The sequence below is a fragment of the Paenibacillus sp. MAH-35 genome, from assembly GCF_058135425.1.
Window position 1 is genome coordinate 172,787 of the sequence record NZ_JBYUPU010000010.1, and the last position, 57,671, is coordinate 230,457.

Consider the following 57,671-nt stretch of genomic DNA (forward strand, 5'->3'; position numbering starts at 1 on the left):
GCGGACGAACCGTAATACTGCGGATTCAGATACACGTCCCAGCCTTCCGCCTCGATGACGCCGGATTGTGCCAGCGACTGCATATATTGCTTGGCGGCGCCGATCAGGGCAAGCCGGCCTTCGGCGGTGTTGTTCACTTTGCCGATATAGCTGCCTTCCGCAGAGGCGGTCAGGTCGGTTTGGATCGCGTCCATAACGCGGACGGTGCGGATTTTTTTCCACGCGTTGTTCTGGCCTTGCAGCAGGCTCGACAGCGAGTTGACGCCGCGAAGCGCCTTGACCCGTTTGCCGTCGTGGACGAAGAGGAAGACGCCGGCCGTTACCGCCTGCTCCTGTTCGCCGCGCGTCCAGCGGCGGGTAACGTCCTGGAACGGGGATACCGCATAAGTGGACGATTCGCTCAGCTTCTGCCCGGCGATCAGCCCCGCCACATAAGCGGACAGCTGGGCCGAGCTGTAGCTGGCGCCGTTCAGGATGGCGCCTGTGCCTACGTTTACTACGGCCTCGTGGTTAAAGGCGCTGCTGCGCGCCACTGCCGCGCTGACCGCCGAAGGCGAGGTGTCGTCTGCGGACGAGCCGCCAAGGACGGCCATAACGGTTTTGCCTTCGGAGCGGATCCGGTTCACCCACGCGACGACGCTCGTCTGAATCGCGGAATCGGCAATGCCGTCGAGCGCGAGCAGGTTAAATTCCTGCGTCTCGCAAGCGGAGAGCGCATCCGTGTAATCGCCGGCGGCGATGCCGTCGATCCCGGAGTCGCCGCCCGCAAACGGGAAGCTGCTGCCATCCTTGAGCTGCCCGCTGCCTTCGGCAAGCTTCGATGCGACGACCCACTTGTTGGCCGGGTCGGCATTGATCGCGTCCACCGCCGCTTGTGCGGTGCCTGACGGGAACGTGAATGTTTTCAGAAGCGTCGTCCCTTCAAGCAGGCGGATGTCTTTCTTCGCCGAATCGACCGGATTCGTCTGCACGGTGACTTGAAAGCCGTTGCCGCGCGCCCCCGGATATTTCGCTTCCAGCTTCACGATCGCAGCCGGTGTAGCCGCGTTGTCCTGAAGCGTACAGGACGCCTTCGCCGCGTCTGCGTCGGCAAGCCGGTACGCGAGCACGGTTTTGGCGCCGCCGAACAAGGCGAGCTTCAAAGCGGAATAAGCGGTCGCCCCGCCCGATTCGTCGCTCGTATACGTTTCGTCTGCAGCGGACAAGCCGGTAATCTCCACAAACTGCTTGACCGGGCCCCAATGGGCTTTCAGCGGAATCGCCACGACGCCGCGCGCGCCCGGCTGGACAGCGGACAGCGCCGCCGCTTGAAAATTCATGTACATGCCCGGCAAAACGGGCGTATCGGTCGTGCTCCAAGTTCCTCCAGCCATTAGCGCTGCACCTTCCTTTGTTGGAATTGGCGGATCAACCGCCCGGTTTCTTCAATCGTTAAAGCCGACTTCGTATTGCCGTGCAGAGCGCCGGTCAACACTTCGGGTTTCACTGCAAACAGCGCCTCCGCGCCTGCCAGCAGCTCCTCCCGGGTATATGCCGGCCGTTCGCTTTGCTCCGCCTGATCCGCAGCTTGCTGCTGCGCGGATTTTTTAAATGCCATGCGAGTCGTCTCCTCCTTCGTATATTGCCTGCCGGATGCCGGATGCCGACGTAGCGGCCTTCGATCCGGACCCTCCGTGCCTGTTACTTAACGAAAGCCGCCGTCATAATGGACCTCCCGGATAAGCGGTCCGATCGGAGCCGCCTTCCGCACCTTCTGGCGCAGCGCAACGGTCAGTTGGCCGGTCGTCAGGCCATCTGCACGGTAATCCCCGATGACCGTACCCGGTACGACATACTCCTGCGTTGCGGGGTTGGCCTCCAGCTTGGTAACGCCTCCGAGCCCGGATGCCAGCGCGCCGACCATAGCCGCCTGCTCCGCTTCATCTTGGCTGACCACATGGCCGATCACCGTGCGGTGAAGCTCGATCATCGACGCGCTGCGGTTCTGCGCCTCCACCTGCTCCAACCTCCATAGAATCGCGGGAGCCGTATAGGCCTGCGGCCACTGCTGCCGGTAGACTTGCCAACCTCCTCCGGCCTTCTCCTCAGTCCAGACGCACAAAGCTTCCAGCGCCTCATCTGCCGACGCTGAGGAAGCGGCTTCTCCGGTTCCAACAGCGGCCACGGCCAACCGGAGCGTCCGGATCGAAGCCGGAGCACCGCCGCCGTCCGTTATTTCGGGCTCGGCAACCCCCTCCAGCCGGCATGTAAACGCCGGTCCGGACGGTCCGCCGGGCAACTGTACGCCATGCAGCGCAAGCACCGCTTGATCGGCGAGCGCATCCATAACGCTGCCATCGCCGGGTTCGCCGTACAGCGCTACCTCGTACACACGTTTAACCCCGGTCCATACGTTTTCTGGTGCCTGACCATTCAGTTTCACGGTCGCATACGGCTTCACAGTCGTACCCGACGGCTCCTGAATGTCGTAACAACGCCCGCTCAGGGCGGTCAATTCGGCGGCAAGCCTTGCTTTAATCGCTGCGCGCATGTTGGTTCCACCCCAGTCGTTCCTTCATCTGACGCAATAATCCTCCGCGGCCGGCATTCCTCGGAGCCGGTCCGTCACGCGGCCGTATGCTGTTCCCTCGTGCCCGCAATTTTGGCGCTCACCCCCTTTCACAGCCGTCGGTCTCTTCGACGGTTTCTTTGACGCACACCGGCAGCATGCAAAACTGCCGGCTCGCCTCCCACCTTCCCCACACGCAAGCCATACACTTGTCCGGCTGCTTGAAGGCGCACCCATCCTTGGGCTCAGGAGCTTGGATCATCGCGATTCCCCCTTTCCGGTTGGCTCCGGGTATTTTCCGCCGCCGTTGCCGGATCCGACTCGCCGCACGTTCTGCGGGCAACAAAAAGACCGCCTTATGTAGGGCGGCCTGTTCGGATCTATTCGGATCTGTATGCACTAAAGACTCCTATTTCCCTGCTCCAGCCTGTCACGCTTTGCCTCTTTGTTTCGTTTCGGCTTATCTTGCTGACTCCAGTATATAACGGGAACATGCGTTCGCACAAATTTTGTCGCGCTTGTCCTTTTTGTCCGAATCGTAAACCTGTCATTCGTCCCCTCGATTCCCACCAACCCATCCTTCTTTCCAGCTTCCCTCCTTGCCGCTCCCCTCACGATCTTCTCCTGCTTTACCCGGTACGATAGATCCGCGTATAGAGCCGTCCTCTCCTTCGCCCCCGGCGTCCGCCAGGTTTGCAACGTTCAACGCCTTCCACTGCCGGGATTACGAAATATCCTCCCGCTTCTCCCCGAAGATTTCCTCCGCAAGCGTACGGACCAGCTCCCGCTTCATCTCGTGCAGACGCTGCCGCGATACCCCGATATGCCGGGCAATCTGATTCATCCGTTGTCCTTCCATCAGACAGGCGAGCACGGTTCGTTTGCGATTGTCCTGGACCCGCTCCGCCGCAGCGTCCAGCCGCGTCACTTTTGCTTCCAGCTGCTTCAGGCGGCTCCAATGCTTCTCGCGCTTGTTCGCTTCGCGGTGGACCGTGTCCGCATGCCCTCCCTTTCCTTTCGGCATCGCCGCGTCCAAACCATACACGCCGGTCATCCCCGCACCGACCTGTTCGAGCAGCCCGCGCAGCCGCTCGATTTCGCGAAGCATCCACGGGTAATCCTTCAGCTCTTCTTCCACCTGCTCCATCTCTTCCGTCTTCGCCGCCGTCCGGTCCAGGTCGGTCTCGTACGCTCCGCTTACGATCCTTCCGGTCTCCCACTGCGGACATGCCTCGATCTGGCCGATGGAACATTGATGCACGCGGCATATGCTCTTCGATCCCCACAAGCTGCCCGGACAACGCCCGCATACCTCTTCCCTGTAAACGTCAAGCTGCTCGACAGTCGGTTTTTTCATCGTATAAATCCCCTTTCCCGTTGTATTCATACGCTTTACGCGTCCTTTATTCCAACCCCGAAACCCAAACATCTGTTCGCATGTCTATATTATGTACGCGTATCGCGTACTTTTCAACCGTTTTTCTCAAATTTTCCCTAATATATTGAAAAAATGTGCGCGGTATGCGAATATAGAAGTGGGTTTGCAGATGGAAAATGAGAGAAGAGAACGGAGCGTGCCCCGATGATCGGTGAGACGATCGCGCAACTGCGTAAACAAAAGCGCTGGTCCCAGCAAGCGGTGGCGACCCGGCTGCAAATTGCCAAAAGCACATACGCCGGTTACGAATCGGGATACCGCACCCCTTCTCTGGACACGCTGAAGCAATTGGCGGAGCTGTTCCACGTCAGCTTGGACAGGCTGGTCGGTACGCAGGAAGAGACGATCGCAGCCGAAACCGCGGCAGAACGAACCGAAGCAGCGCCCCCGCACCCTGCAGAGACTGGCGATCCCGGGCTGGGCATATGGTTCAAGGAGCTTCTGGAAGCCCCGGAGGAGAGACGCGACGAGCTTCGCAAAATATGGGAGATTATCAAGACGAGGGAAGCGGACCGGAAACCGGGCGACAAGCAAGGAGAATGATCCGTGATCCGGGCCGCGGGGCTCACCAACGAGCCTGGAACGGAGCAGGCAGGAGGCTTGGATGCAAGCTCAACGATGACATGCCCTGGCAGGGCTTTTATTTTCCACTAAAATACGAACATACATTCCCTAATATGAAAGGAGATTCCGTTATGTACCCTTACACGCCCACGCCCTTGGAGCAGTCAATCGAGCGGTTATTTCAGGCGATGGAGATCGCCGAGCCGCACCAGCTCGACCCGGAGGCGATCGCGCATCGGCTGAGCATCTGGGTTCATTATGCGCCGTTCTCGAGCCAGGCGATCGATCGCAGCGGCCTGCAGTCGATCGTGCTCGATAACCGCTTGTCGAAGCAGGAGCAATGGCAGGATTTCGGCCACGAGCTGTGCCATCTGCTGCATCATGCGGGCAACCAGCTCGCGATGGGCGAGTCGTTTATCCGGTTTCAGGAGACGAAGGCGATGAATTTCGCTTATCAGTTCTGCATCCCGACATTCATGCTGCTCAAGACCGAGCTGCCGAGGCTCGAAGCCGAGGCCGTGACGACCATTAGCGGCACCTTCGGGGTAACGCCGGAGTTTGCCAGGGAGCGTCTGAAGCGTCATCACCGTCAAGTGACGTCCAATCGTCTCGCGGAGAAGCTGACCGCCTTTTTTCATGCAGAGGAAATTGTCAAGCGGACCGAGGGAATCGACTATATCGTGCCGACCGGACGCTCGAAAATGCTGTTCTGCCGCGAACGCGGCGTGATCGGCTACATGAGGGACCGCGATGAAGCCGAGTAAAGTGATTCCGGTCGTCACGACCGGGTATACGAGCAAGTTTTTCACGCTGGATCTCGACAGCACCGACTTGTCCGGCAGCGCGCACCTCCAGCTTTGCGGTTATTCGGAAGCTTTGTTCGCCCTCCGAATGGGCGATAGCGGGCTGGATTCGCTTGGCGTAGCGCCCAGCGATTATGTGCTGTTCAGTACGACGTCCGCGCTCCGATCGTCCGGGCAGCTGTCCCTGGTCCGCCAGGAGGGCGAATATATTCTTCGCGAGACATACTGGTCTGGTGACACGACATGGCTGCGCGTCCCCGGGGACGTCTTCCCTCCCCTGTGCCTGCCGACCGAGAATATCCGCATCTCCGCCGTCCTGTGCGATGTAATCAAGGACAATGAGTTGGCTCCCGTCGTTCATTTTGGATAAAGCGCCTCTTGCAGTCCGCCCTGACCGGACCTTCGCCGTAGAAGCAAACTTCCGGCGAAGGTTCCCTGACCGAGCCCTCCGCATCACGCGGAATCGATATCTGACAAGGCTCCGGCTGGCATTCGTCCGCGGCTGCTTCGGTCAGAGCAGTCGTCAGACGCTGTGCGTCTCGAGGGGCGCACCCGCTTTCTTCCGCATCGCCTGGAACTTCCACGCCATAGCCAGACGCCACGGCACCAGCATCCCGAAAGCAAGCAGGAAAAAGATCGCCCCCGTCTGCGGAATGCTGACCATCCGCTCCACCCAGTTATGCAGCAGCAGGCGGACGGCGAGCAGCCCGACCAGGATAAAGATGAACGCTTTGGAGCGGACCAGATAAATATCATCCCCGCGCCGCTCGAACTTGGATGTGGCGATGAGCGGGTAGGCGAACAACAACGCTCCGGCGGCAAGGGCCGCAGCCGCCCATAACCACGGAATGTGCGTAAACGGAAACAAAAACATCGCAAACCCGGTAGACATCCCGAGTGGAGGAATTAATAGTTTGGGGAGCGAGGCCGGTTTCGCCGATGCCTTCATCCGCAGCGCGATGACCACAGCCCCGCCGATCAGCGCCAGGAGCGCGGATGCGATCTGAGGGAAATACGACGCACTCATGTTCGACACCTCTGTCAGCTCGATTTGTCCATCCTCATACGTAATCTTCTGCTACTATTGTACTCCTCCGCACCGTCCCACTACAAACCCATTCCTTCCCTCCCACAAGCAGTAGAGAATTCCGGCAAACGGCAAAACGCCCTTGACACCATCCGCCTATCCGGCCTACTCTTATAATTAGCCGACTAATGAACGGAAGGGGCGAAAATATCTCGTTGAACCCGAATATTCCGAATAATCCTGATGAAACCACAACTTCCCAGGAGCCGCGGGACCCGGGCCCGCCTGAGTCACTCACCCGAATGATGGCCAAACTGACACGCCAGCACCAATACAACTCCCATCTGCTGCTCAAAGACCATGAGGTGCATCCCGGACAGCCGCCGCTGCTGTTCCTGCTGTCCCGGCACGAGGGACTGCGGCAGAGCGAGCTGGCCGAGAGGCTTCGCATCAAGCCGGCCACCGTCACCGTCATGCTCAACCGGATGGTGAAGAACGGCCTCGTCGAGCGGCGGACCGATCCGAAGGACCAGCGCGTCTCGCGCGTTTATTTGACAGACCGGGGATGGTCTGCCGTGGACGAGGTAAGAATCGCGCTGCAGACGAGCGAAGCGCACGTGTTCGAGGGGGTCACGCCCGAGGAGAAAATGCTGCTGCGAAGGCTGCTGCTCCATATGATCGACAACGTGACGAAGTACGAGCAATTGCTTAGCCGTCAAACTAAGGAGGAATAACCCGGCGATGCAGAAAGTCAAATGGACCCGCTACTTAAAGCCATACTGGCTCCCTGTGCTTCTGGCCCCTCTGCTTATGCTGGTCGAGGTGTACATGGACCTGTTGCAGCCGAAGCTGATGGCCGATATCGTCAATAACGGCGTGATGCAAGGCGACATCTCCTACATCCGCCAGACGGGGCTGCTCATGCTGGGCATCGCCCTGATCGGACTGGTCGGCGGGATCGGCTGCTCGATCTACTCCAGCATCGCTTCCCAGCATTTTGGAGCCGATCTGCGGAAGGACGTATTTACCAAGGTGCAGTCGTTTTCCTTTCAGAATCTGGACCGGTTCCAGGCCGGATCGCTCGTAACCCGGTTGACCAACGACATCGTGCAGATGCAAACGCTCGTGCAGATGACGCTGCGTATCCTGGTGCGCGCGCCGTTCCTCGCGATCGGGAGCTGCGTGATGGCTTATATGATCAGCCCGCGTCTCGCGCTTATTCTGGCCGTAGCCGTGCCGGTTCTGTTCGTCACCCAGTACGTGCTGATCCGCTCCTCCTTCCCACTGTTCGCCAAAGTGCAGGCCAGGCTGGACGGCGTGAACACCGTGCTGCAGGAAAATTTGTCGGGTATCCGCGTGGTGAAGGCGTTTGTCCGCTCCGTCTATGAGAACAGCCGCTTCGGCAAGGCGAACGCCGATTTCACCGACATCGCCATCAAAGCTTCGAGAATCGTCGCGATCAACATGCCGATCATGATGTTCATCATGAATGCGAGCATCGTCGCCGTTCTCTGGTACGGCGGGGGGCTGAACTGGGAAGGCTCGCTGCAGATCGGCGATCTGATCGCGTTTATTAACTACGTGACCCAACTGCTCTCCTCGCTGCTGATGGTCGGCATGATGATGGTGGCCGTCTCGCGCGCGAAGGCGTCCGCCGACCGGGTACGCGAAGTGCTCGAGACCGAGCCGGACATTCAGGATGCTCCGCATGCGAAGGACGGCGTCATCCGGGCCGGACGGGTCGAATTCGACCGCGTCTCCTTCGGATACGACCCGAAGCGAGGGTACGAGCTGACGGAGATCAGTTTCAACGCCGAACCGGGGCAAACGGTCGCCATTCTCGGCGCCACCGGGTCCGGCAAATCGTCGCTCGTCAGTCTGATCTCCCGGTTGTACGACGCTTCCGGGGGCAGCATCCGGATCGACGGCGCCGATATCCGCAACATCCGGCTCGGGCATCTGCGCACCAAAGTCGCAACCGTGCTGCAGCAGTCCATCCTGTTCAGCGGGACGGTGAGGGACAATATCCGCTACGGCAAGCCGGACGCTTCCCAGGAAGAAGTCGAGGAAGCGGCGCGGGCGGCGCAGGCCCACGACTTCATCTCGCAGATGCCGGACGGGTACGATTCGATCATCGGGCAGCGCGGGGTCAATTTATCCGGCGGGCAGAAGCAGCGGATATCGATCGCCAGAGCTCTGCTGACCCGCCCTTCCGTACTCATCCTAGACGACAGCACGAGCGCTGTCGATCTGGGAACCGAATCCCGCATCCAGCGCGCTTTGAAGGAGCTGATGAGCTCCAGCACGACGATCGTGATTGCCCAGCGGATCTCTTCGGTTATGGACGCGGACCGCATCCTTGTCATGGAAGACGGGCGGATCGTCGCCCAAGGGACGCATGCCGAATTGATACGCACAAGCGCCGTTTATCAGGATATATACCAGTCCCAGCTCGGAAAGGAGGAGATGAGCCATGGCGGAATCGCCTAACCGGAATTCAGGCGCCATGGGCGCTCCGGCTTCGCCGCCGATGGGCGGACCCGGTCCGATGGGCATGGGCGGCGGCGGTCACGGAAGGGGCATGATGCCGAAAGCAAAGCCAAAAAAGCTCGGGCCGACGCTGAAGCGTCTATGGAACTACCTCGGGCGGCAGCGGGCCGGACTTGTCGCGGTTTTCATTCTAACCGCCCTCAGCTCCGGCATCGCCTTGATCGGTCCCTACCTGATCGGCCGCGCCATCGACCTGTACATCATTCCGAGAGACTACGACGGACTATTATGGCTGTGCTGCTTCCTGCTCGGCGTATACGCGTTCAGCGCGGCGATGGGCTGGGTTCAGGGCTTCGTCATGGCCGGCGTCTCGCAGCGTACGGTACGAGAGCTGCGCCGGGATCTGTTTGCGAGGATGCAGAAGCTGCCGCTCCGCTTCTTCGACAGCCGGACGCACGGCGAGCTGATGAGCCGGACGACGAACGATATCGAGAACGTATCCAACTCGCTGAACCAGAGCGTCTCCCAATTAATCAACAGCCTGCTCACGGTCGTCGGCTCGCTCGCTCTGATGATCGGCCTGAACGTCTGGCTCACCCTGGTTAGCCTGGTGACGATCCCGGTCATTATGTTGGTGACGGGCCAGATCGCGAAGCGGACGCGCAAACATTTTACCGCCCAGCAGCAGCACCTCGGCGAACTGAACGGATATATCGAAGAGACGGTAACCGGTCAAAAAGTCGTCAAGTCGTTCCATCGCGAGGAGCAGGCGATCCGCCAATTCCAGTCTCACAACGAACAGCTGAGGAACGTCAGTATCCGCGCGCAGATCACGTCCGGCCTGATGGGCCCGGTCAACAACGTCGTCAACAACTTCAGCTTCGCGCTGATCGCGGCGATCGGCGGCTGGATGGCTTTGCGCGATCTGACGACGATCGGGATCGTCGTCAGCTTCCTGAACTACTCGCGCCAATTCACGCGGCCGATCAACGAGCTGGCCAACCAGTTCAATATGATCCAATCCGCCATCGCCGGCGCGGAGCGCGTATTCGAGATTATGGATGCGCCGTCCGAATACGAGGAGGAGGAACGCGGCGGAACGAAGCGGGATTGGATACGACGCGACATCCGCGGCGAGGTCCGGTTCGATAACGTCACGTTCGGCTACAGGGAGGACGTCCCCGTGCTGAAAAACGTGACGCTGATCGCGAAACCAGGCGATACGATCGCTCTCGTAGGTCCGACAGGCGCGGGGAAAACGACGATCGTCAACCTGCTCACCCGGTTTTACGATATCGATCAAGGCTCCATCACGGTTGACGGCGACCCTGTACGGCACTGGGACAAAAACCGGCTGCGTGAGCAGCTCGGCATCGTGCTCCAGGACGCCTACCTGTTCTCCGAGACAGTGCGCGAGAATATCCGGTACGGCAGGCTGGACGCCACCGACGAGCAGATCGAAGCGGCGGCCAAGCTGGCCAATGCCGACGGATTTATCCGTAAGCTGCCGAACGGCTACGACACGGTGCTGTCTGCGGAAGGCGGCAACCTGAGCCAAGGGCAGCGCCAGCTGATCACGATCGCCAGAGCGATTCTGGCCGATCCGGCGATCCTGATCCTCGACGAAGCGACGAGCAGCGTCGACACGCGCACGGAGATGCACATCCAGGAAGCGATGAAGAAGCTTATGAAGGACCGCACCAGCTTCGTCATCGCCCACCGGCTGAGCACGATCCGCGAAGCGGACCAGATCCTCGTCATTCAGGGCGGGGAGATTATCGAGCGGGGCAATCATCAGGAGCTGCTCGATCAGCAAGGCTTCTATAACGAGCTGTACACCAGCCAGTTCAAGCGCGTCGTGTGATTGACCAAGAGAAAGAGCTTCGGCAGCAATCGCCGAAGCTCTTTAGTATCATTCCCCGCAATCAACCTATAGCCTGCATCCGGCTTAAGGACCTGAAACTTATTCCGCGCTTCCAGCCGCAGTCACGACCCGCTTCACACGGCCGACCTGCCCGTCCTGCAGCCGTACTTTGATGCCGTGAGGATGATCCGGCGATTTCGTCAAAATATCTTTGACGATTCCCCGGGTCGTCTGACCTGTCCGCTGATCCTGCTTCAGCACAATATCGACTTCCAGTCCGGGCCTGATCCCGGACCGTTTTGTTCCGTCTGTTGTCATCGCACTCGCACCGCATCCGACACTCCGATCGGGTCCTTTCTCTCGCTTCCTGGCGTTAGCTGTCGTTCCGACTCCCTTTACTATAACGATATGGGACTGGGAAAGCAAAACGCCCGGCCCGCTCAAGACGCGGCCATCACCTTGGAGACGGCCTCCAGCACGCGCGGTCCCTGAAACGGTTTCACGATAAAATCCCGGGCCCCAGACTGAATCGCTTCGACGATCTGCCTCTGCTGGCCCATGGCGGAGCACATGATGATCTTCGCCCTCGGGTCGGCCTCGCGGATCAGCCGGAGAGCCTCAATGCCTTCCATCTCCGGCATGGTAATGTCCATCGTTACCACTTCGGGCCGGAACGCTTTATATTTCTCCACCGCCTCCGCTCCGGTCGCCGCTTCCCACAGCACCTCGTGGCCGCCCGATTCCAAAATATGCTTCAACATCATCCGCATAAATGCCGCATCGTCGACTACCATAATTTTTGCCACTTTGCCTGCCTCCGTTCGCGTTGCAATCCTATCCTGCATTATATCGTCCGGTTCTGAACAGAATCTGAGCAAGGCCATCATCCGGACCATCCGAAACCCATCCGGCCAAAAAAAGGAACCCCTTCCTCCGCTCTATTCAGCAGAAGTGGGATTCCTTTGACTTTGACCCTTGACCTTTGACCGCAACGGCGGTTTATTTGAAATATTTCGATTCGATTTTGCGTCCGGTGTAGGCCATTAGAATAAACATCGCTACGATCAGCACCAGCTTCCAGGGCTGCTTGAACAGATCGAAGAGGTCGTAGCCGACGACCGAGACCATCAGAATCATGACCCCTTTGCCGAGGGCAGTTGCCGTGATGAACGTATGGAACGGCACCTTCGAGAGGCCCGATACGAGATTGACTAGAAACGACGGCGTAAACGGGAAACATGCCAATAAAAAAATAGGCATAAACCCGTGCCGCTCCAGCCAGTGAATCAGCCTCGTCGACCTCGGGCTCTTCCGCTCGATGAAGTGACGCAGCCGGCCGCCGAAGCGGCGCACGATCCAGAACACGGTGACCGCTCCGCTGAACACTCCGATCCACGATAACAAAAAACCCTCGCCCAGCCCGTATATATTCACATTGGCGATCAGAATCGCCACCAAAGGCAAAAATGGAAGGAGCGATTCAAGCCATGCCGCCAGTATGCCGGGAAACGGACCCAGCGCCTCGAACTGGTTCAGCATTCGCTGTACGTCTTCCAAAGTCACTCCAAACAGATCTAAACTTCCGCTCATCCGATTTGTTCCACCCCTGTACAATTACTACAACTATACTATCCGATAACGGGGAAATGCAAATCAGACGTCGGTCGCGTTCGAACCTGTCCCTGAGTCGGGGCAGCCGCCGGCCGCAAAGGATGCGGCGGGCACGAAAAAGCCCTGCCCGGTATAGGCGCAGGGCAAGGCCATACGCTTACTGCGGACAGGGCTTAAACTGGAGAGACTAGCATGCACTTACAACGCCAGTTTTCCTTTTCTTCCGGCCACTTTTGCAGAGCCCGCGTATCTCCGGCCCGCCGGCCGTAAACGGGGTGACTAACCGGGCCGACAAACCGGATCGGTTTTATTTTTTCTTCTCTGCGATCAACTTGTTGGCGGCTTCCTCGGCTTCACGCAGCGCGCTGTTCATATCGCTTTTTCCCGCGATTACATTCGTCCCGGCCGTGTTCAGCTGAGGGCTCGCGAGCTTGTCAAATTCGTTCGAGTACGCAAGATCCGCAGCTTTGTGCTTGAATACGGCTTCCAGACGTTTCCCCTTCAGCTCCTCAACCGCGGTTCCGAACGATTTCACGAGGTCCGGATCGGTCAAGATCGGCATTTTCCCGGTTTTGGACAGCTCCAGCTGCCCCTCTTTCGATGTCATGAGGTGAGCGACGGCGTCCATGGCGGCTTCTTTATGCTTGCTCGATTTGGATACGACAAAATAGTACGGTTTGTAAAAGCCGGACACCCCCGGCTCTTCCTTCGATTGCGGCATCGCGGCGATATCCCAGTTCAGCGGGCTTCCGCCCTTGCGCGCGCCTTCGAGCAAACCGACCATAATGCTGAAGCTTTGCTGGAGCATGGCGAGCCTCTGCTCTTTGTAAAACGTTTCGTTCGTCAGCTTCTCGTTCCCCGGAATGCTGTTGATGTCGTTCAACAAAGTGAGTGCTTTTTTCCACGAGTCGGTCTGGAACGAGGCGAGCCCGGTTTTCGAATCAATGACGGGGTACCCCCACTGCATGCCAGTCGTATGCAGGTTGATCGTGCGCATGCCTGCGTATTGGACACCGCCGTCCAGCCGCGTCATTCGCTTCACAAGCCCGACGAATTCGTCCACCTTCATGTCGTCCGTCGGATACGGGACGCCGAACTTCTCAAACAAATCTTTATTATAAAACAGCATCATCCGGTCCATATAAAACGGCAGAGCGTACAGCTCCCCTTTGGCGCCGATCCTTTTGCCGCCTTCTATCATCTGCGGGTTGACGTTATCCAGCCCGATCCGCTTCGCCTTCACGAATTCGTTCAAATCCTGGGGGTAGTCGAACTCCAGCAGACCGGACAAGTTCGGGTAATCGGTAAAGACGATATCGGGGACATTTCCCGACGTGATCAGGTTTTGCAGCGTGCTCCCTTTCAACTGATCCAGAAATTCGAACGAAATGTGCGGATACTTCTTTTGTATAGGCGCTACGATATGGTTATCGATGACTTCCTGCGAAATGACCGTGTTGAAGTTGTTGATCTTTAGGGTTACCGGTTCGGGTGGAAGCTCGGCTTTCGTTGCGGCATGATCCGCCGTTTCTTGGCCAGCGCACCCGGACAAGATTACGGCCAAGCAAACGACCGCGGCCGATCCCGCTCGGATTCCTTTGGGAGTTGCCATGCAGACCCTTCTCTCTATGTTATTTTTGCGCAGCGTACCAAGCGTTCACTTCCTGTGTAATCGCATCGCCGCCAAGCCTTTTCCAGTCGTACACATAATTGTCGAACTCCTCGATCGGAGCGGTTCCCGCAATGATGCGCAGAAACGTCTCGTCCCGGAGCTTGTTCAGCGCCTCGCCCCGCTCGGTCATAGTCGGAGTCGGTGTGGACGTATAGCGGTTCGGCTGGAACCGGTCGTTCCGGATGATGTCGTCGATGATCGCCCCCGACCCGCCGGGACCGTTCTGGGCGTATTCGCCCCACAGCTTTTGGTCCCCGTTCAAATACCGGATGGTCCGCTCGTATACGTTGCGTCGTTCGGGGGCGAGCTGTCCGGCCTGCAAAGTGCCGTTTAGTACGGCCGCTACCTGCCTGTAATTTTCGATATTGTTGTCCGGCAAATAGATCCGGATCGGCGCCATCGACCAGGTCGCCGACTTGTCCTCCCGGCTCGGGTTGATAAGCGTATAGAACAGTTCCTCCGACGTATTGAAATAATAAGCGTTCAGCCACAACTCCAGCATGTGAAGCAGCGCTTCGGGGTGCTTCGTCCCTTTTTTCACAACCCAATAATATTTGTATATATTCAGCTGCAACGGATACAGCACCGGGTCGCCGTCCGCGGATGGAATCGCATACGCCTGCCATTCCCGGTCCGGAGTCAAGCTGGCAAGCGGATAGTTCGCAGAGCCCCGGGCCCCCGCCATCATGCCGATTTTACCGGAGCCGATGCCCTCGAATACTTTGAATGCAGGCTTGACCGTAAACTCCGGATCGATCTGCCCGGCTTGGAACAGCTCCTTCAATTGGAGCAGTCCCCGCTTCATCTCCGGCTGAATCGTACTGTAGGCGAGCTTGCCGTCCTTACCCTCGAACCAAATGTCCCAGTAGGCATGGTAGCCGGTCAGCAGGCCGATCGCCAGTCCCAAATCGCGGTCGAGCGCGAGGCCGAACGTGTCGTGCTTGCCGTTCCCGTCCGGGTCTTTGAATGTAAACGCTTCAGATATGGCCCATACGTCATCCATCGTTTTCGGTGCAGACAGCTCCAGCTTCTCCATCCAGTCCTTGCGAATCCATAGAATAGGAGGGCTTTCCTTGGCCGTCCCGGTAAAAGGAATCGCCATCAGCCTGTCACCAATCTCAGCCGACCGGATCACCTCCGGACCGGCATCCCGAATGACCTTTTTTACAATTTCGGGAGCGTGGTTGTCGTAAACGGGCGTCAGATCCTCGAGCAAACCGGCCTGGGCGAGCTGTTTGAACTGCGCCGGAGTAGCCGCAAAAAAATCGGGCAGCTCGCCGGACGAGATCATCAGATTGCTTTTCTTCACATACTCCGACTCGGGAACCGTCCAAATGGTATGGATCTTGATGCCGAGATGACGCTCGATATAACGGGTCCAGGGGTTGTTTCTAAAATCGTCGCCGCGGGCATATTGAACCGACGGAATGCTGAAGGCGACCGTAGTGAATTCAATAGGCGGATCGTACTTGGCCGGCGTCCCTGCCTCCAAATGGATCGGGATCGGACCGGGTTCAGGCGCCTTCGGCTTCTCGGCAGCATTGTCGCTATTGTCGCAGCCCGCCAAAAGCAGCATGACAGTCAATCCAATCCCTGTAACCCAAGACGACCGGACCTTTCTCATCGCTATCCCCCCGTTAATCGGCAGACCAGGCTCCGGCTACAGCAGAGACACCTGCTTCCAGCCCGTAGGACCCGTACCCGATTGCTTGACATACTTGATTCCTGTGGCTGTGTCCGTATACTCGGAGCCCGGCGGCGCGGACAGTACGCTTTCCGGCGTGCCGTTGTCCTGAATCCGGTAATAGCCGCTTGTCGCTTCCACGTTGGCGCCCTCTACGACGCCGAGTGCATAATCGCTCAGCTTGTTGCCGAACGACGATACATCGATGATCCGAATATCGGAAGGCTTCACCCCGCCCGCATGCGGGAAAAATTCGATGCCGTAATCTTGCGTTTTCGTCTCCTGACTGTCGAATACGCGCCCGCCCTGTACCGTCACCCGGCTCGCGCCGCGTATGACGATGCCGCCGATGGTGAGCAGCTGCGCGTTATTGTATACGTTCGGGTTAATCACGTCGACGTTGGTTACCAAGCCGGCTCCGTTGTCGATAAGGATGCCGCCGCTGCCGTTTTCCTTAGAGGTATGATTCGTGACGGTTACGTGATGTCCTCCCGTAATATTGACGCCGTGCAGCTTATTGTTGCTCGTGTCCGCCCCGATGATCTGAAAATGACGGGGATACTGTCCGGGAACGTTCGTCCCTGTCAGAATGCCGTGCCCCTGGTTGTTGTGGAACTGTCCGCCGATCACCTGAACGTTCGTGGCAGGCGTACCTGCGGGAGCCGGATAACCGTCCGTCGAAATTTGCAGTCCCGCCCCCTGGTTATGGTGCGAATTGCAGTGTACGAACTGAATCCGGTCGGCCCCCGACACCCCCATGCCGGGCTGAGCTCCGAGATGTCCGGAGACGTTGCGCGCCTCGCAGCCCTCCACTCGCAGATCGCGTGTGCCGTTGGCCACATAATAGCCGGGTTTGCTGACGCCGTCCACGACACAGTTGCGGAGGACGCCGTTCGTCCCTTGCGACGTGGCGATGCCATTCGTCATCCGCTGTCTTGCCGTCAGTTGGGCCGAATCGCCGATGACCCGCACGTTGTCGACCAGTACGTCGATGCAATGGTTCAGGGCGACGATGCCCGCATTGCTCGGTCCGAATCCTTTGACAGCCTGAAACGTCAAGTCCCGCACAACTACATTGCGCACCGGTTCCACTATCGTCGAAGGCGGAGTCGTTTTGTTTACTAGCAGTGCGATATAGTCTGTCTCCAGCGAGATAACGGACGCTCCGGTCCCTTGCAGCACGATATTGTCCACTTCCGCCCGAATCGCCTGGTTAACGATGTAGGTTCCGCTCGGAATCCAGACAACGGTCGTTCCGGTCGTTCCGGACTTGACCGCTTCGATCGCCGCCTGGATGGCGCACCAATCCGTCTCGTCCGACAGCGCCTTGGCGTGAGGATACCATACTCTGGCGGCCGCCAAGGTTGCGAACGTATCGGATAACGGATGATTGTAGCCGTCTCCGAACGCCCCGAACCATTTGACATCGACCGATTCCCCGACGATCCGTTTGAATCTCGCCCCGGAAGAAGAAACGAATACCGTGCCGTTATTGTCGGCGGTTGTCGCGTCAGCCGGATCATAGGCAAACATCCCTTCCCGTCCCCGGTCCGTTACGTAATAAAGACAGCTTTCGTCCGCCGAAGCGATCGTCCGAAGTTCGGCGATCGTGACCGGGACGACGCAATCTCCGGCCCAGGCCGGTCCCGGACCGTAAACGGCGGCCCTCACGCTCCCGGCTCCTGCCGCTGTCGATGTCCGATTCAGCAAGCTTGCCGATAATAACCCGACGCCGGTCATGCCCATCACCGCGAGCATGCCTCTGCGATTTAACGGCTTGCTATCCGCGCTATCCGCCATACGCTGCCGCTGTCCCTTTCCATGACCGGATTGCTCGCCCGCTCCCGGCCGTTCCGTCTCCGTAACTGTGGCGCCCTCCTGCCGGCCTCCGGTTCTTCCCGATTCCGATTCCGCCGCCCCGCTCCATTCCTCCGCTTCGCCCATGTAGTCCGCCTCCTCTGCATTGGGCCGTTCTCATGCATGCTGCCTCGATGCCGAACGCCTCACGGCCTTGCACCCTATCGTAGCGAACCGGCTGGCAGACCGAAATCACCATCTGAGCATTTTATATACTTTCCTGCATACTTGTTGTGAAATAAAGCGTTTTCAATGCATAATGGAATAAGGTATGCGAAATTGCATATAGGGTTAGCCCTCACGATTTGCCATAATAGATGCGTTACCTAACGACAAGCACGGTGTCAGCAGCAGATAGCGGGATCGCAGAACGTTCAGGCTCCGGTCAGCCAACCGGCCCGTCCGAGGAGACCTGTATCCGCTCTGACCTTATTCCCGATCAAGGAGAGGCTTCCGCATGACGTTCCGTTTGCGATGGTTCCGAAATACGTTGTTCGTCAGGCTGATGATCGGCTTTTCGACCGTGATCGCGATTTCGTTCGCTTTTAACGCCTTATCGTTTCACGTATTTTCGGGAAGTATCCGTGACGAATTAATCCGCTACAACACGCTCAACCTGTCGAATACGGCGAACGGGTATGAGAAGCAGCTCGGCTTGTTAAACGATCTGCTGGACAGCTTCTACTTCAACGGAACACTGGACGGTCTGGACAACCGGAGAAGCGACGGCGGCGTCGGCTTCGAGTCGATCAACCGCGTAATCGGGCAATTCAAGGCGATTGCCGACGATTATAATCTGTATGTGAACGATGCCTTCGTCTACTACCGGGATAGCGACAGCCTCATGAACAAAACAAGCCTGCACACGTCGCAGGATATGTTTGAAAATTATTATAAATCCGAGGCTTATCCCCGCGAATTTTGGACCAGACAGTTCGAACTCGATTATTCGATGAAATTATATCCTGCGGCGACGTTCCAGACGCCGCGTCTGGATACTTCGCTGTCCGGGTCCGGGGTTTATTTCCCGCTGATCGTCAAAAGCAAGCTGTACAGCCATGCCTACATGGGCGCGATGCTGGACGCAGCCGCCATGTTCGAGCATCTGCACTTGTCGGTTAACGATAATTTCTATATCGTCGACGACGCGGGTAGTCTGTATTACCGTTCGGCCGGACTTGACCCAGACGAGCTTCCGCTGCGCTTCGGAGAAGGCGGAACGCATCCGATTCACGGCAAATACTATTTCACGCACCGCAGCGCGGCTACCGGGCTCACGTATGTCAACGTGATCCCCTTCGAGCACATATCCCGGCAAATGAACGGTTTAAGGCTTATCCTCATCGGATTCATAACGCTGTCCGTTATGATCAGCCTCGTCTTGTCCGTACCGCTCAGCAGCAAAATCCGCCGTCCGATCCAGACGATTCTGGAATCGTTGAAGCATGGGCGCGGGATGACGGCTGCAGCCGGACGAAGTAATATTCACGAGTTCATGCAGATCCGCGACGGCATCGACCGGATGTTCGATTCGATGCACCGGAAAGACTCGTTACTGCGTAAATACGGTTATCTCGACAAACTGAAGGATACGAACCTGAATCACGAAGACGTCCAGCAGTTGATCGACGGGGAACGTGCCCATTTCTTCGTAATGTTCCATATTCATTACATAAACCGGGTGCAGCCGTCGGCCGAATGGCAGCAGAAATCGACTTATGTCCTGGAGTTTGTTCATTTGACTTTTAATGAGGCTTTTCCCGATTCCGTAACCCTGCAAATCGAGAAGGATGTGATCGTCTCTATCGTGTTTCCCGAAGACGAGGGCGCCGAAACCGTCCTGTTCGAGAAGCTTCATTACTTGAAGCAAGTGTTCGATCATGACAAGCGGTACTATCATCTGACGATCGCCTTCCATCCGCAGCTGCGTCTTCCGTCGGAATTTGCCCCGGCTTGCCGGGAAGCCGGCGCCATGATCCGCAAGCGCAAGCTGAACGACGAAACGCAGATCATTACAGACCCGAGCCCGCCGGATGAGCCTCCTCCGTTCACGCCGGACGAAGAGCGCCAATTCATAGATAGCCTGTCGGCAGGCAATGCGCGCAATATGGGAAGCCTGGTTGGCCGTTCGCTCGAAAGACTGCGGAAGCTCGATGCCGGGGAGTCGGTGTACAAGCAGTTCGCCCATACAATCGTCTCCAAGGTGCTTTTGACGCTTATGGCCAACAACATCGATACCCGGGAGCTGCATCCGGAACAATCGCCGTTCGATGAAATCGATACGTTCGTTTCCTCGGAGCAATTCGAGTCGTTCCTCGAAAGCCTGCTGCGCCAAACGGCTGCCTTCCTGGAGGAGAAACGGGCGCAAAAAGACCCGATCGTCGATTTTGTGCGCAATTTTATCGAACAACGGTATGGAGACGATCTGTACTTGGACCTGATCGCAGACAAGCTGAACATATCGCCCGGCTATTTGCGGCAATATTATAAAGAGAAAACCGGTCAAAGCGTCAGCGATAGCGTCGATGGCGTCCGCATTCGCCAGGCGAAGCGTTTTCTGGCCGAGACGGACTGGAAAGTCCACGAGATCGCCGCGAAAGTCGGCTACCGCAACGCCAACTCGTTTATTCGCATGTTCCGCCGCTTGACGAATGTGACACCGGGCGAGTACCGCCGGGGGATCGCCACCGGTGACATCCCGGGCGAGCTTGCAGACGCAGACGGGCAGACTTAAGGGAGCAGACGTTTCCCCGATTAAGCTGGCCGGGTTTTAGGCAAACGAAAAAGCTGCCGGGTTACAGTCCCGGCAGCCAACTTGCATGTACATATTCGAGCAAGCATCAGCGGCATTACGCCACACTGACATCAAGCGGATCTTCTTCGTCCCGGTCGAACGCTTCGCGGTCGAATTCGCCTTCGGCATTCGCCACGAGCAGCGAGGTGACCGTCGTACCGGTCGCATTAACAGCCGTACGGCCCATATCGATGACCGATTCGACAGCGATGACAAGCCCCATACCTTCAATCGGCAAGCCAAGCGCAGTCAGCACGACCGTAGTCGAGATCGTAGCAGGCCCCGGTACACCGGCAACGCCGATGGAGGAAATAACGGCCACGAGAATAAGCACAATATATTCGGACAAGCCCAGTTGAATGTTGTATACTTTCGCTACGAAAATCGCCACGATCGCCGGCCAGATCCCGCCGCAACCGTTAAAATTCATCGTAGCTCCGAGCGGGGCCACGAAGCTCGCGATTCTAGGCGATACGCGCAGCCGCTTCGTTATCACTTCCAGGTTCACCGGCAGCGTCGCATAGCTGCTCCGCGTCGTAAACGCAACGGCAACCGTCGGATACGCTTTGCGGAAAAACTTGATCGGATTCACTTTGGCGACCAGCCAGACCAGTCCGCCGAAGACAACAACGAAATGAATGATAAGAGCAACATAAGAAGCTGTAATGATTTTAGCCAGCGGAGCCAGCGTTTCGAGACCGTAACGGGCGGCCATGGAGCCGACGAGAGCGTACACCCCGTACGGAGTAAGACGGATGACGTACTTCACGACTTGGTGCAAAATTTGCGTCAACGATTGAATCAGCGTTTTGACAGGTTCGACGACGTCCGGCTTCTTGGAGCCTACGTGAATGATCGCTACCGCTACGAATATAGCGAAGATCAGTACCGGTACCACTTTGCCGGCTGCCGCGTCGCTGATCGGATTGGACGGAACCAGTTCGAGAATGACCTGCGAGAACGTCGGAATGTCGCGAGGTTTGTAGTCCTTCGGAACGGCAGCTTCGATCCCCGCTCCCGGATCGATGATCAGAGCGACGATCAACCCGATGATGGCGGCAATTCCGGTCGTGAGCAGAAACCACGATATCGTCTTAATACCAATTTTGCGAAGCTGCCCGATACTCGACAACTGGGCGATACTGTTGATGACCAGTACGAATACGAGCGGCATGACGAGCATCTTGATCAGGTTGACGTAGATCGTCCCGATCGTGCTGACGCTTTTGTAATCGAATTTGAAACTGTTGAAAATGATGCCGGCAACGAGACCGAGTCCGAGCGCCAGCATGACTCGCGTGCCGAAGCCCACCCGTTTCCTGGCCAGCACGAACAGCACGCCGATTATAATAATCGAGACCACGAGGCTGACCCAGTTCGTCTGAAGCGCTGTCCACAAGTTGTTTTTCATAGCCTTCCATCTCCTTTAACCTATTCCGATATTTCCAATGGGAATTATGATGATAAGAATACTCCCGACTTCACATTGTTGTCAATCTTTTTTTTCGAATAGCCGAACCTCCCTCCCCCATCACGCACTTTTCCCGGAGTAATGCGGCATTTGGGTTATTTTTCATCTACCTTATGGCTTGCTGTCCGCTTATCTTTCCGCCCTTTTCTTCTATTTGGTATCAATGTATTTTGACGAGGGGCCAAACATTCCTGAGCGGGTGAAGACGATTACAAGCTAAACCGGAAGAAGCCCATCTACTCCATATTTCTCTAGTTCGCGATTTTTATGAAGCCGCACCAACTAAACCGGTCCCTCCAGTCGTTATATAAAAGAAGGGAGGAGGGGCGATGGAAGAAACATGGCTGGAAGCTATCGCCGGGGGCCGTATCGAGGCGCTGGAGCTGCTTTACTCCGAATGGCGGGTGCCTGTCTACGGGTTCATTTTGTCTATTGTGAATAACAAAGCGCTCGCGGAAGATTTGACACAAGATACATTCGTTCAAGTGTATACCAAAGCCGGACTCTATCAAAAAGGGACGAAGCCGCGCAGCTGGGTGCTTACGATCGCCCGTAACTTGGCCTACGACGCGCTTCGGCGAACGTCCCGGATGACTCCCGTCCCGAGCGAGCAGCTCGACACCCGCCCAGGTTCCGGCGATCCGGCAAGCGTTATCGTAGACACCCTCTATGTCACAAAAATGCTAAATAGTTTAGCCGATTCAGAGCGCCAAATCGTTATCTTGAAGCTCCTTAACGGTTGTACCCATTCCGAAATAGCGGATATTCTGCAGCTTCCGGAAGGTACGGTTAAATGGAAATACCGCAAAGCGCTTCACCGGCTTGAGAATCTGCTAGGAGGGGATCGCCGAGATGACGTTTCACGATGAGCTGCTGACCGCATTACGAAATCAGCTTATGGAAGAAGCTCCGGACCGTTTCGCCGATGTCAGACGCAAAATCGCCCGGGCCTTAGCCGACCAGTTGCTGAATGAACTTAGCGGGCCTCCGTCTTCGCAAGGATTGCTGCTTCAACTCGTCTGCGAGGAGATGGCCGAACCGGTCATTTCCAATTACAAGAAAGGAGCGTAAATTCATGCCCCATGAACATGACCAGGATCGGCTTCAGGAATTAATCCGCTTGTATGAAGCTAAGGGAGAGCCGCATATTTTTGATGAAGCTCATGAACGGTTATCTCAAAGCATTGCCGCAAACCCGGATAAAGCTGAACGTCTTGGACAACTGAGCTATCTGCTGGAATGCAAAGCAAGTCATGAGATTCGAAAAGCAGCCGGCTTATTGGAGAAAGCCATTGAGTTAAGCCCGAGGGAGCTGACCTTTCACCGGAAATTGATACGTTTGCGTTCGCGGGGATTGGAAGATAACCGCTCTGTCCAGTATTACAAAAAGTGGATTCATGCCCGGCCGGATGATGCTGTAGGCTACACGATGCTGGCTGAAGTGTATTTGAAAATGTTTCAGCTCGAGGAGGCAAGAAAAGTGATCGAGACCGGTCTGAAAATCCATCCGGCACAACTGGATTTGATCTTGCTGGAAGGGGAGCTTTTCGCCAAACAAGGTATGATCGACAGCGCTCTTGCATCGTGGAAACGCGCCTGCGAGCTGGACCCGGCCAATGCCGAACTGCATGAGAAAATCGGCGAGCAGCACGCCAAATTAGGCCGGCTGGGCCCTGCTTTGGGATATTGGGAAAAAGCCCGCGAGCTCGACCCAAAGCTGATTCGTACCCGGTTCTCGGCGGTGTTCCTGCTGGAGCATGCGGGCAGGTTGGAGGAAGCGATTCACGAATGGAAGGAAATCGTAACGTTTCTTCATGCAAACGGGCTCCACCACGAAGCGGAATGGCCGCAGCGGGAGCTTCAAAGGGTTGAGAATAAAAAGAAGGGGATGGATACTCCTTATTGACAATATGGACAGCAGATCAGAAAAGGCAGCTTTCATTCGAAAGATCCCTATAGATATTTACAGGCAAGAATTAATTAAATCAAACTTTCCCGCCCCATCGGCACTATCCCCCGTTGACAACAATACGATATATCGTTTATTTTTAAATCGATATATCGTTAATTCGAATACATGGAGATGATCCGATATGAGAAAACGACCGGACTGGGGATGCCGGGGAGAAGGACGCGGCGGCGGACCCGGGAGACGTTATTTTGGCCGGGGAAATGTGAAATTCGCCCTGCTGGAGCTGTTGGCCCAAGAACCGATGCACGGTTATCAGATGATGAAAGCGCTTGAGGAGCGGTCGGACGGCAGATATACGCCAAGCGCCGGCTCGATTTACCCGACGCTGCAAATGATGGAGGACCGGGGCTGGATCGATCCCGAGGAGGAAGGCGGGAAGAAGGTGTACCGGGCTACGGCCGCCGGCCTTGCTGCTTTGGAGGAGTGGAATGAACAGAGCCGCAGCGAGCGCGAGCGGTCGGATGGGGAACCGCTCTCCTCCCGGGAGCGCCGGTTGGGGGACACGTTCGAGCTGATCCGGCTGCTGACGAAGGCGGAGAAGAAAGCATCCTTCTCGGCCGGTTACGCCGCCAAATACGAATCGTTTCTGAACGCCTCGCTGCAGGAGCTTCGGACGCTTCTTACCGACGCCCGGGCTGAGGAACCGCGCAACCGGAATCAGCCTGCTCTTAACGAAACCGATATATCGGAGCCGATAGATACCGATAGAGACGATACGTCCAACAGCCAATCGAAGCCTCGACGGGGAGAGTGATCGCGATGGAGAACCGATGGGGAAGAACGCGGCTGCACGATGACAGACCGCCGACGAAGATCAAAGACAAGACGATCCGGAATATGTACAAACGGATGTTTTTTCACGTTAAAGGGCATTGGTCTCTTCTGCTGCTTGCACTCGTCTGCCTGATCGCCAACTCGCTGCTTGAATTCGTCATCCCGCAACTCACCCGCTACACGATCGACGTCGCGATTCCGGCGAAAGACTACCAGGTACTGCCCTGGATTGCCGGAGGCGTGCTTGGGACAGCGGTATTGCTCGGACTGTTCGGCTATTGGAGCAGCACTACGCTGGCTGCCGTGGGGCAACGTGCGATCTTCGATTTGCGCAATGAGCTGTACCGCCATCTGCAAAACCTCGACATGGCTTACTATGACCGCAACCGGACTGGCGACCTGATGTCCAGAGTGACGAGCGATGTGGGCATGCTGCAGCAGCTCGTCTCCAACGGCATGATGCAGATTGCGACCGACCTGTTCACCTTTACCGCTATCGCCCTATATATGTTTTACGTGGATTGGCAGTTAACGCTGCTGATGCTCGCGACCTTCCCGCTCATGCTGTTCACCACGAGAATGTTCAGCAAGCGGATCCGTTCCTCGTTCAAAACCGTCCAGCAATCCGTGGCCGAAGTAAGCAATCATCTGCAGGATACGTTAAGCGGCATCCGGGTGATCAAATCGTTTGCGAATGAAGATTACGAGTCCGAGCGGTTCGCGGTCCGAAGCGAAACGAATATGAAAGCAAACCTCCGCACCGTCCGGCTGCGGGCTGTCTACGAGCCGATCATCGATCTGCTGAACTACCTCGGGATGGTCGCCGTTCTCGTATTCGGCGCTTGGCAGGTAATCCGCGGCAACCTGACCGTCGGTACGATCGTCGCCTTTCTCGCCTATCTCCGGCTGCTGCAAAATCCGATCCGCCACTTCAGCCGCATCCTGAATACGATCCAGCAGTCTGCCGCCGCCTACGAGCGTATTACCGAGGTGCTGGAGACGAAACCGCAGGTGACGGAAAAACCGGACGCGATCCCGCTCCCGCCCGTCTGCGGCCATATCCGGTTTCGCGGCGTCGGGTTTTCCTACTCGAGTGACGTGCAGGTTTTGAAAGATTTCAATCTGGAGATCGATCCGGGCAAAGTGACTGCTCTGGTCGGACCGTCCGGCGCGGGTAAATCGACCGTCGCCCATCTGATCGCCCGTTTCTATGACCCGCAGCAAGGATTCATTACGGTGGACGGATACGAGCTGAAGGACATTACGCTAAAGTCGCTGCGCGAGCAGATGGGCGTCGTGTCGCAGGATATCGTACTTTTCAACGGTACGGTACGCGACAATATCCGTTACGGCAAGCCCGATGCGACCGAAGAGGAGATTACGGCGGCAGCCAAAGCGGCGAACGCCCACGACTTTATCGCATCGTTTCCCAGAGGCTACGACTCGGAGATTGGGGAACGCGGCGTGAAGCTGTCGGGCGGCCAGAAACAGCGCCTGTCGATCGCCCGTGCGATCTTGAAAAATCCGCGGCTGATCGTGCTCGACGAAGCGACCGCCTCGCTCGATACGGAGTCCGAGCACCTGATCCAGGACGCATTATCCCGCCTGCTGGCCGGACGTACGTGTCTCGTCATCGCCCACCGGCTCTCCACCATCCAGTCGGCCAACCGGATCGTCGTCTTGGACGGAGGCACCATCGCCGAGTCCGGCACGCACGACCAACTGCTCGCCCTAAACGGCAAATACCGCAGATTGTACGATTTGCAGTTTCCGCAGGATCAGGGCGAACCGAATCCGGCCTAGCTTTATAGAGAGCGCAACCTTCCGCATGCACGGTTACCGGGATGCCGAGACGTTCGTCGCGCAATTCACTTTATCTGTGCTATAATTCCCTTCAAACGGACATACGGCCGTTCTTTCCGGCGTCCTTTACGGAGGTGCTCGCATGTTATTTTTCAGCAAACTATTTCTACGCATGATTCATATGAGCAACCGGGTCGTTTTCGGAACAGCCGGTCTTCTCCTGCTGCTCAGCTCGTTTTTGATCTACTGGCTGGAGCCGGAAACCTACGAGAATCCGTTTAACGGCTTCTGGTGGGTGATGACAACGGTCACTACGGTCGGATATGGGGATTTTTATCCGCACACCGTGCCCGGAAAGCTGCTTGGCATATTTCTGTACTTGTTCGGGATCAGCCTTATATCCGTTGTTATCAGCAAGATGATCGACTTCATCTTCGCATATCACCGCAAAAAGGAGGAGGGCAAATTGCGTTACACGGGCGAAAGTCACTTTGTGCTGATCGATTGGAGCAAACACGCCGAACTCGCCATACAGGAAATTCGGCGAAGCGACCCCGAAGCGGAGATCGTCCTGATTGCCCAGCTCCCGAAAACTCCTGTCTCCGATGAACGAGTCCACTATATTCAGGGCAATCCCGTGCTGCGGGAGACGCTGGACAGCGCCAATCTATCCAAAGCGAGATCCGTATTTTTATTCGCCGACGATATGACGGAAAACCAGCTATTCATCCGGGACAGCTCGTTTATTGACGGCAAAACGCTGCTGATCGCCACAACGATCGAGCGATACTTTCAACACGTCCATACCGTTGTGGAAGTAAGGGACCGGAACAATATACCGAACTTTACACATGTGAAAGTAGATGAATTTATCGTCGGCTCGGAGACGGTGTCCCGGCTTGCGGTGCGCTCCGCCTTCAACCACGGAGCGTCACGGCTTGTCTCGCAGTTGCTGACAAGCCACGATGGCGGCGATTTGTACGAGATCCGCAAACGTCCTCAATGGAAAACGTTCCGCGACGCCTTCGAGGAACTGCTGCAGGAAGGCGCAACCTTGCTTTCTGATGGCGACAACCTTAACGTCAGCCGACGACTGGATGAGCCGATTCCCGAAGACGCCAAGCTGTTTGTTATCTGCGACAGCGAGACGTATACACGCTTGATCGGTGGAACCCCCAGCGGCGCAAGTTTAAAATAAAAGCAGGAGGGCTTTTATCCGCTCTCCTGCTCCCATTATATCGGATTCGATCTGATTTCAGTTCTCACTCTCAGTTCCTTCATCCGATCGTTTCTACCCGTATTACTCTTTGTTCGTATAGGATCCCTTCACGTCGCTGACCTCTACGCCGCCCGATCCGTCGCTGCGTATCGTAACGTCCTTCTCCACGCCCCGGATGATGATGTCGCCGCTCTCGTCATCGATGACGACGCTGCCGTTGATATCGCGAAGCTCGATCTCTCCGCTCTCGTCGTTGATCGTTACATCGCCGGTATGATTGCGGATCTTCATATCACCCGATTGGTCGTCGATCTTCACGTCGCCGGAAGAGCCGGTCAATTCGATATCCCCGGACTGGTCCTTGATCTCGATCTTGCCTTGGACGCCTTTAACCACCATATCTCCGGATTGATCGATGATGCTGACGTCTCCTTGTATATCCGAAATGTGCAAGTCACCCGATTCGTCGTCTACCGTCACGTTCAGCTTGGACGGCACCGTCACCGTAATATCCATCGACCGGTTGTTGAAGCCGAACTCCGACTTGAATCGGGAGGCGAGCTTGGCCGTCTTGCCGTCCTTCTCGAGCGTAAACACCACCGCTTTATCCTCCGCCCCCTGGGCGCTGCGAATCGTAGCGACTGCCCGGATCGAATCCGCCTGATCGTCGCCTTTTATCGTAAAGTCGCCGGACGCGGTATCCACTTGAAGCGTTTCTATCGATTGTGCGGGAAGTTCCAGCTCCCTCTTCCCTTCTTTCATAGCGAAGCCGCAGCCCGTTATCCCGATCATTCCCGCCAGCAATACCGGCAGCCCCCAACGTTTCCACATATCCGTCACTCCTAATGTTCTTGATTCTCTCCCTGTTGTTCACTGTTACCATCATACCATTGCCCCCTCCCCCGCTCTACGGACTTCGGAATGTATTGGAACCCGGTCTGAGGTCGAGTGGCCGTACGGCTGCGGACCGAACCGCCGGGGCGTGAGGTGAGCATAATGTTACGTTGCGCTTGGTGGCATACTAGGAATGGACAGGAGGGATTCGCAGGTGATTACCAAAATTGCAACGGCGGCCATATACGTAGAAGACCAGCAGCGCGCCAAAGCATTCTGGTCGGAGAAAGCCGGATTCCATATTGTGAGGGAAACGCCGATGGGCGCTTCCGGAAGCTGGATCGAGGTCGCTCCGTTTGGCGCGGAAACGGCGCTCATTATCTATCCGCGAAGTATGATGGACAACTGGAGCGAGCTGAAGCCGTCCCTCGTATTTGACTGCGAGGACATTGGCGCAACTTACGAGACGATGAAGCGCAACGGGGTTTTATTCCAAGGGGAGCCGAAAACGATGCAGTGGGGCACCTACGTTGCATTTGTGGATGAGGAAGGGAATTCGTTTTTGTTGAAAGGCTGAACGGTTCGGCAAGCAGCCGCTTCCGGATGGAGGGACGGCATGAATCGGTGTAAAGATGAAAAGGTGACCTGAACGCTTCGCGGTGATCTCCCGGGCTGCGGGCAGTTCCGCACATACGTATGCTCCGGCATGTCATCAGAGCGGAATCGAAGCCCGGTCCTGCAGCAGCAGCTCCCGGAACACATCCGCGGCCCGGGTGTGGAACTTCGTTGCGGGAGTGATCAAATAAAACCGGCGCGCAACGGGGGTTCCCTGTACGTGCAATCGCTTCAAAGTGCCAAGGGCGATTTCTTTGCGGACGGCCCATCTCGATAGCAGCGTAATGCCGAGCCCCGCCTCTACCGACTCTTTGATCAGCTGGTTGCTGCCGAATTCCATAAACGACCTCGGTCTGAATCCAAGCCTGGCGAACATCGATTCCACCGCATCTCTAGTCCCCGAGCCGGACTCCCGTACGATCCAGGTCTCCTCCGCCAAGTCCGTGATTGCCACCGGCTCCTGCCCGGCCAGTCGATGGGCGGACGACACCATGACATCCATCAGATCCTCCGCAAAAGGCTCGATTTGCAGCTTCTCATGACGAAATTCGCCTTCGACGATACCGATCTCAAGCTCATTTCCGGCTACCCCCTCCGAGATATCCTTCGTATTGCCGATCGTGATCGCCGGTTGGATCAAAGGATACTGCTCCTGCAGTCTGGCGATAATACGCGGAAGCACATACTCCCCGAACGTATAGCTCGCCCCGATCGCCAATGGCCCGGTAGCCTTGTGCAGCAGATCGTCGACCAGGTACTGCATGCGCGAATATAATCCGACGATTTCTTTGGCGTGGTGGTAGACGATCTCGCCGGCTTTGTTCAGCTGAACGTGCTTGCTGCTGCGGTCAAGCAGCTTCGTTCCGGCGTTTCGCTCGAGCATCTGGATATATTGGCTGACCGCCGGCTGCGTCATATGCAGCTCTTCCGCCGCCCGGGTGAAGTTCTTTTTCTCCGCGACCGTAATAAAGACAAGCAGTGCCTGATCCATCCGAACTCCCCCCCGCAATGTCATGTCATCGTCAACTGATTATCGCAACCGCATCGCCCGGTGAAGAGGATCGAGAATCCGATAATCTGACCATCCATCTCAAAACCCCATCCAACCATAAGTTAAAACTTATCGTTTATATCATAACGATTTATTTCCCTTATTTCAATGAACGCCGTATGCTGAAGGTGACGAAACCGGAGGTGCTCAGAATGACTGTACCCAACAGAAGGATGGCACCGGGCGTAAAGCCTGATCTCACCTACCATCGAACGGACAAGACGCCGGATACACGCCCGGACGCGGCGTCGGCTTCCTATGCACGACAAGCCGAAGAAACGGCAAAAACTACGGGGAGAAACGCTGGATCTGACGCTCCCCCATCGGAGAAGACCACGCAGCGGCATGCCGGCACAACCGCAACAGCGTCATATCGGCTGTGGGCGTACGGAGTAGCGTTTACCTTTGTGCTCGCTATGCTGGGCTGGGGGCTCGCCCAATTACCCGGTTTCAACAGGGCCGGCCCGTTAGCCTGCGCGATCGGCGTCGCCGTTGCTTACCGTCATTTTCGCGGGTATCCGGAGCCGCTCCGGGCGGGCATCCGCTTCTCTTCGAAAACGCTGCTGCGGCTCGCTATCGTCCTGTTCGGACTGAAGCTGAACATCGACGTGGTGTTGAATGAAGGGCTGGGCCTGCTGGTCCGCGACGCGGCCACGATCGCATTCGCCATCGCGCTCACCGTCTGGATCGGCAAACGTCTGAAAGCCGACTCGGCCTTAACGCTGCTGGTCGGGATCGGCACGGGCATCTGCGGTGCGGCGGCCATTGCGGCCGTCTCTCCAATCATGAACGCCAAGGACGAGGACACGGCGATCGGCGCCGGTATGATCGCCTTGGTCGGCACCCTATTCGCCGTTGCTTATACGCTGTTGATGCCGCTGCTGCCGTTAACACCGGACCAATACGGAGCGTGGTCCGGCGTCAGCCTTCACGAGATCGCCCATGTGGCGCTGGCGGCCGAGCCCGGGGGACCGAACGCGCTCGCGACGGGACTGCTTGCCAAGCTGGGACGCGTGTTCCTGCTCGTTCCGCTCTGTTTGCTGCTGATCGGCTGGAAGAAACGTTCCGGGACGTATCAGTCCGGGACCAAAGTGGAGTTCCCGTGGTTTATGGTCGGCTTTATCGCGATGAGCGTTATCGGCAGTTATGTGCTCGGCGACTACATTCCCGTATCGGCTTCGGTTCTGGATGGCGTATCTCTCGTTACTACCGTACTTCTGTCGATGGCCATGGTCGGACTCGGCCTGAACGTCAATCTGAAGCAGCTCCGTACGAAAGCGTTGAAGCCTTTGCTGGCGATGACCGTTACGTCGGTTCTGCTGTCTGTATTGACTTACCTTACTATCTGAGTGGGGCTGCAGTTGTCTGCGGATTGCTTGCTCCAAGAAAACCCCGCCAGGATACGCGCGTCCGGACAGTTTATTGGCGTGCAAGTCCATACGTTTGTTGCAGCAATCGACTTCAACCCGCAGCCTGTGAAGTTTCTTCCGGAAGTAATACTTCCGTTATCTGATTTTTGCAGCAGGAATTCGACGTATAGCGGAACCCTTTGTTCCGCTATTTCCAGGATAATCGCCCGTATCCCCCAAAAAAACCGAAATAACGGAAACCAAACTTCCGCTATTGCGTGAAAGTAACGTACATCGCGGGAATAACGGAAGTAACTCTTCCGCTTCACCTATGAATAACCGTTGACTTTCGGCGAATCTTGAATAGGAATATTCCCTCCATTGCTACACCAAGCCGCCTCCCTTAACTAAGGGGGTAAGGCTCCTTTTCTTTTAAGGAAGCCCCTCATTTCACTCCAGCATAGGGACAGCCTTACTGAAAACTTACACATACTCCCTACGAAAAAAAGGGTGCCCGAGGGCACCCTTTTCTCATCGCAGCCGATTAATAAGCCAGCGTGAACAAACCGTTGATATGGCTCAGGTAGCGAATGTTGCTCGCTTCCTTCATATACGTAGCCAGCGCGCCTTTCAGCTTCGTCTGGTTGCCGCCGATCGTTCCGATCGCGTCTTTGCGGCCCAGGCTGGCCAGCGTACCGGAGAATACCGGCTGGAACGTGTTCATCGTCGCGCCTTTGAAGTAAGCGAAGATGTTGTAGCCGATCGTTTCGCCCATTTGCCAAGCAAGCTGAGCGGTTGGCGGGAACGGACGGCCTTCCGGACTCATCACGACAGCGCTGTCGCCTGCCACGAAGATGTCAGGATGCGAAGTCGATTGCAAGCCTTCCGTTACGGTAGCACGGCCGCGGTTGACTTCGATGCCACAGTTTGCGACAACCGAGTTGCCTTGTACGCCGCCGGTCCATACGATCGTGTTCGTTACGATCGAACGGCCGTCTTTGAGGAACGCCTCGCCCGGCTTCACTTCCGTAATCGGAAGTCCGGTCAGGAACTCTACGCCGCGCTTCTCCAGGCTCGTTTGCGCGCGCTGCACGAGATCAGGCGCGAATCCGGCCAGGATGGAAGGAGCTGCTTCTACGCAATACAACGAAATTTCGCTGAAGTCGACCGCATATTTGCTGCACAGCTGAGGCAGCATGTCCGCGAGTTCACCAACGAGCTCGATACCGGTCAGACCGCCGCCGCCGACAACGAACGTAGCGTCGGCTTTGTCGCTAGTTTTGCTATATTTTTCGATGCTTGCTTCGATGTGGGCGCGGAGCTTGTTGGCGTCGCTAACCGACTTCAGCGTGAAGCTGTGCTCCTGCAGTCCCGGGATACCGAAAAATGCCGTTTCGCTGCCCATCGCTACGACCAGAACGTCGTAACGGAGGAAAGCGCCGCCGGCCAGCTTCACTTGCTTCTGATCCGGGGTAATTTCTTGAACCGTATCAATCATCAGATTGATTTGTTTGCCGCGCAGCAGCTTCTCCAGCGGAAGCGCCACGGATTTCTCGTTCAGGCTGCCAGCAGCAAGACGGTGCAGCTCCGTAATGATCTGGTGAGTCGGGAAACGATTGACGACTGTAATCGTAGCCTCTTCAGCCGACATATATTTGCGCGTCGTCAATGCAGCGAGCAAACCGCCGTAGCCGCCGCCCAAAATTACTATTTGCTTCGACATACTGTTATCCTCCGTCCTGATTTGCGCGTTTTGGGAAAACCAAGATGAACACGCAGCCTTGCTTGATCGCCCGGAAGCGACATCAAGCTTTCCATACCGGGAAATGAAAAATTACCGCAAAAAAAGCGGCTAATCGAATCCATACGCCTTTTGTGTCGCTGCGGCCGGGAATCAGCCGTTTTGATTTTTGCGCTCGCCGAGCACTTCCAGGAAAGCTTGAGCGAAGCGAAGCGTTTGCTGAACTTGCGGGTCTTTCAGCATTTTGAGCAGTCCGAACAGCCCGATTGTGCTCGCTTCCGCTTGAGTGCGGTCGTTAGCTTCAATCGCGGCGGCGGCGACGCCTTTAGCTTTATCCGCTATCGGCTTCACGAACTCCTCCATACCTACTTTCAGATCATCAATCAGTACTTTGTCGGTTACGACGTTTTGGACGACATCATACGTTTTCGTCAAAATCGTGACCATCTCGGCCAGTTTCGGCAAGTTCTCGACCAATACCGTTAGCGATTGCTGCACCTCAGGTTTCATCAGTTGATCGAGCACATCCGTTTGTGGTGCCGCGGGAGCGGAAGTAAGCGCCGCTTCTTGCGTGGATGTTTGTGACATTAGTAAACGTCCTCCTTTGCATTAAAATAGAAGCCCTGTTTTGTTCCAATCCCTGTTCAAGCCAGGTAGACGTGACGCTTCTTCGCAAGAGAAACGGTGTAAACCGGAGAACAAGCCCCGTTTAACGAGTAAATCCGTAAGTTAGCGATAGAAATTCTCGAATACCTGCGTATTTGTACCATTTTTCACAAATACGGCCGGAACGCGGCCGTTAGGCGCTTCCCGGTTGGTCGTTCAGGCGTTCAAGCCGCATAATCATGTCTTTCTGTGCCGGTGAGCAGGAACAGGTACAGACGGAACTCTATGTGATTCTTATTATACCCTCTTCTGTAAAATTGGGAAAAAACAATTTTCGACAATTGTGAATATTTTGTGTCCGAACCTGTTTTTCCTGCCGTTCTTCCCCCTTAGCGGGGGTTATTCGCCAGGGGCATCTTCGGGCGGCATCGTTATGCCGGCGCTTTCCTTCTCGAGGGCGACCCTGGCCTACCTATCGGCGGTCTCTCCCGTCCTCGCCGACCAGTTGAACCGGCTTCCACTCGTCCGGCAGCATCACGCGGTACCCCGGTTGAAGGAACCGGTCGTCGACGAGCACGAGCGTTCCGCGGTCCGTCTCGGTGCGGATCAGCCGCCCTCCGGCTTGCAGCACTTTATTCATGCCCGGGAATTTGTACGCGTAGTCGAACCCGCTCTTCCCCGTCTCGTCGAAATACCGTTTGATTAAATCGCGCTCCAGCCCAAGCTGAGGCAGTCCTACACCGACGATCACGACCCCGGTCAGCCGGTCGCCCGTCAGGTCGATCCCTTCGGAGAAAACGCCGCCCATAACCGCGAAGCCGGTAGTCGGCAGCTCGGCGTCCTCCCGGAACGCCCCCAGAAACGCATCCCGCTCCTCCTCGGACATGCCTCCGCTCTGTACGAGTACCGGACCGGCCGGCTCGCGCTCGGCAAACCGGGCCACAACCTCATTCATATATTCATAGGACGGGAAAAATACAAGGTAATTGCCCGCCCGCTCCCTCGTAACCCGGTGCAACAGATTGGCGATCGGCGCATAAGAGCGTTCCCGGTCGCGGTAGCGGGTAGACAGAGGCAGCAGCAGCACGTCCAGCTGTTCCTTATGGAACGGCGACGGGATCGCCATCGTGTAATCGTCCGCATCCCCGCCGAGCATATCCCGGTAATACGCCAGCGGCGCAAGCGTCGCCGAGAACGAGACGTGCGAGCGATACCCTTTCCCCATCTGCCGGAGCAGCCCCGACGGGTCGAGACAGAAGAGCTTCACCGTCACGTCGCTTCTCTCGAACAGCGCATAAGTTATATATTTCTCGTCATAATAACCGAATGTTCGGATAAAAGACTGGACCGCGTAATACGTATCCGTCAGCAGCGGCCGGAGCTCTGCCGATGAGGGGCCCGCCAGCTCCGCCTCGGCGATCCCGGCAAACGACTCCAGAAGCGGGAGCAGCAGGATCGGCGCCTCCTGAAAGACCGCATGCTTCTGCTCGGCATGCTCCTTGCGAAGCTGGATGAACGCGTTGTTCACCGCTTTGGCCGCATCGTGGAGCGCCGGGCTCAGTCCTTTGGCCAGCCGCTTCAGTTCGAGAAAAGGCGCCTTCGTCAAAGCGGCGGAGTACATCTCTCTCCCCCGGTCCACCAGGTTATGAGCCTCGTCGACCAGCACCGCAGTTCGTCTCCGCTGCTCCTCGAACAACCGCTTCAGCGCGATCCGGGGATCGTATACATAATTATAATCGCAGATGACCGCATCCGCGGCGTAGGCGGCATCAAGCGAATATTCGAACGGGCACACCCGGTGCTTGCGCGCATACGTCTCTATAACCTCCCGGGTAATTGCGTTCTGCTCCGACAGCAGATCCAGAATCGCTCCCTGTATCCGGTCGTAGTAACCGTCCGCGTATTCGCAATGATCTTTATGGCAGATCGTCTCTTCCTTGAAACAGATCTTCTCCTTGGCCGTCAGCGTCACGCAGCGCATATGAAGCCCCTTGGAGCGCATGAACGCAAAGGCTTCCTCCGCAGCGGTCCGCGTCGTCGTCTTCGCCGTCACATAGAAAAAGCGCTGCAGCAGCCCCTCCCCAATCGCCTTGACGGAAGGAAACAGCGTGGAGATCGTTTTGCCCGTACCGGTCGGAGCTCTCGCGAACAACCTTTTCTTGTCCGCTATCGACTTGTATACCGCCGCGGCGAAGTTGCGCTGTCCTTGCCGGTAAGATTCGAACGGAAACGCCAGCTCCTTGATGGAGCGGTCTCTGCGGCGGGCGTGGTCCGTCTGCAGGACGGCATAGGGGGCGTACGTCTCCACAAGGCCCCGGACGAACGACTCCAGCTCTTCGAATCCGGCCGACCGTTCGAACCGTTTCTGCTCCTCCGTCTTCCGGTGGATGTAAGTTAGACGCACTCGCATATGTCCGAGCTGTTCGGCTTGGGCATACAGATACGCATAACATAACGCCTGCGCCCAATGTACGGGATGCGTATCCTCCCCGATCAGCTCCAGGTCGCGGGAGGTGGACTTGATCTCGTCGATCGTATACGTCCCGTCTTCCCCGCCAAGGAGCCCGTCGCAGCGCCCGTCCAGTTGAAATACCAGCCCGCCGTACGGGATCTCGCCCTGCACATACACTTCTTTGCGGTCCGTTTCCTTGTAAGTGTGCTGAATGACCCGGTGCGCCTTCGTACCTTCCGTCAGCGGAGCTCCGGACTGGAAGCCCGCCTCGATGCTGCCCCCGAGATAGGCGTATTCCACAAGCGCCCGCACGGAAATGTAGACGATCTGCTCGGACATGTCCTCACCTGCCGCTCGATTGTTTAGGCGCCCCTGCAATCTGCAATAAAACATACGTTCGCCTTGGTTATGTCCATTATACCCCGTATGAGCTGCGAAATCGAGCCGGCTTCCACTTCTCCGATGCGGGCGCAAAACGAAAAAGCCGCTTTCGCAAGCAGCATGGGCGGGTGCAGGCCAATTGGCCTCGTGCGGAGGAGGGGAGGTGCTGCCGACTGCGTCATGCAGCGCAACCAACTGGCACCGGATGCAGCACGGGCGGCGGTACCGGGCCGGGGTTTCCGGCAGGCATTTCGCTTCATTTTTTACGGCTCATCAATGACTTCAGCAGCGTCCCCGCCGAGCGGATTCGGGATTGCCGTCTGTGCTCCCGGACGTATCTATAGTCGGTCAACGTTACTTTAGCATCACGCAGGGCATGGGCAAAATCGGGATCGAACATCAGCTTGTACTCCCACACCCGCTTCGTCCACGAGGGAATGACGGCTTGCAGCCGGTCGTCGTCCACCGCCGGGTGAATGTACGTCTCGCTCACACCTTCCGGCAGATCGTACAGCTTGTCGATCAGCATCCGCTTGAACGATTCGTACGTCTCCCCTTCCTCGATATGATACGAGTGCGACAGCAAATAGTCCGGCACGGCAACGCCGAGGACGTCGGCCAGCGCGACGGCGGGAGCGAGCATCCGCTCGGCGTGGGGAATCGAAGCGAGCAACTTGTCCTTGCTGTGGATGCGGCGGAACAAGCGAAACGGCAAGCCCCGTCTGGAGCATTGCAGCATCACCTGCGGAATATGGCTCCGCCCCGTGGCCATCCCGTACAGGCTGCCCATATGGTTGTCTACGTGAGTGATTGCAATGCCGGCCTGCTTCACGGCTTCGAACTGCGCCCGCATCTCGGCGACGACGTCCCGCGTAACCGCCTTCCGCTCGAACTCGGCTACTGTCCGGTGCATGAAGCCGCTCTCGTCGTGAAGAGAAGGAAGACCGGTCAGGCTTTTCCAGCGCAGTCCATCGATCTCGCTCGTTAAGGTCAGATGGAGGCCGACTTGCGCGCGCCCCTTCCCTCTGTCTCTGCACCAGGCCGCCGCCGCTTCAAACGCCGGGGCGGGAGGCATGATCGTCGCCGAAGATACTTTGCCCTCCTCCAACAGATGAATGATCGCCTGATTCGCGGCCGTGCTTTGGCCGAAGTCGTCGCAATTGATAATCAGATGTTTGCTCATTAGGTGCGGTATCCTCCCGTATAGCTACTGTTTCCCTAGCCCGCTGCCGCCGCCCGGCAGTCTGGGGAGAAAGAAAGAGATGATCATCGAGACGGCCAGCAGACAAAGCGGAACGACGCTGATCAGATACCGGAAGGTCGACTCCGGATCGGGTCCCGGATTTTCGCCGCTCACGTAGCCGAAGATCATGCCCACGATCCAGAACGCCAGCGCCGAGATCAGTCCGCTGGAGCGGGTTATAAAACCGCCGACCGCCGTGTACACGCCCTCCCTGCGGCTGCCCGTTTGCTCGTAATCCTGGTCGATAATTTGTCCCGTAACCACCGGCGGCGTGACGAGAAACCCGGCCAGACCGAAACCGACGACGATACCCGCCGCGATGCCGGTGCCGAGTCCGGTCGCAAACCATAGCGGAATGACGGAGAGTCCGTAGGCGATCAGAGACAGACGCCATCCCCTCAGCCCCCCGAGCTTGCGGACGATCCAGTACCAGACCGCCACTAGCGGAATGACAGGCACGAATACGCTGGCCAGCAGCAGCGATACTTGCGGTTCCGGTACGTGCAGAACGTATTTGGCGTAAAACGGGATGGACGAGCCGAGCAGCCCGTTTACCGTCTGAGCGAAGGAATTGGCGATGTTGAATATCCAGAACTGCTTGTTCCGTAAAGTCGAGCGGAACGCTTCCATAATCGGCAAGGGCGGCTCGACGCTGGCTTGCTTGTTCTCCTGGGTCGTCACGACGAATCCGATCATAAATAAGGCGAATACGGCGGCGAACACGACCGACATGTACCCGAATCCGATAGCCGCGAACAGAATTGGCGTCAACACCGACGCGATCAGGATAGCAGCGATCTGGTACCCTTGCTGGACCGCGGAAGCTTTCGCCCTAGCCCGGTCGCCCCGGAACAGCTCGGGGAAGAGCGCTCCGTAGTTCACCCAGATGATGGTCGACACGCCCTCAAACAAAACTAGCGCCACAACAAACCAGCCAAACAAACTAAAACCCGACAATCCGTCCGGCACCGCAAACACCATAATGAACGTCGCCATAAACAGCGGAATCGAGGAGACGATCCACGGCTTGCGCCGTCCCCACCGGGTTCGCGTCCGATCCGACAAATACCCGAACAGCGGCTGGTTGGCCGCGTCCCAGATCAGATAGATGACCCGGGCCAAGGTGGCGAGACCGACGCCGAGTCCGAGCTTCTCCACGTAAAAGTAGCTGTAGAACGAGCTGAAAGCCTGGGTCGGAATCATCATCGCGAACATGCCGAGCGCATACGTCGTCGGGGAGTTCATCAGCTTTTTGAGCATTCGATCCGCTCCTTGGATACCGGATAGGGGGGTGGCTTTTGGGTTGGGTTTGATTGATTTGTTTAGGACGGGCACTGGTAACCCCCGTCAAGCTGTTTTGCGCTGTTTCTCTGTTAGTCTGCTGCTCTTGTTGATCTGCCGTTCCTTTGCTCCTTTGCTCCATTGCTCCGTTGCCCTGCTGCTCTGTTGCTCTGTTTTTCTCTATCTGCGTTCTATCCGCTCTGTTTCACTTGGTCTGTCTTTACCGTCCTCCCGAATTGATTGTTCATTATATTCTATGCAAACGCTATCAATTCTCAAGTTTAGCATGAATCCGTCGAATAGGGGTTCCGGGGTTCTGGGTTCCAGGGTTCGGCGAGTTCCAGGGGTTCCGGCGCCACCCTTATCCAGCTTCCGGCTCCCTAGCTGGTTACAGTAGAGCCTCCCTGCCAAAGAAACAGGCTATTCCAAACCAATAAGAGCTGTTTGAACCTTCTATTTCTACCCTCGCCCTGATTTTCGACGAAATAGGAGCTTTTAGCAGCTCTTAACCCCTTTTTTTTCCGCCGCCAAACGCACCCCACTCGATTGCAATTTAGAGCCCCGAAAGTCTTTTTTGACAAAGTAAGACCTAATCCTGTGTCAGGAGATGGGTTTGCCCGCTATTGGATGACCCCCTCCCCTCATAGTTTACTACATTTGTTACAAAAAAAGGATCATTCCCTTGCGATGCGGCACCTATGTTTCGGACAACAATAAAAGTACCGCCGGCGCCGGATGACAACGCCTTAGCGGTACTTCTATCGCACAATCTAGAGGAGCGCAGCTTTCCTTAAATCGTAATATCTCCGTCATACGAAGCGATCATTTTGTACAGATCCGGCCTCCGGTCGCGGAAAATCCCCCATTCGATCCGCTGCGTCTCGAGCTGGTCCAGGTCGAATTCGGCGACGAGCACCGTCTCCTCCGTCCGACCCGCTTCCGCCACTTTGTTGCCTTGCGGGCCCGCGATAAACGAAGAGCCGTAAAACGTGATCGAAGAATCTTCGTCGCTCTCGACGCCGACCCGGTTCGATGCGATGACCGGCATCAGGTTGGAAGCGGCATGGCCGCGCATGCACATTTGCCAGTGATCCTTCGAATCGATCGAGCCGTCCTGCGGCTCGGAACCGATCGCCGTCGGATAGAACAGCAGCTCGGCGCCCATAAGCGCCATGCACCGCGCCGCCTCCGGATACCACTGGTCCCAGCATACGCCTACCCCGATTTTGGCGTAACGCGTGTTCCATACCTTAAAACCCGTATCGCCCGGATTAAAGTAAAATTTCTCCTCATAGCCCGGACCGTCCGGAATATGGCTTTTGCGGTATTTGCCGAGCACCTTGCCGTCGGCGTCGATGACCGCGAGCGAGTTGTAGCGGGCGTAATTTTTTTTCTCGTAAAAGCTGATCGGCAGCACAACCTGAAGCTCCCGGGCCAACTCTTTGAAGTGGTTGATCGCCTTGTTTTGCTCCAGCTCGGTCGCGTAGACGTAATAGTCCGCTTTTTCCTTCTGACAGAAGTACGGCGTCTCGAACAGCTCCTGCAGCTGAATAATTTGCGCGCCTTGCGCGGCAGCTTGTCTCACCAGCGCATCGGCTTTGCTAATATTCTCTTCTATATTTGTAGAGCAGCTCATCTGGGTCGCAGCTACTTTAATGGTTCTCATTGGGAATCCTCCTTCTTATCCTAGCCTGATTTATTTGCGGGGGAGAACGGGCATCTGCTGCGTCGTGCAGTGAACGTTGCCGCCCTCGCGGATAATCGCCATGCCGTCGACCGTGCGGATGCGCCGCTCCGGGAATGCTGCCTGAAGCGTCTGCTCGGCAAGCCGGTCCGTCTCCGCCGCCTCTCCGCCGAATACCGGCAGGATGATGCCGCCGTTGACGAAGTAGAAGTTCAAATAACTGAGCGTCAGACGGCTTCCTTCGTACTCGGCCATCGGAGGCTGCTGGATCTTGATGATTTCGAACGGCCGGCCTTGGGCATCCACCGCTTCGCTCAGCAGCTTCAAGTTTTCCTGCGTAATCGCATAGTTGTCGTCCTCGGGATCCTCGCATACTTGAATGATGATCGTGCCGGGGGCGGCGAAGCAGGCGATATTGTCCACATGCCCGTCCGTCTCGTCTCCGCTTAATCCACGTTTCAGCCAGATCACCTTATCCGCGTTCACGAACTTGCTCAAATAGTCCTCGATGTTCTCCTTCGACAAATCGGGGTTCCGGTTCGGATGGAGCAGACACTCCTCGGTCGTCAGAATCGTCCCCTCGCCGTCGGTATGGATCGAACCGCCTTCCATCACCAGAGGCGCGTCAAACCGCCGGACGCCGTAGCGCTCCAAAATTTGCGGGGCTACCCCGTCGTCCAGATCCCACGGCGCGTATTTGCCGCCCCATGCGTTGAACTTCCAGTTCACGCCGGCCACATCCCCTTCGGGATTCACGACGAAGGTCGGTCCGTTGTCGCGGAACCAGGCGTCATTATGCGGAATCGGCAGAAGCTCCACGTTCGGCACGTCAAAATATCGTCCAACCCGCTCGGCATCGTCCGGATTCACTATAACGGTCACCGGCTCGAACTCGGCGATCGCCTTCACGATCTGCGCATAGCCGTCACAGACCCGGTCGTATTGGTCCGGATATACCATGGACGCCTGCACCGGCCAGGAAATAAACGTGCGCTCATGCTCCGCCCATTCGGCAGGCATTTTATAAGTTAACGTATGTGGATACATGGAATCAGCTCGCTTTATCGTATAGTCATCTTGGTCGGGTCAAGCCCATTTTTCTATAACATCATATACGAAAACGCCCCCGATCTCAACGCATTGCCGCTTGCAGGGGACCGGCATATTTTGTGAACGATTAGAAAGCTACTAAACGAAGCTTTTGCTACGATGAATGGCCCTGCGCAAGCGGCAGCTATTCATGGTACAGAAACTCCCATTTTGCATTTTTAAAGCAACGCTTCGAAGCCCTGCCAACTTAGTAATTTTAAACTTTCTGGCGCAACGGCAAAAAGCCCGGCAGCGGGCTGCCGGGCCGGGTCGTCCGCTCCTCTTAGCGAGGGAGGCGGTTGTACCAAGCGATAAAGTTGTCGACGACGGAATCCAGAAACTTGACGGTCGGCTCATGAGTCAGGTTGCCCGCAGCGTCGATCTTCTCGTGCACCGCGCCGACATACACTTCATTACCCGGAAGAAGCGGAGATTGGAGAGCGAACAAAGTGGAGCGCAGACTCATCTGAGCCTTAACGGTTCCGAGGTTGCCCATCGACGCGCCCATGATCCACGACGGTTTCCCGAGAAGAACGCGGTCAATGCGCGACATCCAGTCGATTGCGTTGCCGAGCACGCCGGGAATCGTGCCGTTATATTCCGGTATCACCCAGAGAACGGCGTCCGCTTCCGCGACCTTGCTCTTGAAATCCCGAACGGCTGCGATCGGCTCGTTCTCGATATCCTGATCGTAAAACGGGAGCTCACGAAGGCTCAATATCTCAAGCTCGAAGCGGTCCTGATACCGATCACGGACATATTCGGCCAGTTTCCGGTTATAAGATTCTTTGCGAATGCTTCCTACGATGGCTACTACTTTCATGATGCCAACCTCCAACCAGTAATTATAATAGATTTTACTTATAATAGTATAGTAACTTTAGATTGTGAAGTCAACTTGGCCAGGAGGATAAGCGGCAAAACTAATTCTAGCGAACTATAGTCTGGAGGTGTTCAGCTTGACAGATACCCACTATTTACCTATCATTAGAGCAATTACTCTAATTCGATATTGGGAGGGTCCGCCCCTGCCTCAGCCTTTATCCACGAAGCAGCGAATCTTGCAAACCGCCCTTCAGCTCTTTAACCTGCACGGAACCGCTTCCGTCTCGACAAATCATATCGCGGAGCATGCCGGCGTCAGTCCCGGCAACTTGTATTATCATTATCACAACAAAGCGGACATTATCGAAAGTCTGCTGCGGCAAATGATGGAAGACTGGGACCGGGTATGGGAGCCGCCCGGCGGCCGCCCTGTCCGCTGGAGCGATCTGGAGGCCGTGCTTGAGCGCAACTTCTCCCTGCTGTGGGAGTACCGTTTTTTTCACCGGGAGCAGGTCGCCCTGCTGGGACAAGATGAATCGCTTCGCGAAACCTGTAACGCGGTGTACCGCCGCCGAATAACGGAGCAGGCGCTGTTTTTCGAGCCGTTTTTCGAAGACGGCATCCTCCGGAAACCGGCCGATCCCGAAGAAATGCGGGAGGTGCAAACCGCCTGCTGGATTATTGTCAGCAACTGGCTGACCTTTCTGGAGCTGTCCGGCCAAGCCGTCGACCGCCCCCATATGCGGGAAGGCATCCGGCTCGTACAACGGCTCATGCAACCTTACTTCATTAAAGGAGATCTGCACGATGAAGACTCAGCGTCGATCGGGTAAGCAAGAAGAAGAAGCCAAGCCGGAAGCCGAGACAACGAAAGGCGTCAACCGCCGCACCTTCATCAAAGTGGCGGCGGCCGGGGCCGTTCTGCTGATGGGAGGCGGCGTATGGAGGATGTCCAGCCAAGGCGTATTCTCGGCAGGCAAGGGCCCGGCTTACGAGCCGTGGGACGACTGGGACTCCGAAGGGCAGGATGCGGAGCGGTCCATCGTGAGGGCCGCCATACTCGCCTCGTCTCCGCACAACTCGCAGCCGTGGCTGTTCCGGATCACTCCGGATCAGGTCGATCTGTTCGCCGACCCTTCGCGCAACTTGGGCGCCATGGACCCGCTGCTGCGCGAAATGCATATCGGCCTCGGCTGCGCGCTGGAGAATATGAGCATCACCGCCGCCGCGCACGGCTTGAAGGCGGAGATTGCCTATGTGCCCGACCCGGGCAACCCGGCGCATATCGCCTCCTTACGGCTAAGCCAGGGAACCGGGCTGTCGTCCGAATTGCACGAGTACATTCCGCTGCGGCATACGAACCGGTCCGCTTACGACGTCGGCCGCCAGGTTGGGGCCGATCAGCTGCGCGCGCTCTCCGAGGGCGGGGATAACGCAGCCCACCGGACGATCTGGCTGCAATCGGATGAGGACAAAACCCGGATCGGACAACTGATCGTCGAGGCGACGGAGGCGATTACGCAAGATCCGGACCAGTCCCGGGACAGCAACCGGTGGTTCCGTCATAATTGGAAGCAGCTGCAGCAGTCGGCCGACGGCGTTACGATCGATGCGTCCGGCAATTCCGCTTTTGCCCGCACGCTTGGCAAAACGCTGCCGAACTTGTCGAACGAACAGTCCGACGCCTATTGGCTCACGTCCACCCGGCTGGTCCAGGTACCGACCGCATCGGCCTTCGGCATCATTCTCATTCCCGATCAGCGCGACGTCGCCGGACTGCTCCACGCCGGCCGTTTATGGCAGCGGATGCACCTTAGGGCGGTGCGCGACGGCCTCGCCGTTCAGCCGCTCAATCAAATCCACGAGCGGGCAGACCGCGAGGAAGCGCTCGGGAGCGACGCCCGTTTCGGCCGGGCCCTGAAAGAGCTGACGGCGGGTTATCCCGCTCCGGCTCCGACTCCAGCTCCGGCTAACGCCGCCGTGTTTACGTTCCGGATCGGCTACGAGCTGGAGCCCGCGCTCAAAAGCCCGAGACGTCCGATCGGCGATGTGCTTCTGCCGACCTAAGCGGATGCATAGTACGGAGTCTCCTGTCACTTAACGAAAACCGTCCGGAAAAGCGTCCGGACGGTTCTTTGACGTGCAAATCGTTGCATGTGGAAGGGAACGGGCACCATTGCTCCAGCCGCTCGCCCTCAGTCGTGTTTTCTTCCATGCGATGGTACGGCTAACGAACCCAGCATTCGTTATCAGAGCCGAATGCGGGCGTTTGAATTTGTAACGAACTCTTGTATCGTTATTCCCGCAAATCGGGGTCGGTTTTTTCCACTTTCGGCTCGATAACGATACCCGGATTCGTTAGCCTGCATAAACGTCGTTATTCAGCCCATAAGCCCGATACGATTCGTTAACCATCGAACTGCCCCTTTTCAGGAGGAAACGAATGCAGATCTCCTTTTGCACGGATATCATTTCAGAGCTTATCCTGGGGTTAAAGATGGGCCGAGTCATCGGCCAACTCCCTTTCGGGCCACCTTAGCTCAGAAGGAGGGAAGGAGTGCCGTCTTCAGGTTCACCTTTCCAGTCTCACCAATTCAGCACAATGCCAAGCGCGCCGGATTTGCTTTGCTGAATGAATTGCCAAGCTTCCGCCGCCCGCTCCGCCGGATACCGGTGCGTGATCAGCGGCGACGTTTGCAGCCAGCCGTCCGCGATCGCCTGAATCGTCTCTTCCATCCGCTTGCCCGTCCAGCCCGAGGGCGTATGCAGCGTAATCTCCTGCCCGCGCAGCTTCTGGATGTCCACGAGCCCCTTCTCGCCCAAAAAACCGGCCGATACGAGATGACTGTCCCGCTTCATGGAAGGCTGGAGCGCGTAAAACGTATCCATGTCGCCGACCGAATCGACGACAACCGCCACCTTCCGGCCTTCCAGCGCCGACACGGCATCCGTTCGCCGCGTATGGACACCGCGGATCTGCGGCGGCAGATGGGCGAGCCTGTCGTCGTGCCTGCCCAGCACGAACACTTCCGCTCCCCGGTGCAGCAGCGTCTGCGCCGCCCACTGCCCGACCAGCCCGTCGCCGATCACAACCGCCACATCGCCGGGCGTAACATCCGGGCGCATCCCGCAGTTGTACCCGACCTGCGTGAGCACGAGACCGCAATAATCTTCGGGTGAAGCCCCTTGCGGCAGCTTCCAGATTTGACCCGCCGGCGTAACGGCCGGATGGATATGGCCCCCATAGGGCTCGAACATGCCCGATACTCTGCTGAGCGCTGCGAATACCCGCTCGCCAGGCACGATGCCTTGTACGGCCTTGCCGACCTGCCGGACGATCCCGACCTTCTGGTAGCCGGCCACGATCGGGAACGGCCACGGATCGCCGAGCTTGTAAGGCGTCTCGCCCCTGATCCGTTCCCCCCGAAAGTACGACGATTCCGTGCCGGTGCTGATCCACGAACATTCGACGTCGATGATTACATCATAATCAACCGGCTCCGGTACTTGCACTTCGGTATATGCGGCCTTTCCCTTGTCCGTAAACACAACGGCATACGCTTTCATGAAATCCCTCCGGTAATCCGGGATGACGGTCGCGCCGCTTTAGTTCCCCGGGATAAAACAGATTTTGATCGCTTCCTGGCGTTTCAGCATGCCCACGCCCTCCGCGTATTGCTCCAGCGGCAGCTCGAAGCTGATCAACGGACCGAAATCGAGCTGGCCCTTCACGATCAAATCAAGCGAATATTTGGCCGCCTCCCGGAAATGTCCCGGATACCCGATCACGCTTAATCCCTGGTGTCTCAGCGGGTAATCGTCCCGCTGTACGGCGAACAGCGCCACCGCCTTGTTCGTGCGGTCCATAATGCTGCGCACCGCCTGCGGATAACCGACGCAGTCGATCGCGAGGTCCAGCGCACCGGCGGAGCCACGCTTGCTGATCTCCTCCGAATCCGGCTCGCAGCAGAGCGTCGCCCCGAGACTCAGCGCGATATCTCTTCTTTGCGGGCTGGGATCGATCCCGACTACCTCGCTTGCTCCTTCGGCCAGCAGCATCTGCACGGCGATCAGCCCCGCAGGGCCAAGACCGTTGACGCCGCACCGGCGGCCGCGGATGCCCTCGTACTGCTTCATTTTCATAACACTGGCCGCGACGCACATCGCCAGCTCCAGCGATATCGCTTTGCGGAACGGGAGCTCCTCGGGCAAAGCCAGCAGATTGTCTTCCTTCATCAGGACATATTCGGCATAACAGCCGGGCTGATGATGGCCGGCATCCCGCCAAGCTGCCACCTTCTGACCCGGAGCGAGCGTCGTCCCCGGACCGGCCGCCGCCACGACGCCCGTCATCTCATGACCGGGCTGGCCGGGCGAGTAAGGAAAGCGTACCTCTTTCTCGTGCGCAAACATCGGCTTGCCGTAATAAATATGCAAATCCCATTGCGGGCACGTCGCCACCTCTTTGACTTGGACGAGCACTTGACCGGGCCCCGGCTCCGGGATCGGCATCTCGACGATCGTAGCTTGCTCGGAGCTCATAATTTGCAGTACCTTCATCGTATTCGATTGGGTCTTCACTGTGGTTCACCGCCGTTTTCATTGTGGGTAAGGCTCCATCTAATCATAAGAAAAGCGTGGAGCAAGGTCTTTAGCGGATATGTACCAAATGGCGGGTGCACCCATCGTCGAAAAGACGGCCGTTTGGTACTCCGCAGGGGACATGTTTGCACAATATTGACTTGGCATCCGTTCGGGGACGCGATTCAGCGCACCAGGCGGACGCAGGCCGATATAATTCACGCCGGCTTCGGTTCGCGTCAGCTTTTTGCCGAGCTCGATCGCTTCGTCCCAAGTCATATTGTCCTTCGGGTAGGGAACGCCGAACTTGTCAAATATATCTTTGTTGTACATAAGCGCGAAGGCGAGCGTATTGTAGGGCAAATAGTAGATTTGGCCTTGATCCGAATACGACTTGATGCTGTCCACGAGCTTGGTGTCGAATTTGTTGAAATCGAAGCCGTGCTTTTTGGCGAGCGGCTGCAGGTCCGTCGGCACTTTAAGCGGGGTCAGCAGATGGATGTTGGTCAGCCCTTCCCATATAATGTCCGGGACGTCTCCCGCCGCGAGCAGCTCTTCGATCGTCGTGCCTTATCGTTTTTGACCAGCTCCAGCGTGACGTGCGGGAACTTTTGCTTGACGAACTGATTGATGTACTTCTCGAAATCGTCGAGCACGGTATGCGCGTAAAACTTCAACGTGACGGGCTTCGTCTCTGCAACGGGCTCCGGCTTCGGGGCGTTCCCGGCCTCCGTGCCGTTCTCTTTCTCTTGGGCGCCGCAGGCTGCGGCCAGCAGTCCCAGCGCGAGCACAGCCGCACCGATTCCGATCCTTCTCGCTTTCATTGGAATGTCCCCCTTCGCTCCGCGTCAGCGGAAGTTCGTTATTTGGTAAGTGGTTCTGCACTCATTATAGGAAAAGGGAACGCCGCGGGTCTTTAGAGATTATCTCCCTAGTTGCCCGATCCGCTGTGGAAGTAAACGCTTTCTCTATCTCGTTTGTACGCAGCGCTTGCATTTATTGACATCTTTCGTGAAACCCGATAGGCCGGCAAGCCAAGCCCGTATCCCCTTCTATGAAATCAAAAAAACCTCGAACCCGGCCAAGGCAGGTTCAAGGTTTGTTCGGTGTATGGTACGGGATTAACGAAACTGGGCGGCCAGCATCTCGGCCCATGCTTCATTCGCATCCTTCGTCCTTCCGGCGTTGTGCGGCGTATGAATGACGTTCGGACGGCCGAGCAGCGGGTCGTTCAGCGGCAGCGGCTCGATGTCGAAGACGTCGGCGGCGAGGCTGATCTCGTCGGCGAGCACTCTTCTTCTCAGCGCCTCCATATCGCATATGCCGGCTCTCGTCGCCAGCACGACGATGCAGCCCTGCGGCAGCATCCGGATATGCTCCGCCGTTATAAGCCCCTTCGTCCCTTCCATCAGCGGAACCATCGGTACGAAGATGTCGGCGTCCTGCACCAGCCGCTCCAAGTACCATTCCTTGCGGCTGCCTGCGCGGTGAAACGCCGGCTCCGCCGCGTACGGGTCCCAGACGGCGACATCAGCTCCGAGCATATGGACGAAGCTCGCGTACCGGCTGGCGACATTTCCCGCTCCGACGATGCGTACCCGCTTGCCTTCGACCGTGCCGTTGACAAAGCGGGGATCGTCCCCGAACTGCTGGTACTCGTACTGCCAAGCATCGTGACTCGTCAGCATCTCGTGATGCGTCTGCGGAATTCTCCTTAATGCGCAGATCGTCAGACCAAGCGCGAATTCCGAAACGGATTGGCCCCAGTACCCTTCGGAAGGCTGGACGTACATGCGCACGCCTCTGGCCTTTAACACCGCATACACGTCCTCCGGTGTATGGGGACTGTAAGGGCCGGTACCGAGGTAAGCCTCCCGCAGGCCGGTGAACTTATCCATACACGATACCGTTACGGGTACGGCCAGCGATACGAGACGGGCTACTTGTTCCGGTTCGGCGACCGCCTCGGCCAGCGTGCCGCTCCAATTCCGGGGCAGCCGGACAAGCTCGAATTCCCCGACCGGCCCGAGAAGCTGCAGCAGCCGGTTGGCCGTATAAGGCCATACTTGCTCAAAGTCCGGATGAACGACGATTACATTCGAAATGGTCATCATACCTCCCGCAAAATCATCTTCATGAACGTTCGCTGTGAGAAACGATAAGGGTTGTGCTGATCACAAACCGTGAACTTGATGAAGACGGGTTCTTCTCTTCACTATAGCGGTTATTCGCAGGAGGGTCGATGAGGAATTTTGTACGATACCTTCGATTTTTTACATTTCACGGACCAATCGAATATCTTATTATATATGTAAAAGCGGATTAGAGGGGATATCAGGATGAGGAATTTTACATCGGACTATCCGCGGCAGCGGACCGAGAAACCGCAGAAGCATGTCGCACTACTGATCGAAACGTCGAACGAATATGCGCGCGGCTTGCTCGCCGGGGTGAAGTCGTACATCCGGACGCACCGCCCGTGGTCGATCTACCTGGGGGAGCACAGCCGGCTCGGCACGGACTTGTCCTGGCTCCATAACTGGCACGGCGACGGCATTCTGGCCCGCATCGAGAATAAGGAGATTGCGGACTATGTCGGGCAGTTGCAGGTGCCGACCGTCGATCTGAGCGCGCTGCGCCTGATCCCTTCCTTGCCCTGCGTAGAGACCGACGATGAAGCGATAGCGGGCCTTGCAGCGGACCATCTGGCCGGCCGGGGGTTGAAGCATTTTGCGTATTGCGGCGATCCGTCCTTTCCCTGGTCTGTTGAACGGGAGCGGCATTTTGAACGGATGATTCAGGAGAAAGGCTACCCGGTCCACCGCTTTGCGCATGAGCCCAAATCTACGGTCATGGAAGAGAGGATCGCGATGGCCCGGTGGGTCGAACGTCTGCCCAAGCCGGTCGGCATCATGGCCTGCTATGACATCATGGCTCAGTCGCTGCTGGAAGCGTGCAGGCTTGCGGACGTTCCGGTGCCCGATCAGTCTGCGATCCTGGGCGTGGATAACGACGATTTACTGTGCAACCTTGCCTCCCCTCCTCTGTCGAGCATCAAAACCGATACGATGAAAACCGGGTACATGGCGGCATCGCTGCTGGACCGCATGATGGCAGGAGAACGAATCGAACCGCAAGTATGGTCCATACCGCCGCTGGAGGTGGTCACGCGTTTATCCACCGATGTGATCGCGGTCGGCGACCCTTATGTATCGACAGCCATCCAGTATATCCGCGAGCATGCCTACGAGGATCTGAAAGTGGAGGACGTCCTGCGAGCGGTCCCGCTGTCGCGCCGGGCTTTGGACCACCGCTTTGTGCAGGCTTTGGGCCGCACCCCTCACGAGGAAATCGTCGAGGTCCGTATGCGGCTCCTGATGCGTCTGCTGACCGAGACGGACTGGACCTTGGCGGTAATCGCCGAACGGTTAAGCTTCAAGCATTCGGAATACATGGGCGTCGCCTTCAAAAAATGTACCGGCTTATCGCCCGGCGCCTACAGGGAGAAGCATTCGTCCATGAAGCAGTGCTAGCCGACCCAGCTCCGGACCGCTTGCAGGCCGGAGGTCCCCCGGTGACTACCGTAAACGGTTCAGCCGGCAGCGTACGGGCTCTATCACACAATAAGAGTCTCTGGCGAGACTGTCGATTCATTGTGTAGAAGTGTTAGCAGGCCGTTCCAAGTGAAAAGTTACCTTCTTCTGCTCAGACAGGTTGTCCGGAATCCCTTGATTTAATATCGATTGTAAGGTAGGGGATTCCAGACAAAACTCGCCAGAAGGTAATCTTTTCCCTTTCCACTTGGTTGTCCACATTGAATCGACAGCCTCACAAACCACCCTTATTCGATTCCGTCCTGCCCATAAGCAAGGGGAGACAGGGGTGAGGCAGCCGCTATGCCCATCTCCAACCTATACGCCCTGCTTACTGATGGCTATAACTATAGTTTGCTGCATAAAGCAAAAGAGCCGGATGCCAAGCCCGCTGAAAAGTCCATTTTCAGCGACCCCGGATATCCGAGCCCTCCATGCGGCGCCCACGCGTCACGCGCCTGCCTTCTAATCGCGGGATGCATCCGCTTTCCGGTGAAAGCGGTCAATCCGCTCTACAGCTTCACTCTCGCTTCGCCCGCCGGCGTTCGGTATACTGTGCCTGCCTCCAAGCTTCCCGCTCCCGCAGAGGCGTCGTCCGCATATACCGGCGCGTGAACCGTCAATCCGTATACGACGGACGCATTCGCGTAATCGGACAATAGCGGGGCGGAACCGATCGCGCTGGCAAACCCTTCGATCCGCGCATTATGCTGCTTGTTTCGGAACTTGCAGTATACCGTAGTTTTGGCGGCAATCGCCGGCGTCAGCACCAGACCCGAGGTTACGATATCCGTGTAGATTCCGATTTCCGTATCGCGCACCTTGAGATCGTCCGATTTGCTGGCGGTTACGGCGTTCGTACACGTGCCGATCTGCCGGATGCCGACGAATTCGCTGTTCAGCGTAGCGAACACATCGTCGGTTATCGTATCGGCTTCGAAAAAACGGGTGAACGAGACCAGGCTGGTACAATCGCCGATAAACGTCCCGCCGTCGATCACAACATTGGACCAATCGCCCATGAACAAAGAACCGATAGCGCCGTATTCCGGGTCGTTATGCAGCGAGAAGCTGCCGATGCGCACGTTGGAGCCGCGGTCGGATACGAACGCGCCGTGAGGACGATTGTACTTGACCGACTTTCCGCAATTGCGGGCCGCCACCTGCTGAACGACGTGCTGCATTTTCGCGCCGGGATGCGGATAGCCGGCGGTATTGCCGAACAGCCCGATCACCGTCTCGCACCGCTCCGCCACGACACTGTGGACGACGACTCCGGTGTCCTCCTGATTCGTTCCGCCCGCCAGACAGAGCGCCATATAACAGTCGATCGCGATAATCCCGCCGATGACGGCTTTCCTGCCGCCGTACAGGGACGGGTTGACGCCGGCTTCGCACGTAACCGCCCTTCCCCCTTTGCGGAATTTGTCGTGCGACGCATTTTTGACCGTGATGCTGCCCGCATGCCATTCCGTATGATTTCTCCGCAAATACAGCCCGCCCTGGGCCGGAATAAAGCTGCAATCGACCTTAAGTTCGGGGATATGCACGTTTTTGGCCCCGGGTACGCCGGTTACCGCCGCATCATAGGTCGTTTGCGAAATCACTTTCAACCAATTGGGTCCGCCGAATGTCGAGTTGTTCCACAGCGTAATCGACTCGCTGATCCCGTAGGCTTCGCCCGCCCAGTCCAGCACGACGGTTCCGCCGCCCTGCTTCTTCAATTGCAGCGCCATGGCCTGAAGCTGCGGGTACGAATCGGTAGCACCGTTGTCGCCTTTTGCGCCGTATCGGGTGGCAAGCAGCCCGCCGGTCTTGCGGAGCACCGCGATATTGCCGTTCGCCAATACATGGTCGCCGAAGCCGTCCGGCGTACCCGAGAAATCAGCCGGCTCCACGATGTCGTAATACGCTCCGCCCAGCGGCCCGAGCGGTGTCGCCTCCCACCCCGCATAATAGGAGACGGTGGATGCGATCTGCCCTGCCGGAATGTCCGCCAGCTTCATCTCCGCCACATGATCGAAACTGTACAGCGGCGAGCAGCAGCCCTCCTGAGCCGGACCATATACGGCATTCGCGACGGTGCGGCCCGGGTAGGCCATAGCCGCCGCTCCCGCATGACCGGTACCCTCCCCGAACCACAGACCCGCTGCGGCGGCCGCCCCCGCAACCGATAAGGATGTCAATACTTCCCTCCTGCTTAAAGCGCGTCGTCCCGTACTTCCATCATCCGCCCTTGTAAAGTCGTCCGTCGTTTTCGTCGTCATCCTCACTCCACTCCCCGCTGGCTATTGAATGGACTGCCCGATTCCTTTCCTCTGCCGCTCCAACCGCTTGTCCGGCCCGGCGGACCCTCGCTTTCCTCATCTGGCGAGTCCTGCTCCCGATTACTCCTTAATCATACTGAACCGCCCGGCAGGCTGTCGTTAGATGATCTGCGCCTATCATCGCTTTCATCAGCCCCTAGGAAACCGCTTTCTTATTATTGCTTCACCTCCTTCGTTGCACAAAACTGACCTGCGGAACGAGGCCCCGTGCAACAAAAAGAGCCTGAAGTGCCCAGGCTCTCTACTTGGCGCCGGCGCGCCCGCGATTCAGTTCTTCTCTCCACTGGCTGGGACTGCACCCGAACTTTTGCTTGAACAGACGGGAAAAGTAATGCAGACTGTTGAACCCCGTCGATTCCGCAATTTGCTGAATGCCCATCTCGGTATTCGCCAAATAACTGACGGCGGCGCTCAGCCGCAGCTTGTTCAAATAATGCATCGGCGTCACGCCCGCCTCGTTCTTGAACGCCCGGACGAGATAGGACGGATTGATGGTCAAGCTGGAGCCTGAAGCCGGGCCACGGAACAGGAAAAGACGAGCGTCCGCAAGCGGCTCGCCCGTCTTCGTATCGATCCCTTCATCACCAAGCGCCGGTGCGGCGGAGACCGTTATACCTTCTGCACCTTCGTTGTCCGTCTTGGCTTGCGCTTCGCCAGAAGCGGCTTGATCTCTTGAAAGCTTAAAAATTGTTGGGTTTGCTCGTTCCATACCCGGTGGCGAAGCGATCGTAAGCTCGTCGTTAGCGTAATGGTCTGCACATCCTGCAAGCGCGGATTCAGATTATGCACTGATTCCAAGTGATAATTAGGCACGCGCGGACTGAGATGGTGGATGTGATGGAATCCGATGTTGCCGGTAATCCAGCGCAGCACGGTAGGCAGCTTGTAGTAGGAGCTTCCCTGCATCGCCGCTTTTACATAATCCCAATTCTCATCCCGTTCGTAATAGGTATCTTCAAACTGGTGCTGCACATAAAACAACCAGATGCCCGCCATGCCCGACAAAAAGAAAATCGGCCCCTGTACGAGCAAGTACGCCTGCCAGCCGACGAGCCAGATAAGCAGACCCGCGATTCCTACAATACTCGCATTGGTTATATACGTATTCATCCGCTCTTTGACCCCGGCGCGTTTCCGGTTAAAGCGGTAGTCGATCAGGAAAATATAGATAGGTCCGATGACAAACATAATAAACGGATTTCGATACAGCCTATAAAACAGCCGGACCGGCCACGAGGATTCTACATATTCTTCGACCGTCATCGTCCAGATATCCCCGACTCCCCGCTTGCTCAGATTTCCACTGGAAGCATGATGGACGGAGTGGGTATGACGCCATTGATGGAACGGACAGAAGGTCATAATGCCTGTGATCGTCCCGACGATTTCGTTCGCCATCTTGTTTTTGAAAAACGATTTATGACAGCAATCATGAAAAATGATAAACACCCGGACCAGAAAGCCGCCTGCGGGGATCACCAGGGCAAGGGTAAGCCAATACGAAACCGATAAACTCAGATAAGCCAATATCCATAGAAGAACGAACGGCCCAATCGTATTAATAATCTGCCGCACACTAACGTTGATTTGCGGTCTTTCATAGGGCGCAATTTCTTTGCGCCAGCCGTACTGTTCCTCTTGCTGCATGTGTAATAACTTCCTCTCCTCGACCCCGGTATACCCGAACTTATTTTGTCCTAATCCTATTATTACGCTCAGATGGGTCATAAGTTTCAGTTTTTTAGAAATAAACCCGCAGATTCTTCTTCCTGAAATGTAAAAATCCCCCATACACGCATTGACGCGAGTCCGGAGGATTGTATTTGGGTTGAACGATGCTCATTCTCAAGCAGGACGAACGGCAATATACAAATGAACGACTGCGTGTTGAGGATCGAACTGCCGGGTGTCGTACAGCTCGAAGTCTCCCGTATACGCCCGTCGAACCGGCAAATCCTGGAAATAAGCCCACACTTCCTGCCATGCTTCCAGCACGACCTCAAAGACGGGGCCTCTACGCGATTCGAAGACGAGATAGTCGGCTTCCGGCACTACGACTCGCTCCATACCGGTATCGGACGCAGGCGCTTCCTCGTTCCCGCCGCATGGATGGCCGATCACAACCGTGTATGCACCGTTAACGTCGCTTTCGTAGTCGGTGTAGACGGCATAGAGCAAGTGCGGATTGTCTCCTCCCGGGAGAACCGGACCGGGGTTCTGAAAGTAACGGTTCCATAGCTGAGGCAGCAGCCCGTCCGGGCCCGCCTCTCGTGCATTAGTTGTGCGTGCGGCCATTCCCGCGATCGTGATCGCCGCTTTATGTTGAAGGTTTTGGCTCATTTGCATACTCATCCTTTTCGTAGGCTTACACCTGGTATTAAGACAGACTACGGAATACATTCCGGGACGCATACCCGTCGTTACCTTTCGGCAACAAAGTGGAATGTACGGGTACCGGGCCAGCTCTGACTTGGTACTAGAGTACAATAGGAACTATGACAACAGCGTGTCAGGATTTTAAAAAGCTCATCTGGAAAGTCCTGCCCGTCTTACTGACGGCATAAAGCAATACTTCGAGGCATTCGAAGCAGAACCTCAGCCGGATCTCTCCCCGATAGCCGCCCTTGTCCTTCTTCAATAGGCTGGACTCGAACCGGATTTCAATACGGGATCGCGTTACAGGGATCGGACTAGTTTCCGCCTTCGGGGCTTGGATGTTATTTACACCATGGCTTCCCTATGGTATGATTTATCTAGTTACGTAATTACGTATTTAAATAATTATTAGGCGGTGGTTGTATGTCCCGAGATTATGGAGCCGAATTGGATGCCGTAAAAGCCGGGCTGAGCGAGCTTCAGCAGCTCGTCAGACAATGGGTCCACGCAAACCCCGGCAAGGCGTCCCCACAAACGGACGTTGCGGAGACCGGCATGACGGTTGCGGCGCAGTTGCAAGAACGGCCGGGCGAAGCGGGAGGCATATTTTATTCCGGCCAATACCGCGGCGAGAAATGGGGATACCGCTGGGAACCCCGGGAGAGACGGGTCAGCGAGCTGCTCGGCCTGGACGGCGACAAAGTGGCCAAGGTGCTGTCCGCACTCGGGCATAAGCAGCGCCTGGACATTCTCCGGTCCGTGCTGACCGAGCCGCTTACGGGCGCCGAGCTTGTCGAGCGGTTGAACATGGGCACGACAGGTCAGCTGTACCATCACATCAAAGCACTGCTCGGCGCAAATCTGCTTGTGCAGGAAGAACGCGGAGGACGTTATTCGCTCACCGGTCATCGGGCTCTGCCGCTCCTCTTGCTGCTCTCCGCCGCTTCCGACCTGCTCGATACGAGCGATTACATGGAACTGGCCGAGGCGCGGAGCAACGCCGGCGCGTATCTGGGCGCAGCTTCCGAGGAATACGATCCTCACCTTCTGCTTCTGGCCGTGGTGGACAATACGATTCTGGAGCATAAGGCCGGATCTTGCACGGAAGCGAACATCTTCCTGCATGGCGACGGCAGCATCACCGTAGCCGACGACGGCCGGGGCATCCCGGTCCAGGCGCTTCCGGGCACCGACACGCCGGGTGTCCAGGCTGTTCTGACCCGGATTGTCCAGCGTAGCGACGGAGCTTCCTTTTTTGCGCCGGGCGGGGAGAAAGGCATTAGCATCCCGGTCGTCAACGCGCTCTCCGAGAAGCTCACCGTCGGGATTCGCCGGGAAGGCAAGTCGTTCCGCCAGGACTACAAGCACGGCATCCCTCAGACCGGCCTCATAACCATAGGAACGACGAAGGAGACCGGAACCAGCGTCACGTTTCTGCCCGATCCGGACATTTTCCGCGCCTCCTTCTCTCCGGCAAGGCTGAGCGGCCTGGCAGACGAAATATCGGCTGCATACCCGGGGCTGGCCGTCCGGTTTTATAACGAGGCGGAGTAACCCGGACGACCGTTCCGCCTCCGTTCTCCGCTGCAACCCCGCCGGGTCCGTACCCGGGGCTCGCCGCTTTTACTAAATAGGCTTTCCCGCAGGCCGCAGCGCAAACCTCGGGAAAGCTTTTCCTGTCGAACAGGCAGGCGTTTTATTCCCTTCGCGCTGCGCCTCCTCCCGCATTTATGCATTCGGGCTGCAACGAATAGGTCTATGGTTGCGTATTTCATCAGGAATGGTATTATTTTCACATGCCCTTATACCTAGTAACGATGTCAGATCCTACTTTACAAGACGCACCATGAGCTCTGGCTTCGTACGAATAGTCGGAAGGTGGATGTCGGTGAATCATAAGGAAACTCTGCACCGCAGAAACAAACTGTTAGTGGCGATTCTTTGGGGGATGCTCGTTCTGGGGATTGCCGTCGACGTCTTAACGGGCGCGCCCGCAAGCTCCGTCATCGTGCTGATCATCGTCGGGTCGGTGACCTGCGGGGCCGCGACGAT

At 56.9% G+C, this 57,671-nt stretch carries 52 protein-coding genes (2 of these 52 running past the window's edge); 20 read left to right on the top strand and 32 right to left on the bottom strand.

Features of this window, described 5'->3' with window-relative positions; genetic code table 11:
• The 5 genes from AC3Y2E_RS13580 to AC3Y2E_RS13600 form a co-directional block, all read right to left on the bottom strand.
• Positions 1-1,373, bottom strand: the 5' portion of a protein-coding gene (locus tag AC3Y2E_RS13580; RefSeq protein WP_379211056.1) for a phage tail sheath subtilisin-like domain-containing protein. 97 nt of this gene lie to the left of the window's left edge; the window shows 1,373 of its 1,470 coding nt (coding positions 1-1,373); the start codon lies at positions 1,371-1,373; the stop codon falls past the left edge of the window.
• On the bottom strand, positions 1,373-1,597 hold the full coding sequence (locus tag AC3Y2E_RS13585) for a YqzN/YkzM domain-containing protein (RefSeq protein ID WP_190924007.1): 225 nt from the start codon (positions 1,595-1,597) through the stop codon (positions 1,373-1,375). The genes AC3Y2E_RS13580 and AC3Y2E_RS13585 overlap by 1 nt, the downstream gene beginning before the upstream one ends.
• Before the next feature lie 87 nt (positions 1,598-1,684).
• Entirely contained in the window at positions 1,685-2,530 is an 846-nt protein-coding gene (locus AC3Y2E_RS13590) for a hypothetical protein (RefSeq protein WP_379211059.1), read from the bottom strand.
• A 118-nt stretch (positions 2,531-2,648) separates the two neighbouring features.
• The gene (locus tag AC3Y2E_RS13595) at positions 2,649-2,810 is read right to left on the bottom strand and encodes a hypothetical protein (protein ID WP_379211061.1); all 162 of its coding nucleotides are present in this window, start codon (positions 2,808-2,810) and stop codon (positions 2,649-2,651) included.
• Positions 2,811-3,272: 462 nt separating this feature from the next.
• Positions 3,273-3,905: a hypothetical protein gene (locus tag AC3Y2E_RS13600; RefSeq protein WP_379211063.1), complete on the bottom strand. Its 633-nt coding sequence runs from the start codon at positions 3,903-3,905 to the stop codon at positions 3,273-3,275.
• 225 nt (positions 3,906-4,130) lie between these two features.
• On the opposite strand from AC3Y2E_RS13600, the gene AC3Y2E_RS13605 reads away from it, so the two are divergent.
• From AC3Y2E_RS13605 to AC3Y2E_RS13615, 3 genes are all read left to right on the top strand, one after another.
• Positions 4,131-4,529 carry a helix-turn-helix domain-containing protein gene (locus AC3Y2E_RS13605; protein WP_379211065.1) on the top strand — a complete coding sequence of 133 codons (399 nt, stop codon included), beginning with the start codon at positions 4,131-4,133 and terminating at the stop codon, positions 4,527-4,529.
• Positions 4,530-4,681: 152 nt separating this feature from the next.
• On the top strand, positions 4,682-5,314 hold the full coding sequence (locus AC3Y2E_RS13610) for an ImmA/IrrE family metallo-endopeptidase (RefSeq protein ID WP_379211067.1): 633 nt from the start codon (positions 4,682-4,684) through the stop codon (positions 5,312-5,314).
• On the top strand, positions 5,301-5,723 hold the full coding sequence (locus AC3Y2E_RS13615) for a hypothetical protein (protein ID WP_379211069.1): 423 nt from the start codon (positions 5,301-5,303) through the stop codon (positions 5,721-5,723). The genes AC3Y2E_RS13610 and AC3Y2E_RS13615 overlap by 14 nt, the downstream gene beginning before the upstream one ends.
• 153 nt (positions 5,724-5,876) lie before the next feature.
• Here AC3Y2E_RS13615 and AC3Y2E_RS13620 read toward each other — a convergent pair whose 3' ends face one another.
• Entirely contained in the window at positions 5,877-6,380 is a 504-nt protein-coding gene (locus tag AC3Y2E_RS13620; RefSeq protein WP_379211071.1) for a CcdC family protein, read from the bottom strand.
• 302 nt (positions 6,381-6,682) lie between these two features.
• Here AC3Y2E_RS13620 and AC3Y2E_RS13625 point away from each other — a divergent pair, with 302 nt between their 5' ends.
• Genes AC3Y2E_RS13625 through AC3Y2E_RS13635 form a run of 3 tightly spaced genes read left to right on the top strand, consistent with a single transcriptional unit; the run spans position 6,683 to position 10,734 of the window.
• Positions 6,683-7,114 carry a MarR family winged helix-turn-helix transcriptional regulator gene (locus AC3Y2E_RS13625; protein WP_379211073.1) on the top strand — a complete coding sequence of 144 codons (432 nt, stop codon included), beginning with the start codon at positions 6,683-6,685 and terminating at the stop codon, positions 7,112-7,114.
• A 7-nt stretch (positions 7,115-7,121) separates the two neighbouring features.
• Positions 7,122-8,870 carry an ABC transporter ATP-binding protein gene (locus AC3Y2E_RS13630; RefSeq protein ID WP_379211075.1) on the top strand — a complete coding sequence of 583 codons (1,749 nt, stop codon included), beginning with the start codon at positions 7,122-7,124 and terminating at the stop codon, positions 8,868-8,870.
• Complete coding sequence (locus AC3Y2E_RS13635; protein WP_379211078.1) at positions 8,854-10,734, top strand: ABC transporter ATP-binding protein; 1,881 nt, start codon at positions 8,854-8,856, stop codon at positions 10,732-10,734. The genes AC3Y2E_RS13630 and AC3Y2E_RS13635 overlap by 17 nt, the downstream gene beginning before the upstream one ends.
• 99 nt (positions 10,735-10,833) lie before the next feature.
• Here the strand turns inward: AC3Y2E_RS13635 and AC3Y2E_RS13640 are convergent, their stop codons facing one another.
• The 6 genes from AC3Y2E_RS13640 to AC3Y2E_RS13665 form a co-directional block, all read right to left on the bottom strand.
• On the bottom strand, positions 10,834-11,052 hold the full coding sequence (locus AC3Y2E_RS13640; protein WP_379211080.1) for a YwbE family protein: 219 nt from the start codon (positions 11,050-11,052) through the stop codon (positions 10,834-10,836).
• Between the two features lie 122 nt (positions 11,053-11,174).
• Positions 11,175-11,540 (bottom strand): response regulator, encoded by a 366-nt coding sequence (locus AC3Y2E_RS13645; protein WP_379211082.1) that lies wholly within the window; start codon positions 11,538-11,540, stop codon positions 11,175-11,177.
• 193 nt (positions 11,541-11,733) lie between these two features.
• Positions 11,734-12,324 (bottom strand): TVP38/TMEM64 family protein, encoded by a 591-nt coding sequence (locus tag AC3Y2E_RS13650; RefSeq protein WP_379211084.1) that lies wholly within the window; start codon positions 12,322-12,324, stop codon positions 11,734-11,736.
• A gap of 328 nt (positions 12,325-12,652) precedes the next feature.
• Complete coding sequence (locus tag AC3Y2E_RS13655; RefSeq protein WP_379211086.1) at positions 12,653-13,957, bottom strand: ABC transporter substrate-binding protein; 1,305 nt, start codon at positions 13,955-13,957, stop codon at positions 12,653-12,655.
• Between the two features lie 19 nt (positions 13,958-13,976).
• Complete coding sequence (locus AC3Y2E_RS13660; RefSeq protein WP_379211088.1) at positions 13,977-15,641, bottom strand: extracellular solute-binding protein; 1,665 nt, start codon at positions 15,639-15,641, stop codon at positions 13,977-13,979.
• A 36-nt stretch (positions 15,642-15,677) separates the two neighbouring features.
• Entirely contained in the window at positions 15,678-17,645 is a 1,968-nt protein-coding gene (locus tag AC3Y2E_RS13665; protein ID WP_379211090.1) for a right-handed parallel beta-helix repeat-containing protein, read from the bottom strand.
• Positions 17,646-18,015: 370 nt separating this feature from the next.
• On the opposite strand from AC3Y2E_RS13665, the gene AC3Y2E_RS13670 reads away from it, so the two are divergent.
• Positions 18,016-20,292 (top strand): helix-turn-helix transcriptional regulator, encoded by a 2,277-nt coding sequence (locus AC3Y2E_RS13670; protein WP_379211092.1) that lies wholly within the window; start codon positions 18,016-18,018, stop codon positions 20,290-20,292.
• Positions 20,293-20,407: 115 nt separating this feature from the next.
• Here the strand turns inward: AC3Y2E_RS13670 and AC3Y2E_RS13675 are convergent, their stop codons facing one another.
• Complete coding sequence (locus AC3Y2E_RS13675) at positions 20,408-21,763, bottom strand: dicarboxylate/amino acid:cation symporter (protein WP_379211094.1); 1,356 nt, start codon at positions 21,761-21,763, stop codon at positions 20,408-20,410.
• A gap of 389 nt (positions 21,764-22,152) precedes the next feature.
• Here AC3Y2E_RS13675 and AC3Y2E_RS13680 point away from each other — a divergent pair, with 389 nt between their 5' ends.
• The 6 genes from AC3Y2E_RS13680 (at position 22,153) to AC3Y2E_RS13705 (ending at position 27,570) form a co-directional block, all read left to right on the top strand.
• Entirely contained in the window at positions 22,153-22,692 is a 540-nt protein-coding gene (locus tag AC3Y2E_RS13680; protein WP_379211096.1) for an RNA polymerase sigma factor, read from the top strand.
• Entirely contained in the window at positions 22,676-22,894 is a 219-nt protein-coding gene (locus AC3Y2E_RS13685) for a hypothetical protein (protein ID WP_379211099.1), read from the top strand. The genes AC3Y2E_RS13680 and AC3Y2E_RS13685 overlap by 17 nt, the downstream gene beginning before the upstream one ends.
• Before the next feature lie 4 nt (positions 22,895-22,898).
• Positions 22,899-23,729: a tetratricopeptide repeat protein gene (locus tag AC3Y2E_RS13690; protein WP_379211101.1), complete on the top strand. Its 831-nt coding sequence runs from the start codon at positions 22,899-22,901 to the stop codon at positions 23,727-23,729.
• Positions 23,730-23,916: 187 nt separating this feature from the next.
• Positions 23,917-24,549 (top strand): PadR family transcriptional regulator, encoded by a 633-nt coding sequence (locus AC3Y2E_RS13695; protein ID WP_379211103.1) that lies wholly within the window; start codon positions 23,917-23,919, stop codon positions 24,547-24,549.
• Between the two features lie 5 nt (positions 24,550-24,554).
• On the top strand, positions 24,555-26,372 hold the full coding sequence (locus AC3Y2E_RS13700) for an ABC transporter ATP-binding protein (protein ID WP_379211106.1): 1,818 nt from the start codon (positions 24,555-24,557) through the stop codon (positions 26,370-26,372).
• A gap of 142 nt (positions 26,373-26,514) precedes the next feature.
• Positions 26,515-27,570 carry a potassium channel family protein gene (locus AC3Y2E_RS13705; protein WP_379211108.1) on the top strand — a complete coding sequence of 352 codons (1,056 nt, stop codon included), beginning with the start codon at positions 26,515-26,517 and terminating at the stop codon, positions 27,568-27,570.
• Positions 27,571-27,672: 102 nt separating this feature from the next.
• Here the strand turns inward: AC3Y2E_RS13705 and AC3Y2E_RS13710 are convergent, their stop codons facing one another.
• Positions 27,673-28,422 (bottom strand): DUF4097 family beta strand repeat-containing protein, encoded by a 750-nt coding sequence (locus AC3Y2E_RS13710; RefSeq protein WP_379211111.1) that lies wholly within the window; start codon positions 28,420-28,422, stop codon positions 27,673-27,675.
• A 217-nt stretch (positions 28,423-28,639) separates the two neighbouring features.
• Here AC3Y2E_RS13710 and AC3Y2E_RS13715 point away from each other — a divergent pair, with 217 nt between their 5' ends.
• Positions 28,640-29,002, top strand: a complete 363-nt coding sequence (locus AC3Y2E_RS13715) for a VOC family protein (RefSeq protein ID WP_379211113.1) — start codon at positions 28,640-28,642, stop codon at positions 29,000-29,002.
• A gap of 135 nt (positions 29,003-29,137) precedes the next feature.
• On the opposite strand, the gene AC3Y2E_RS13720 is transcribed toward AC3Y2E_RS13715, so the two are convergent.
• Positions 29,138-30,031 carry a LysR family transcriptional regulator gene (locus AC3Y2E_RS13720; protein WP_379211115.1) on the bottom strand — a complete coding sequence of 298 codons (894 nt, stop codon included), beginning with the start codon at positions 30,029-30,031 and terminating at the stop codon, positions 29,138-29,140.
• 212 nt (positions 30,032-30,243) lie between these two features.
• Between AC3Y2E_RS13720 and AC3Y2E_RS13725 the strand changes: the two genes are divergently transcribed.
• Entirely contained in the window at positions 30,244-31,440 is a 1,197-nt protein-coding gene (locus AC3Y2E_RS13725) for a YeiH family protein (RefSeq protein WP_379211117.1), read from the top strand.
• A gap of 544 nt (positions 31,441-31,984) precedes the next feature.
• On the opposite strand, the gene AC3Y2E_RS13730 is transcribed toward AC3Y2E_RS13725, so the two are convergent.
• From AC3Y2E_RS13730 to AC3Y2E_RS13765, 8 genes are all read right to left on the bottom strand, one after another.
• Positions 31,985-33,163: an NAD(P)/FAD-dependent oxidoreductase gene (locus tag AC3Y2E_RS13730; RefSeq protein ID WP_190923804.1), complete on the bottom strand. Its 1,179-nt coding sequence runs from the start codon at positions 33,161-33,163 to the stop codon at positions 31,985-31,987.
• A 171-nt stretch (positions 33,164-33,334) separates the two neighbouring features.
• On the bottom strand, positions 33,335-33,769 hold the full coding sequence (locus AC3Y2E_RS13735) for a helical membrane plugin domain-containing protein (protein WP_190923805.1): 435 nt from the start codon (positions 33,767-33,769) through the stop codon (positions 33,335-33,337).
• Positions 33,770-34,259: 490 nt separating this feature from the next.
• Positions 34,260-36,578 carry an ATP-dependent DNA helicase gene (locus tag AC3Y2E_RS13740; RefSeq protein WP_379211121.1) on the bottom strand — a complete coding sequence of 773 codons (2,319 nt, stop codon included), beginning with the start codon at positions 36,576-36,578 and terminating at the stop codon, positions 34,260-34,262.
• Positions 36,579-36,876: 298 nt separating this feature from the next.
• Positions 36,877-37,803 (bottom strand): polysaccharide deacetylase family protein, encoded by a 927-nt coding sequence (locus AC3Y2E_RS13745; RefSeq protein ID WP_379211123.1) that lies wholly within the window; start codon positions 37,801-37,803, stop codon positions 36,877-36,879.
• A gap of 24 nt (positions 37,804-37,827) precedes the next feature.
• Entirely contained in the window at positions 37,828-39,123 is a 1,296-nt protein-coding gene (locus tag AC3Y2E_RS13750; protein ID WP_379211126.1) for an MFS transporter, read from the bottom strand.
• A gap of 811 nt (positions 39,124-39,934) precedes the next feature.
• On the bottom strand, positions 39,935-40,810 hold the full coding sequence (gene aguB / locus AC3Y2E_RS13755; RefSeq protein ID WP_379211128.1) for an N-carbamoylputrescine amidase: 876 nt from the start codon (positions 40,808-40,810) through the stop codon (positions 39,935-39,937).
• Positions 40,811-40,840: 30 nt separating this feature from the next.
• Positions 40,841-41,875, bottom strand: coding sequence for an agmatine deiminase family protein (locus tag AC3Y2E_RS13760; protein WP_379211130.1), 1,035 nt, complete (start codon positions 41,873-41,875; stop codon positions 40,841-40,843).
• 325 nt (positions 41,876-42,200) lie between these two features.
• Positions 42,201-42,740, bottom strand: a complete 540-nt coding sequence (locus tag AC3Y2E_RS13765; RefSeq protein ID WP_379211132.1) for an NADPH-dependent FMN reductase — start codon at positions 42,738-42,740, stop codon at positions 42,201-42,203.
• A gap of 238 nt (positions 42,741-42,978) precedes the next feature.
• On the opposite strand from AC3Y2E_RS13765, the gene AC3Y2E_RS13770 reads away from it, so the two are divergent.
• A complete protein-coding gene (locus AC3Y2E_RS13770) occupies positions 42,979-43,575 on the top strand; it encodes a TetR/AcrR family transcriptional regulator (protein WP_379211134.1) in 597 nt (198 codons plus the stop codon).
• Positions 43,550-44,809: an Acg family FMN-binding oxidoreductase gene (locus AC3Y2E_RS13775; protein WP_379211136.1), complete on the top strand. Its 1,260-nt coding sequence runs from the start codon at positions 43,550-43,552 to the stop codon at positions 44,807-44,809. Before AC3Y2E_RS13770 ends, AC3Y2E_RS13775 begins: the two co-directional genes overlap by 26 nt.
• 519 nt (positions 44,810-45,328) lie before the next feature.
• Here the strand turns inward: AC3Y2E_RS13775 and AC3Y2E_RS13780 are convergent.
• The 5 genes from AC3Y2E_RS13780 to AC3Y2E_RS13800 all read right to left on the bottom strand — a co-directional run bounded on the left by AC3Y2E_RS13780 (position 45,329) and on the right by AC3Y2E_RS13800 (position 49,437).
• On the bottom strand, positions 45,329-46,309 hold the full coding sequence (locus tag AC3Y2E_RS13780; RefSeq protein ID WP_379211138.1) for a zinc-binding dehydrogenase: 981 nt from the start codon (positions 46,307-46,309) through the stop codon (positions 45,329-45,331).
• Positions 46,310-46,348: 39 nt separating this feature from the next.
• Positions 46,349-47,323, bottom strand: coding sequence for a zinc-dependent alcohol dehydrogenase (locus tag AC3Y2E_RS13785; RefSeq protein ID WP_379211140.1), 975 nt, complete (start codon positions 47,321-47,323; stop codon positions 46,349-46,351).
• A 39-nt stretch (positions 47,324-47,362) separates the two neighbouring features.
• Positions 47,363-47,884 carry an extracellular solute-binding protein gene (locus AC3Y2E_RS13790; RefSeq protein ID WP_379211207.1) on the bottom strand — a complete coding sequence of 174 codons (522 nt, stop codon included), beginning with the start codon at positions 47,882-47,884 and terminating at the stop codon, positions 47,363-47,365.
• On the bottom strand, positions 47,830-48,147 hold the full coding sequence (locus AC3Y2E_RS13795) for a hypothetical protein (RefSeq protein ID WP_379211142.1): 318 nt from the start codon (positions 48,145-48,147) through the stop codon (positions 47,830-47,832). The genes AC3Y2E_RS13790 and AC3Y2E_RS13795 overlap by 55 nt, the downstream gene beginning before the upstream one ends.
• 297 nt (positions 48,148-48,444) lie before the next feature.
• Positions 48,445-49,437, bottom strand: coding sequence for an NAD(P)-dependent oxidoreductase (locus AC3Y2E_RS13800; RefSeq protein WP_379211145.1), 993 nt, complete (start codon positions 49,435-49,437; stop codon positions 48,445-48,447).
• Positions 49,438-49,662: 225 nt separating this feature from the next.
• Here AC3Y2E_RS13800 and AC3Y2E_RS13805 point away from each other — a divergent pair, with 225 nt between their 5' ends.
• A complete protein-coding gene (locus tag AC3Y2E_RS13805; RefSeq protein WP_379211147.1) occupies positions 49,663-50,856 on the top strand; it encodes a XylR family transcriptional regulator in 1,194 nt (397 codons plus the stop codon).
• A 572-nt stretch (positions 50,857-51,428) separates the two neighbouring features.
• On the opposite strand, the gene AC3Y2E_RS13810 is transcribed toward AC3Y2E_RS13805, so the two are convergent.
• The 4 genes from AC3Y2E_RS13810 to AC3Y2E_RS13825 form a co-directional block, all read right to left on the bottom strand.
• Entirely contained in the window at positions 51,429-53,183 is a 1,755-nt protein-coding gene (locus AC3Y2E_RS13810; protein WP_379211150.1) for a hypothetical protein, read from the bottom strand.
• Positions 53,184-53,484: 301 nt separating this feature from the next.
• Positions 53,485-53,742, bottom strand: a complete 258-nt coding sequence (locus tag AC3Y2E_RS13815) for a helix-turn-helix transcriptional regulator (RefSeq protein WP_379211152.1) — start codon at positions 53,740-53,742, stop codon at positions 53,485-53,487.
• Positions 53,743-53,852: 110 nt separating this feature from the next.
• Positions 53,853-54,890 (bottom strand): Delta(5) desaturase DesA, encoded by a 1,038-nt coding sequence (gene desA / locus AC3Y2E_RS13820; RefSeq protein WP_190923829.1) that lies wholly within the window; start codon positions 54,888-54,890, stop codon positions 53,853-53,855.
• A gap of 198 nt (positions 54,891-55,088) precedes the next feature.
• Positions 55,089-55,583 carry a GyrI-like domain-containing protein gene (locus AC3Y2E_RS13825; protein ID WP_379211155.1) on the bottom strand — a complete coding sequence of 165 codons (495 nt, stop codon included), beginning with the start codon at positions 55,581-55,583 and terminating at the stop codon, positions 55,089-55,091.
• Positions 55,584-56,042: 459 nt separating this feature from the next.
• Here AC3Y2E_RS13825 and AC3Y2E_RS13830 point away from each other — a divergent pair, with 459 nt between their 5' ends.
• A complete protein-coding gene (locus AC3Y2E_RS13830) occupies positions 56,043-57,173 on the top strand; it encodes an ATP-binding protein (RefSeq protein WP_379211157.1) in 1,131 nt (376 codons plus the stop codon).
• 334 nt (positions 57,174-57,507) lie between these two features.
• Positions 57,508-57,671: the start of a methyl-accepting chemotaxis protein gene (locus AC3Y2E_RS13835; protein ID WP_379211159.1), read on the top strand. 1,306 nt of this gene lie beyond the right edge of the window; 164 of the gene's 1,470 nt are visible here — the first part of the coding sequence; it begins with the start codon at positions 57,508-57,510; its stop codon lies beyond the right edge, outside the window.

Excerpts from the sequence above, each read along its gene's own strand:
- AC3Y2E_RS13585 (WP_190924007.1), bottom strand. The coding sequence starts at position 1,597 with ATGGCATTTAAAAAATCCGCGCAGCAGCAAGCTGCGGATCAGGCGGAG.
- AC3Y2E_RS13590 (WP_379211059.1), bottom strand. The coding sequence starts at position 2,530 with ATGCGCGCAGCGATTAAAGCAAGGCTTGCCGCCGAATTGACCGCCCTG.
- AC3Y2E_RS13595 (WP_379211061.1), bottom strand. The coding sequence starts at position 2,810 with ATGATCCAAGCTCCTGAGCCCAAGGATGGGTGCGCCTTCAAGCAGCCG.
- AC3Y2E_RS13600 (WP_379211063.1), bottom strand. The coding sequence starts at position 3,905 with ATGAAAAAACCGACTGTCGAGCAGCTTGACGTTTACAGGGAAGAGGTA.
- AC3Y2E_RS13605 (WP_379211065.1), top strand. The coding sequence starts at position 4,131 with ATGATCGGTGAGACGATCGCGCAACTGCGTAAACAAAAGCGCTGGTCC.
- AC3Y2E_RS13610 (WP_379211067.1), top strand. The coding sequence starts at position 4,682 with ATGTACCCTTACACGCCCACGCCCTTGGAGCAGTCAATCGAGCGGTTA.
- AC3Y2E_RS13615 (WP_379211069.1), top strand. The coding sequence starts at position 5,301 with ATGAAGCCGAGTAAAGTGATTCCGGTCGTCACGACCGGGTATACGAGC.
- AC3Y2E_RS13620 (WP_379211071.1), bottom strand. The coding sequence starts at position 6,380 with ATGAGTGCGTCGTATTTCCCTCAGATCGCATCCGCGCTCCTGGCGCTG.
- AC3Y2E_RS13625 (WP_379211073.1), top strand. The coding sequence starts at position 6,683 with ATGATGGCCAAACTGACACGCCAGCACCAATACAACTCCCATCTGCTG.
- AC3Y2E_RS13630 (WP_379211075.1), top strand. The coding sequence starts at position 7,122 with ATGCAGAAAGTCAAATGGACCCGCTACTTAAAGCCATACTGGCTCCCT.
- AC3Y2E_RS13635 (WP_379211078.1), top strand. The coding sequence starts at position 8,854 with ATGGCGGAATCGCCTAACCGGAATTCAGGCGCCATGGGCGCTCCGGCT.
- AC3Y2E_RS13640 (WP_379211080.1), bottom strand. The coding sequence starts at position 11,052 with ATGACAACAGACGGAACAAAACGGTCCGGGATCAGGCCCGGACTGGAA.
- AC3Y2E_RS13650 (WP_379211084.1), bottom strand. The coding sequence starts at position 12,324 with ATGAGCGGAAGTTTAGATCTGTTTGGAGTGACTTTGGAAGACGTACAG.
- AC3Y2E_RS13655 (WP_379211086.1), bottom strand. The coding sequence starts at position 13,957 with ATGGCAACTCCCAAAGGAATCCGAGCGGGATCGGCCGCGGTCGTTTGC.
- AC3Y2E_RS13660 (WP_379211088.1), bottom strand. The coding sequence starts at position 15,641 with ATGAGAAAGGTCCGGTCGTCTTGGGTTACAGGGATTGGATTGACTGTC.
- AC3Y2E_RS13665 (WP_379211090.1), bottom strand. The coding sequence starts at position 17,645 with ATGGGCGAAGCGGAGGAATGGAGCGGGGCGGCGGAATCGGAATCGGGA.
- AC3Y2E_RS13670 (WP_379211092.1), top strand. The coding sequence starts at position 18,016 with ATGACGTTCCGTTTGCGATGGTTCCGAAATACGTTGTTCGTCAGGCTG.
- AC3Y2E_RS13675 (WP_379211094.1), bottom strand. The coding sequence starts at position 21,763 with ATGAAAAACAACTTGTGGACAGCGCTTCAGACGAACTGGGTCAGCCTC.
- AC3Y2E_RS13680 (WP_379211096.1), top strand. The coding sequence starts at position 22,153 with ATGGAAGAAACATGGCTGGAAGCTATCGCCGGGGGCCGTATCGAGGCG.
- AC3Y2E_RS13685 (WP_379211099.1), top strand. The coding sequence starts at position 22,676 with ATGACGTTTCACGATGAGCTGCTGACCGCATTACGAAATCAGCTTATG.
- AC3Y2E_RS13690 (WP_379211101.1), top strand. The coding sequence starts at position 22,899 with ATGCCCCATGAACATGACCAGGATCGGCTTCAGGAATTAATCCGCTTG.
- AC3Y2E_RS13695 (WP_379211103.1), top strand. The coding sequence starts at position 23,917 with ATGAGAAAACGACCGGACTGGGGATGCCGGGGAGAAGGACGCGGCGGC.
- AC3Y2E_RS13700 (WP_379211106.1), top strand. The coding sequence starts at position 24,555 with ATGGAGAACCGATGGGGAAGAACGCGGCTGCACGATGACAGACCGCCG.
- AC3Y2E_RS13705 (WP_379211108.1), top strand. The coding sequence starts at position 26,515 with ATGTTATTTTTCAGCAAACTATTTCTACGCATGATTCATATGAGCAAC.
- AC3Y2E_RS13710 (WP_379211111.1), bottom strand. The coding sequence starts at position 28,422 with ATGTGGAAACGTTGGGGGCTGCCGGTATTGCTGGCGGGAATGATCGGG.
- AC3Y2E_RS13720 (WP_379211115.1), bottom strand. The coding sequence starts at position 30,031 with ATGGATCAGGCACTGCTTGTCTTTATTACGGTCGCGGAGAAAAAGAAC.
- AC3Y2E_RS13725 (WP_379211117.1), top strand. The coding sequence starts at position 30,244 with ATGACTGTACCCAACAGAAGGATGGCACCGGGCGTAAAGCCTGATCTC.
- AC3Y2E_RS13730 (WP_190923804.1), bottom strand. The coding sequence starts at position 33,163 with ATGTCGAAGCAAATAGTAATTTTGGGCGGCGGCTACGGCGGTTTGCTC.
- AC3Y2E_RS13735 (WP_190923805.1), bottom strand. The coding sequence starts at position 33,769 with ATGTCACAAACATCCACGCAAGAAGCGGCGCTTACTTCCGCTCCCGCG.
- AC3Y2E_RS13740 (WP_379211121.1), bottom strand. The coding sequence starts at position 36,578 with ATGTCCGAGCAGATCGTCTACATTTCCGTGCGGGCGCTTGTGGAATAC.
- AC3Y2E_RS13745 (WP_379211123.1), bottom strand. The coding sequence starts at position 37,803 with ATGAGCAAACATCTGATTATCAATTGCGACGACTTCGGCCAAAGCACG.
- AC3Y2E_RS13750 (WP_379211126.1), bottom strand. The coding sequence starts at position 39,123 with ATGCTCAAAAAGCTGATGAACTCCCCGACGACGTATGCGCTCGGCATG.
- aguB (WP_379211128.1), bottom strand. The coding sequence starts at position 40,810 with ATGAGAACCATTAAAGTAGCTGCGACCCAGATGAGCTGCTCTACAAAT.
- AC3Y2E_RS13760 (WP_379211130.1), bottom strand. The coding sequence starts at position 41,875 with ATGTATCCACATACGTTAACTTATAAAATGCCTGCCGAATGGGCGGAG.
- AC3Y2E_RS13765 (WP_379211132.1), bottom strand. The coding sequence starts at position 42,740 with ATGAAAGTAGTAGCCATCGTAGGAAGCATTCGCAAAGAATCTTATAAC.
- AC3Y2E_RS13775 (WP_379211136.1), top strand. The coding sequence starts at position 43,550 with ATGAAGACTCAGCGTCGATCGGGTAAGCAAGAAGAAGAAGCCAAGCCG.
- AC3Y2E_RS13780 (WP_379211138.1), bottom strand. The coding sequence starts at position 46,309 with ATGAAAGCGTATGCCGTTGTGTTTACGGACAAGGGAAAGGCCGCATAT.
- AC3Y2E_RS13795 (WP_379211142.1), bottom strand. The coding sequence starts at position 48,147 with ATGAAAGCGAGAAGGATCGGAATCGGTGCGGCTGTGCTCGCGCTGGGA.
- AC3Y2E_RS13800 (WP_379211145.1), bottom strand. The coding sequence starts at position 49,437 with ATGATGACCATTTCGAATGTAATCGTCGTTCATCCGGACTTTGAGCAA.
- AC3Y2E_RS13805 (WP_379211147.1), top strand. The coding sequence starts at position 49,663 with ATGAGGAATTTTACATCGGACTATCCGCGGCAGCGGACCGAGAAACCG.
- AC3Y2E_RS13810 (WP_379211150.1), bottom strand. The coding sequence starts at position 53,183 with ATGACGACGAAAACGACGGACGACTTTACAAGGGCGGATGATGGAAGT.
- desA (WP_190923829.1), bottom strand. The coding sequence starts at position 54,890 with ATGCAGCAAGAGGAACAGTACGGCTGGCGCAAAGAAATTGCGCCCTAT.
- AC3Y2E_RS13825 (WP_379211155.1), bottom strand. The coding sequence starts at position 55,583 with ATGAGCCAAAACCTTCAACATAAAGCGGCGATCACGATCGCGGGAATG.
- AC3Y2E_RS13830 (WP_379211157.1), top strand. The coding sequence starts at position 56,043 with ATGTCCCGAGATTATGGAGCCGAATTGGATGCCGTAAAAGCCGGGCTG.